Here is a 41,395-nt window from a genome sequence, read left to right as displayed (position 1 = left end):
GCAAGCAGCTGCTCATCACCCGCGGCGCGCTGACCACCTTCTCCATCGCCAACGACGTGGCGAAGTACTTCGCGATCATCCCCGCGATGTTCGCGATCGTCTACCCGGGCCTGGACAAGCTCAACATCATGCAGCTGTCCTCGCCGCAGTCCGCGATCCTGTCCGCGGTCATCTTCAACGCGCTGATCATCATCGCCCTGGTGCCGCTCGCCCTGCGCGGCGTGCGCTACCGGCCCACCAGCGCCGACCGGATGCTCCGCCGGAACCTCGGGATCTACGGACTCGGCGGCCTGGTCGCCCCGTTCATCGGCATCAAGCTGATCGACATGCTCATCTCCCTGATCCCCGGAATCCACTGACGCGAGGCGTGCAGAGAACCATGAACACTTCCGTACGCAACTCCGCCCGGCTGCTCTGGAGCGCCCTGCGCGCGCTGCTGGTGCTGACCGTCGTCCTCGGCGTCGTCTACCCCGTCGCGGTGTGGGGGGTGGGCCAGGCGGCCTTCCACGACCAGGCCAACGGCTCCGAGGCGAAGGCGGGCGGCAAGGTCGTCGGCTCCACGCTGATCGGCCAGAACTTCACCACGGGCAAGGACTTCGCCCCGGACCCCAAGTGGTTCCAGCCGCGCCCCTCGGCGGCCGACGCGGGCGCCGGCGCCGGGCCGTACGACCCGACCTACACCAGCGCGTCCAACCTCGCGGTCACCAGCAAGACCCTCACCGACCTGGTGAAGGAGCGCAAGCAGGAGGTCGCCGCCTTCAACGGCGTCCCGCAGTCCAAGGTCCCCGCGGACGCGGTCCAGGCGTCCGGCTCCGGCCTCGACCCGGACATCTCCCCGGCGTACGCGGACATCCAGACCGCGCGCGTGGCCAAGGCCAACGGGCTGAGCACCACCGAGGTCGCCCGGCTGGTCAAGGAGCACACGGACGGACGGCAGTTCGGCATCCTCGGCCAGCCGACCGTCAACGTCCTGGAGCTCAACATCGCGCTGGAGAAGCTGGCCGGCTGACCCACCGCCGCCCCCACCCACCCGGCATCACGCCCGCCGGGTGGGCTTCGGCGCGCGCGGAGGACGCCCCGCGGCGCCGCCTGGTCGCCCGGCCCGTGGTGGCGGTTCCCGGCCGCCACGGCCGGCTTCCTGGCGCCGACCGTCACGACGGTCGCCGTCCTCGGCCCCCCGCGTGAAGCACCGCCGCGCCCGGCCGTGCGCGCCCGCCGTCGTGGGGCCGGGGGGCGGGTCGCGTCAGGAAGGCGTCAAGCGCCGGGGGTCCGCCGTCAGGGGGCCGACAACGCAGGGTCCGGGACGGGGCCGGCGGGGAGACAGTGGAAGCACGGAGGGGAGGCCGGCGGAGGCCGCTCGGCGGTGCGGAGGGGGCTGCGGAATGGCGCACACCGTTACCGCTGAGGAGCGGCGGCAGGTGCCACCTGGTCCGGATCCGGACGGCGGTGGGGATTCCGGGTCAGGGAGACGGCACCGTGTTCCGCGCAGGCCTCCCCTCGGTGGGGGGTCGCCGGGCCGGCCGCGTCGCACGTTGACGGCGTCGCTGCGCGGCCGCCCCGGCACCGTACCCGCGCGGTTACGGCTGTTGCGGACGACGGCCCTCGCCGTGTGCGCCGCCCTGGCGGCGGTGCTCCTGGCGGGCGGTGCGTCGGCGGACGACTCCTGGTCGGCGATCCGCACGCACTCCGCGCCCCAGGTCACCAGCGCCGCGGGCCTGTACTTCGCGCTCAGCGACATGGACGCCCAGGTCGCCAACCAGCTCCTGACCCCCGGCGGCGGCGACGCCGCGAGGATCTACGGGCAGCGCCGCTCCGAAGCCGCCGGATACCTCCGCGACCTCGCGGAGGCCGCAGCGGGCGACCCCGCCGCCGAGCGGGAGGTCGCCGCCGCCATCCGCGACGTCGGCCGCTACGAGGAACGGGCCGCCAGGGCGCTGCTGCTCGGCGAGCGCTCCGACCGGGCCGCCGTCGATGCCTACCGCTCCGCGTCCGCCCTGATGCGCACCCGGCTGCTCCCCGAGGCCGACGCCCTGGTGACGGTCAACGACGCCTCCTTCGAGCGCGCCTACGGCCATGCGTACGACAGGGCCGGCGCCGTGCGCACGGCTGTCGTGTGCACCGGCCTCCTCCTGCTCGCGGTCCTCGTGGTGCTGCAGCTCTTCCTCGCTCGCCGCTTTCGGCGCGTGGTCAGCCCCGCGCTCGCCGCCGCCACGCTGATCGCGCTCGCCGCGACCGCCGCCGGCACGGTGGGCCTGGGCGCCCAGCGGGACGACCTGACGGTGGCCCGCAGGGACGCCTTCGACTCCGTCCTCGCGCTCACCCGCGCCCGCTCGGTCGCCTACGACGCGAACGCCGACGAGTCGCGCTACCTCCTGGACCGGGCGCACGCCGCCGGGCACGAGGCGGACTTCCTCGACAAGAGCCAGAGGCTGGCGCGGCTGCCGGGCGTCGCCTCCGTCGACGACTACGACCCCGCCCTCGCCCGGGCCCTCGACGCCTACCGCGCGGATCCGGCGGACCTGCGCTTCACCGGCTTCCTCGGTGACGAGTTCCGCAACATCACCTTCCCCGGTGAGCGCCCCGCCGCCGAGCGGGCCCTGCTCCGCTACCAGGCGTACGAGCGGGACGACCGCACGATCCGGGCCCTGGCCGGGACCGGCCGGCTTCCCGCTGCCGTCGCGTACGGCACCGGCTACGGACCCGGGGAGTCGAACCACGACTTCGCGGCGTTCGACCGGGCGCTCGGCGAGGTCATCGCCATCAACTCCGCCGCCTACGAGCGGGCCGCCGCGGACGGCGCGGACCGGGCGCTGTCCGTCCCCCTGGGCCTCGCCGGGGCGCTGGTGGCCGCCGCGGCCCTGGTCGTCCTCGGCCTGAGGCCGCGGCTCGCGGAGTTCCGCTGACCGGGGGCGGCGGCACGAGGAGGGCGTCAAGGACGCGTCAACGTGCTCCCCGCAGGAACATCACGCCCGATTTGTCCGCTGCTGGGACCATAGGATTCCTAACGTCGGACGCGCCCGGAAGGGGCACGCCACGAGGCGGAACGTGGAGCCATGGCACGCGGGACTTTGCGGATATACCTGGGGGCGGCCCCGGGAGTGGGCAAGACCTACGCCATGCTCTCCGAGGCCCACCGGCGCCTGGAGCGCGGCACCGACGTCGTCGTCGCCTTCGTCGAGCACCACGACCGTGCCCGCACGGAGGTCATGCTGCACGGCCTGGAGGTCGTGCGGCGCAAGGAGATCGAGTACCGGGACACCGTCTTCACCGAGATGGACGTCGACGCGGTGCTCGCGCGCCGGCCCGAGGTCGCCCTCGTCGACGAGATGGCGCACACCAACATCCCGGGCAGCCGCAACGAGAAGCGCTGGCAGGACATCGAGGAACTGCTCCAGGCCGGCATCAACGTCATATCGACGGTGAACATCCAGCACCTGGAGTCGCTCGGCGACGTCGTCGAGTCGATCACCGGGGTACGTCAGCGCGAGACCGTGCCCGACGAGGTGGTCCGCCGCGCCGACCAGATCGAGCTGGTCGACATGTCGCCACAGGCGCTGCGCCGCCGCATGGCGCACGGCAACATCTACGCCTCCGACAAGGTCGACGCCGCCCTGTCCAACTACTTCCGGCCCGGCAACCTCACCGCGCTGCGCGAGCTGGCCCTGCTGTGGGTGGCCGACCGGGTCGACGAATACCTGCGGCAGTACCGCACCGACCACCGGATCTCCGCCACCTGGCAGGCCCGTGAGCGCATCGTGGTCGGCCTCACCGGCGGCCCCGAGGGGCGGACGCTGATCCGGCGCGCCGCCCGGATGGCCGCCAAGGGCTCCGGCGGGGAGATCCTCGCCGTCCACATCGCGCGCAGCGACGGCCTGACGGCCGGCTCGCCCAAGGAGCTCGCCGTCCAGCGCACCCTCGTCGAGGACCTCGGCGGTTCCTTCCACCACGTCGTCGGCGACGACGTCCCCGGCGCCCTGCTGGACTTCGCCCGCGGGGTCAACGCCACCCAGGTCGTGCTCGGCACCAGCCGCCGGCCCGCGTGGCAGTACGTCTTCGGGCCGGGCGTCGGCGCGACCGTGGCCCGCGAGTCCGGGCCGGACCTCGACGTCCACATCGTCACCCACGAGCACGCCGCCAAGGGCCGGGGCCTGCCCGTGGCCCGCGGCGCCCAGCTCGGCCGCTCCCGGGTGATCGCCGGCTGGCTGACCGGTGTGCTCGGCCCCGCGCTGCTCTGCCTGGTGCTCACCCAGCTGCACCCCGCCCTGGGCATCGCCACCGACATGCTGCTGTTCATGACCCTGACGGTCGCGGCGGCCCTCGTCGGCGGCCTCTACCCGGCGCTGGTCTCGGCGGTCGGCGGCTCACTGCTGCTGAACTACTTCTTCGCCCCGCCCCTGCACACCTTCACCATCGCCCAGCCCGAGAACCTGATCGCCATCGTGATCTTCGTGCTGGTCGGTATCGCGGTGGCCTCCGTGGTGGACCTGGCGGCGCGCCGCACCCACCAGGCCGCCAGACTCCAGTCCGAGGCCGAGATCCTGTCGTACCTGGCCGGCAGCGTGCTGCGCGGCGAGCACTCCCTGGACGCCCTGCTGGAACGGGTCCGGGAGACCTTCGGCATGGAGGCCGTGTCGCTGCTGGAGCGGGCCAGCGAGCACGACGTGTGGACCTGCGCCGCCGGCGTCGGCAGCCGGCAGTGCCTGCGCCCCGAGGACGCGGACGTGGAGGTGCCGGTCAGCGACAACCTCTCGCTGGCCCTGGTCGGCCGGGTGCTGCCCGCCTCCGACCGCCGGGTGCTCTCCGCCTTCGCGGCCCAGGCCGCCGGCGTCCTGGACCGGCAGCGGCTGGAGGACGAGGCCGCCAGGGCCCACAAGCTCGCCGAGGGCAACCGCATCCGCACCGCCCTGCTCGCCGCCGTCTCGCACGACCTGCGCACCCCGCTCGCCGCCATCAAGGCGGCCGTCAGCTCGCTGCGCTCCGACGACGTCGCCTGGTCCGAGGAGGACGAGGCCGAGCTCCTGGAGGCCATCGAGGAGGGCGCGGACCGGCTCGACAACCTGGTCGGCAACCTCCTCGACATGTCGCGCCTGCAGACCGGCACGGTCACCCCGCTGATCCGCGAGGTGGACCTCGACGAGGTCGTTCCCAAGGCCCTGCGCGGAGTCCCCGACGGCAGCGTCACCCTGGACGTCCCCGAGACCCTCCCGATGGTCTCCGTAGACCCGGGGCTCCTCGAGCGCAGCGTCGCCAACATCGTCGAGAACGCCGTCAAGTACAGCCCCGCCGGCACCCGGGTGCTGGTCGCCGCCAGCGCCCTGGGCGGCCACGTCGACCTGCGCGTCGTCGACCGCGGGCCCGGTGTCCCCGACGTCGCCAAGGAACGGATCTTCGAGCCGTTCCAGCGGTACGGCGACGCCCCCCGCGGCAACGGAGTGGGCCTCGGCCTCGCGGTGGCCCGCGGCTTCGCCGACGCCATGGGCGCCACCCTCCAGCCCGAGGACACCCCGGGAGGCGGCCTGACGATGGTGCTCACCCTCCCGGCCGCGCCCGGCAGCGCCCCCGCCGCCCCGGACCTCCCGGCCGAGGCGACGACCTGACCGTGCCCGCACCGCACCCCCGCTCCACCCCCCTCACCGAGAAGGAAAGGCAGGCTCCATGAACCGGGTGCTCGTGGTCGACGACGAGCCGCAGATCGTGCGCGCTCTCGTGATCAACCTGCGGGCCCGCAAGTACGAGGTCGACGCCGCCCACGACGGCGCGACCGCGCTGCAGCTCGCCGCCGCCCGCCACCCCGACGTCATCGTGCTCGACCTCGGCCTGCCCGACATGGACGGCGTCGAGGTGATCCGCGGACTGCGCGGCTGGACCCGCGTGCCGATCATCGTGCTCTCCGCCCGCCAGGCCTCCGACGAGAAGGTCGAGGCCCTCGATGCGGGCGCCGACGACTACGTCACCAAGCCCTTCGGCATGGACGAGCTGCTGGCCCGGCTGCGCGCCGCCGTCCGCCGCGCCACGCCCGGTGGCCCCGAGGACGGCGCCGCGACCGTGGAGACCGAGTCCTTCACCGTCGACCTCGCCGCCAAGAAGGTCACCCGCGACGGCGCCGACGTCCGGCTCACGCCCACCGAGTGGCATCTGCTGGAGGTCCTGGTCCGCAACACCGGCCGTCTGGTCAGCCAGAAGCAGCTGCTCCAGGAGGTCTGGGGCCCGTCCTACGGCACTGAGAGCAACTACCTGCGGGTCTACATGGCGCAGTTGCGGCGCAAGCTGGAGGCCGACCCCGCGCACCCGCGGCACTTCATCACCGAGCCGGGCATGGGCTACCGCTTCGAGAAGTGATCGGTGATCCGTTCACCCGGGCCCGGTACCCTTCCAGGTATGAGTGGTACCACCCGTTCGGACCGGCCTGCCGGCCGCTTCCGCAGGATGCTCGACCGACTGTCCAGCTCCCAGGAGGAGCTGCACTCCGACGAGCTGCGGCAGGACACCGCGGACGTCGGGTGCACCCGGATCTGCGACTGCTCCGATCGCGACATAGTGACCGTGACCGGTACACTACGCGCTGTCACTCTGCGGCCGCGGGCCGGCGTGCCCGCCCTGGAGGCCGAGCTGTTCGACGGTTCCGCACCGCTGGACGTGGTGTGGCTGGGCCGGCGCAGCATCGTCGGCATCGAGCCGGGCCGCAGGATCATCGCGTCGGGGCGGATCGCCATGAACCGCGGCCGTCCGGTGCTGTTCAATCCCAAGTACGAGTTGCGTCCGGTCGGACAGGAGTAGCCGGTGGCGTCGATCGACAAGCGGACCGGGGCACAGCCCACGACCGGGACCGAGCACGGGCCGGAGCAGGACGCGGCCGCCTCGAAGGCGGCCGCCGACCATGCGCTCCTGGAGGCCTTCGGCGGCGTCTGGGGCATGATCGACACGACGGTGCCCGGCCTCGTCTTCGTCCTGATCTACACGATCAACCGGGACATCCACATCGCGGCCATCGCCGCCCTGGGCCTGTCGCTGGTGCTGGCACTGGCCCGCCTGGTGCGCCGGCAGACCCTCAAGCACGCCTTCAGCGGCGTCTTCGGCGTCGCCTTCGGCGCGGTGTTCGCGATGATGTCCGGCGACGCGAAGAACTTCTACCTGCCCGGCATGCTCTACACCCTCGGGCTCGCGGTCGCCTACGTGGTCTCCGCGCTGGTGAAGTACCCGCTGATCGGACTGCTGCTCGGCCCGATCCTCAAGGAGAACCTGTCCTGGCGGACGCGGAACCCGGGCCGGCTCGTCGCGTACACCAAGGCCACCTGGGCCTGGGGCGTCATCCTGCTGGTCAAGTCGGCGATCCTCTTCCCGCTCTACTTCTGGGGGAACGCCACCCAGCTCGGCTGGGTCAAGGTCGCCCTCGGCATCCCGCCGTTCCTGCTCTGCGTCTACCTGACCTGGATCTTCCTGGCCAAGGCGCCGCCGCCGATCGACGTGATCGCGGAGATGGAGGAGGCCGAGCGGGCCGAGAAGGCCGAGCGCGCCGCCGAGGAGGCCGCCAACCGCTGACCTGGCGCCCCGCGCCGACGGCAACGCACGAGGGGCGGCCGGAACCCACGGGTTCCGGCCGCCCCTCGTCGTACGGCCTGGACGTCCTACGCCCTACGCACCGGCCTCGGCGCTGCGCACCGAGAGCAGGTCCTCCAGTTGCTCCTCGCGGTGCGGGGCCGCGACGAACAGCAGCTCGTCGCCCGCCTCGAGCGCGTCGTCCTTGGAGGGGGTGAGCACGCGGTGGCCGCGGATGATCGTGACCAGCGAGGTGTCCTCCGGCCAGGCGACCTCCCCGACCCGGGTGCCCACCAGCGCGGCCTCCTCGGGGAGCGTCAGCTCGACCAGGTTCGCGTCGCCCTGGCTGAAGCGCATCAGCCGGACGAGGTCGCCGACGCTCACCGCCTCCTCCACCAGCGCCGACATCAGGCGCGGGGTGGAGACGGCCACGTCCACGCCCCAGGCCTCGTTGAACAGCCACTCGTTCTTGGGGTTGTTCACCCGTGCGACGACGCGCGGGACGCCGTACTCGGTCTTGGCGAGCAGCGAGACGACCAGATTGACCTTGTCGTCGCCCGTGGCGGCGATCACCACGTTGCATCGCTGCAGCGCGGCCTCGTCCAGCGACGTGATCTCGCAGGCGTCGGCCAGCAGCCACTCGGCCTGGGGCACCCGCTCCACCGAGATCGAGGTCGGGTTCTTGTCGATCAGCAGGACCTCGTGGCCGTTCTCCAGCAGCTCACCCGCGATCGAGCGGCCCACGGCCCCGGCCCCGGCAATGGCGACCCTCATCGGTGCGCCTCCTCAGGGCCCTTTGCGAACGCCGCTTCGACCTGTTCGACCTCGCCCGTGCGCATCATCACATGCACCAGGTCGCCTTCCTGCAGGACCGTCTCCGACGTGGGGAGCATCGCCTCGCCCAGCCGGGTGAGGAACGCCACGCGCACTCCGGTCTCCTCCTGGAGCCTGCTGATCTTGTGGCCGACCCAGGCGGTGTCCGTGTGCACCTCGGCGAGCTGCACACCCCCGCTCGGGTCGCGCCACAGCGGCTCCGCGCCGGACGGCAACAGGCGGCGCAGCATCTGGTCGGCCGTCCAGCGGACGGTGGCGACGGTGGGGATGCCCAGGCGCTGGTACACCTCCGCCCGCCGGGGGTCGTAGATCCGGGCGGCGACGTTCTCGATCCCGAACATCTCCCGGGCCACCCGGGCTGCGATGATGTTGGAATTGTCACCGCTGCTGACGGCCGCGAAGGCGCCCGCCTCCTCGATGCCGGCCTCGCGCAGCGTGTCCTGGTCGAATCCGACCCCGGTCACGCGGCGCCCGCTGAACCCGGAGCCCAGGCGGCGGAACGCCGTCGGGTCCTGGTCGATCACGGCCACTGTATGACCTTGCTGCTCAAGGGAGTGCGCGAGAGTGGAACCCACTCGCCCACACCCCATAATCACGACGTGCACGACCGTCCTTCCGGCTGTCAACAATTCCGGCCGATCCCCCTCAGGGTCTCAGACCGCGCCCAAAGCTACACACGCACGTAAGCCCTTGATAGGTGGGCGGGGGATCGGAAATCTTGACGATCCTCTAACATCGCGGGGTGTCCAAACTGACCGACCTTCCGAAACGGATCCTGATCGGGCGGGCGCTCCGCAGCGACAGGCTCGGAGAGACGCTCCTCCCGAAGAGGCTGGCGCTCCCCGTCTTCGCCTCCGACCCGCTGTCCTCCGTGGCGTACGCGCCCGGAGAGGTGCTCCTGGTCCTGTCGATCGCGGGAGTGTCGGCCTACCACTTCAGCCCCTGGATCGCGGTCGCGGTCGTCGTGCTGATGTTCACCGTCGTCGCCTCGTACCGGCAGAACGTGCACGCCTACCCCTCCGGCGGTGGCGACTACGAGGTCGCGACGACCAACCTCGGCCCGCGCGCCGGGCTCACCGTGGCCAGCGCGCTGCTGGTCGACTACGTCCTCACCGTGGCCGTGTCGGTCGCCTCCGGCGTGGAGAACCTCGGCTCCGCCGTGCCGTTCTTCGTCGAGCACAAGGTGCTGGGCGCCATCGGCATGATCGTCCTGCTCATGCTGATGAACCTGCGCGGCGTGCGTGAATCGGGCACGATCTTCGCCATCCCCACCTACGCCTTCGTCTTCGGCGTCTTCTGCATGCTGGCCTGGGGGATCTTCCGGATCGCGATCGGCGAGGAGATGCACGCGCCGACCGCCGGCTACACGATCAAGGCCGAGCACACCGGACTCGCGAGCTTCGCGCTCGTCTTCCTCCTGCTGCGGGCCTTCTCCTCCGGCTGTGCCGCGCTCACCGGCGTCGAGGCGATCAGCAACGGCGTGCCCGCCTTCCGCAAGCCGAAGTCCAAGAACGCCGCGACGACCTTGGCGCTGATGGGCGTCCTCGCCGTGACCATGTTCTGCGGCATCATCGCGCTCGCCCTCAACACCAACGTCCGCATGGCCGAGAACCCGGCCGCCGACCTGCTGGTGAACGGCAAGCCGGTCGGCCCCGGCTACACCCAGGACCCGGTGATCGCCCAGGTCGCCTCCGCCGTCTTCGGCGACGGGTCGATCCCCTTCATCTTCCTGGCCGGGGCCACGGCGCTGGTGCTCTTCCTGGCCGCCAACACCGCGTACAACGGCTTCCCCGTGCTCGGCTCGATCCTCGCCCAGGACCGCTACCTGCCGCGCCAGCTGCACACCCGCGGCGACCGGCTCGCCTTCAGCAACGGCATCGTGCTGCTCGCCGCCTTCGCGTGCGTACTGGTCTACATCTACGGGGCCGACTCGACGCGGCTGATCCAGCTGTACATCGTCGGCGTCTTCGTCTCCTTCACGCTCAGCCAGATCGGCATGGTCCGGCACTGGAACCGGCACCTGGCGACCGAGACCGACCCCGCCGTGCGCCGCCACATGGTCCGCTCCCGGGCGATCAACACCTTCGGCGCCTTCTTCACCGGGCTCGTCCTCGTCGTCGTGCTGCTGACCAAGTTCACGCACGGCGCCTGGGTCGCCGTCCTGGGCATGGTCCTCTTCTACGGCATGATGACGGCCATCCGGCGCCACTACGACCGGGTCTCCAGCGAACTCGCGGCCGCCGAGGAGCGCAGCGAGGAGGAGGTCAAGCCCTCCCGCGTGCACTCCATCGTCCTGGTCTCCAAGGTGCACAAGCCCACCCTGCGGGCCCTGTCGTACGCCAAGCTCTTCCGGTCGGACACGCTGGAGGCGCTCAGCATCAACGTGGACCCGGCGGACACCAAGGCGCTGCAGGCCGAGTGGCACCGCCGCGGCATCGAGGTGCCGCTGAAGGTGCTGGACTCGCCGTACCGCGAGATCACCCGGCCGATCATCGACTACGTCAAGAGCCTGCGCCGCAGCAGCCCGCGCGACGTCGTGTCGATCTTCATCCCGGAGTACGTGGTCGGCCACTGGTACGAGCACCTGCTGCACAACCAGAGCGCGCTGCGGCTCAAGGGCCGGCTGCTGTTCACCCCCGGCGTCATGGTCACCTCCGTGCCCTGGCAGCTGGAGTCCTCCGAGCGCGCCAAGCAGCGGGCCCGCAAGGGCGCCGAGTGGAACGCGCCTGGCTCCGTGCGCCGCGGCGAGGCAGGGCCGTCCAAGCGGCACCGGGAGCCCAGCGGGCGGGCGTGAACCCGGGGCGGCGGCGGGCCGTAGACTGGTGAGCTGCCGTCCTTCCCCGCCCCCTGCCCCCAGGAGCCTGTTCCGTCATGCAGCACCGTACGAAGGCCCCTGAGGCCGACGCCCTCGTCGGCGAGCGCTACGAGGTCGAGGTCGGCCCGGTGGCGCACGGCGGCCACTGCATCGCGAGGACGGTCCTGCCGGGCCACGACCGGCCGCAGGTGATCTTCGTCCGGCACACGCTCCCCGGCGAGCGGGTCATCGCCGAGATCACCGAGGGCGGCCCGGACTCGCGCTTCCTGCGCGCCGACGCCGTGGAGGTCCTGCAGGCCTCCCCGGACCGCGTGGAGGCGCCCTGCCCGTTCTCCGGCCCCGGCAAGTGCGGCGGCTGCGACTGGCAGCACGCCGCACCCGGCGCGCAGCGGCGGCTCAAGGTGCAGGTGATCACCGAGCAGCTCCAGCGGCTCGCCCACCTCACCCCCGAGGAGGCCGGCTGGGACGGCACCGTCGAACCCGCCCCCGGCGACAAGGTCGCCAAGGGCGAGGTCCCGGCCTGGCGCACCCGCGTCCAGTACGCCGTGGACGCCGAGGGCCACGCGGGCCTGCGCCGCCACCGCTCGCACGAGGTCGAGCGCGTCGACCGCTGCCTGATCGCCGCCCCCGGCGTCCGCGAGCTGGGCGTGGAGTCCCGCGACTGGTCGGGCATCGCCTCGGTCGAGGCCATCGCCGCCACCGGCTCCTCCGACCGCCAGGTGATCCTCACCCCCCGCCCCGGCGGCCGCCTCCCCCTGGTCGAGCTGGACCGTCCCGTCTCCGTCCTGCGCGTCGACGAGCAGGACGGCGTCCACCGCGTGCACGGCCGCGGCTTCGTGCGCGAGCGCGCGATCGACCGCACCTGGCGCGTCGGCTCCGGCGGCTTCTGGCAGGTCCACCCCCAGGCCCCCGGGCTCCTGGTCGAGGCCGTCATGCAGGGCCTCATGCCGCGCAAGGGCGAGACCGCCCTGGACCTCTACTGCGGCGTGGGCCTGTTCGCGGGCGCCCTCGCCGAGCGGGTCGGCGAGACCGGCGCGGTGCTCGGCATCGAGTCCGGCAAGCGCGCCGTGGAGGACGCCCGGCACAACCTGGCCGACTTCGACCGCGTCCGCATCGAGCAGGGCAAGGTCGAGTCCGTACTGCCGCGCACCGGGATCACCGAGGCCGACCTCGTCGTCCTCGACCCGCCCCGCACCGGCGCCGGCCGCGCCACCGTGGAGCACGTCGCCTCCCTCGGCCCCCGCCGCATCGCCTACGTCGCCTGCGACCCCGCCGCCCTCGCCCGCGACCTCGGCTACTTCGCGGCGGCCGGGTACGCCCCGCGGCGGATGCGTGCGTTCGACCTCTTCCCGATGACGCACCACGTGGAGTGCGTGGCGATCCTGGAGCCGGTGCGAGAGGCCGTCTGAGCGGACGACGTTGGCCCCGGCCCACGTCGGGGCCGGCAGGAGGGTCACGCCACCCCCCGGAGTTCGCCAAATGTTGACGCGCGGACGCTCCGACGGCGGTGTGCCGCGACCGCGTTGTTGGTTAGGGTGGGCCGCACGGGCCGGTGGCTCCCGCGAGGGCCACGCCGGATACGACGGGGGGTCGTTGGTGGGGAGTTGGCGCCGGCAGGAGCCGAAGGCCGCAGCGGGCCCGGACGTCGGCCCGGCTCCGTTCACGCTCGACGTGCTGGTCATCGTGCCCGGTCGAGCCGTGCGCAGCCCGTGCGACTGACGATCCCGGCCATGCCGGCGGGCGGTGGCGAGGTGCGTGGCATCCGCCGGATGGTCTGCGACGGTGTGCGGGGTGTCCGGTTCGACCGCCGCCACGGAGGGGCCCGCGGCGCGGGTCCGGACCACCCGGTGGGCGGGTGAACCGCCGGCCGGGGCCCGCGGCGCTGCCTCCGTCGCTGCGTGGGTGGCTCGGGCCGATCGCGGCCCTCGCGGCGCTGATGGTCCTCGTGCTCGGGGTCCGGTACGCGGGCGACAGCGAGCCCAGCGCGGTGGACACGCGGATCATGGCGGCAGTGGACGGTGCGCGGGCGCCGTGGCACAACGTCGCTCTGGCCACGGACTTCCTGGGGGAGCCCGGGGGAGCGGTGATGCTGCTCGTGGCCACCGTGACGGGCTGCCTGCTGCTTCGGCGTCCTCGCGCGGCGGTGCTCGTCGTCGCCGGCGCGGGCCTGACCGTGGGGACGACGACGCTGCTCAAGTCCGTGGTGGGACGCACCATCCACGGCGCGAACCTGTCCTACCCGAGCGGGCACACCGCCTTCGCCACCGCGCTCGCCCTGGTGGTGGCGCTGCTCGCCGCCGACCGGCTCGGCCTCCGCAGGACAGCCGGCACGTCACTCGTGCTCGCCGCGGCGCTGGTCGCCGGTGCCGCCATGGGCTGGGCGCAGGTCGCCCTGGGCGCGCACTACCCGACCGACGCCCTCGGCGGTGGGTGCACCGCGCTGGCCGTGGTACCGGCGACCGCCTGGCTGGTCGACCGGATGGCCGACCGGCTGGCCGACGGGACGGCCGGCGCCGGTCGGCTGGAGCGTCGCTGACGCCCTGTCAGGCCCGGCGGCGGAACACGGGTTTCACCGGTCGTCCGGTCAGCCAGGGGGTGGGGTCGGCGGCGTCCAGTGCCTTCCTGTACACCGCGCATGCCCCGGCCACCACGTCGACGGTGTGATCGATGTCGGCGTCGCTGAGCGCGCTGCTCACCACGAACGACGGGGCCAGCACCCCGCCGGCGAGGAGCCGGTGCAGGAACAGGGTGCGGTACTCCTGCGAGGGCCGCAGGTTCTCGTCGAGGGTGGCGAAGACCAGGTTGCTGGGCCGGCCCCGGACGACGATGTGGTCGCCGACGCCCATGGCGGCCGCGGCGTCGCGGACACCGGCGGCCAACCGCTCGCCCAGGGTGTGCAGCCGCGCGGTGACGCCCTCTTCGACGTAGGTGGTGAGCACGGCCATCGCGGCCGCCAGGGAGTGCGTCTCCGCACCGTGCGTGGTGGACAGCAGGAACACCCGGTCGCCGGGGTGCCGCAGCCCGCCCCGCTCCATCAGGTCGCGGCGCCCGGCCAGCGCGGAGACGGCGAATCCGTTGCCCAGCGCCTTGCCGAACGTGGAGAGGTCGGGGACGACGCCGTACAGGCCCTGGGCGCCCGCCTCGGACCAGCGGAAGCCGGTGATCATCTCATCGAAGATCAGTACGCAGCCGTGCCGGTCGGCCAGCTCGCGCAGGCCGGCGAGGTACCCCGGCGGCGGCTCGGTGTGGGTGGCGGGTTCGAGGATCAGGCAGGCGACCTCGCCCTGGTACCGGGTGAGCAGCTCCTCCGTGGCGGCCAGGTCCCCGTAGGGGAACGCCACGGTGAGCTCGTTGGTCGCCGCCGGAATGCCGGCGGACATCGGCGTGGTGCCGATGAACCAGTCGTCGACGGAGAAGAACGGATGGTCGGCGCAGAGGGCCACCCGCGGGCGCCCGGTGGCGGCGCGGGCGAGGCGCACCGCGGCGGTGGTGGCGTCCGAGCCGTTCTTGGCGAACTTCACCATCTCGGCGGTCGGCACCGTGGCCAGGAAGCGTTCCGCGGCTTCGACCTCCACGATGGACGGCCGGACGAAGTTGCTGCCGCGGTCGAGTTCCCGCCGCACCGCCTCGATCACGCGTGGGTGGGCGTGGCCGAGGCTGACCGACCGCAGGCCGGAGCCGTACTCGACGTAGCGGTTGCCGTCGACGTCCCACACGTGGGCACCGTGGCCGTGGCTGATGACCGGAGCCAGGTTCTCGGGGTACTGGTCGTCGCCCTTGGCGTAGGTGTGCGCGCCCCCGGGGATCATGGCGTGCAGCCGCTCGTTCGCCATCCGCGACCGGGGCAGGAGGAACTCTCCGGTGTCTTCGGTGTACACGCCGACCTCAACTTTCCAGGTGCTTGAGGACCTCGGCGAGGCTCGGCGCCTCCCGGTCCCGCTGGGACATCGATGTGACCGGCAGCGGCCAGGCAATGGCGAGCTCCGGGTCGTCGAAGGCGATCGTCACGTCCTCGGCCGGATCGTGCGGGCGGTCGATCCGGTACGAGGTGTCGGCGGTGTCGGTCAGCGCCTGGAAGCCGTGTGCGCACCCCGCCGGGATGTACAGGGACACCTGCGTCTCGCCGGACAGCTCGAAGGTGGCCCGGTTGCGGTACGTCGGCGAGTCCGGCCGCAGGTCCACGACGACGTCGAAGATCCTCCCGTACGAGCACCGCACCAACTTGGCCTCGCCGGCGCCGGAGCGCAGGTGCAGGCCGCGCAGCACGCCCCGGACCGAGCGGGACAGGCTGTCCTGGACGAAGGCGTCCGGGTCGAGGCCCACCGAGCGGACCACGTCGGTGTCGAAGGTGCGGCAGAAGAAGCCGCGTTCGTCGGCGTACGGCGTCGGTTCGAAGAGGTACGCGCCGGTGATCTCCGGGACTTGGGTCGCCTTCATGGGGCCTTCCGCGAGGTGTGGGGGTGGCCGGCCGCAGGGAACAGGGCCGCGGTCAAGGAGTGGAACTGGTGCTGGAGCCGCAGGGCGGCGGCCAGGTTCCGCTCGGTCAGGGTCCGCCGCAGCTCGGCCGAACGCTTCTCCAGGGCACGGAACTGTTCGAGCAGCCGGTCGGCGTCGACCTCGCGCGCCGGGTGGCAGTACGCGCCGAGGCCCATCTCCGCCATGAGCGCGTCGCTCTTCGCCGCGTAGCTGAGGGCGAGCACCGGCGTACCGGTCTTCAGCGCGCAGATCAGGTTGTGGTAGCGGGCCGCCACCACGGTGTCGGCAGCCGCCATCTCCTTCATCAGGTCGGCCAGTGAGGACGGCTCGGCGGCGGTGACCAGCGGCGAGTCCACCGCGTCGAGGATCGCGGCGACCACCGACGTGTCGCACTGGTCACCGGTGAGCAGCCGGACGGCCCGGTCCTCCTCGACGAGCGTGCGGACGAACCGGATCGTCCCGTCGAGGTAGCGCCGGTGTATCTCGTCGGCCCGGGCACGATCGTCGTTGCCGCCGTGGAAGTCCATGACGCCGACGCAGACCGGGCCCTGAGGCGCCGACGGGTCCGAGAGCTTGCCGGGTCCGCCCGACCCTGGCGTCGGCAGGGCGAAGGCGAGGTCCGGGTAGACCTCGTCGCGCGCGGTGTCCACGCCCATCGCCCGCATCGCCTCGCGGGACTGCGCGTCCCGGTACGACCGGTAGGCGGCCAGCCGCGCCGACCAGCGCACCAGGGCCCGGGTCGGCCGGTCGCCGATCGTCGCGGCGCCGACGCTGACCAGCGCCACCCGGGTGCGCAGCAGCCGGCCACTGGCGCAGAGCAGGAACAGCGAGTACGGGAAGCCCCACGGCCGCAGCGGCAGCGTGGCCTCCAGGACGCCCATGCCCGGGACGATCACCACGTCGTGCCGGCGCACCCAGGCGGCGGTGCGGAAGACGTCGACGAGTTTGCCCAGGCCCTTCCCCGCGACCGCGCCCGCACGCGAGGCGGTCCGGTACTCCCCGCGGTACCAGTGCAGCCGCGTCGCGGGGATCCCGAACCGGGTCGTCACGGTCTCGGGTCCGCCGCACAGCGCGTCCACGACCGCGTCCGGGTGTTCGGCGCGGAGGTACCCGAGGACGGCTTCGAGCGAACCGTCGTTGCCGAGGTTGCCCGAGCCGAGCAGGCCGAACACCCCGACGCGCACCGGGGCCCCGGCCGTGGCCGTCACGTGCGCCTCCCCTCACGGCCGGCGACGAGGGCGTCGACGGAGACGGTGAGCAGACCCGGGTCGACCGGGGCGCGGTCCTCGACCCGTTCGCCGGCGCCCGGCCGGACCCGGCTGGTCATCCAGGCGGCCAGGTGGCGGTAGCACGCACGCCGGTCGGCCGGGGACAACGGCGCGCGCCGGATCGCCGAGGCGAAGCCCCAGACGTACTCTGCGAGCAGCCGGGGCGTCGGGTGCAGCAGGCCTGCCCGGCGCGGGTCCAGGTTGACGCACCGGGAGCGCTTGGAAGGGTTCGCCCGCTCGGCGCGGGTGGGGTGGTCGCGGCGGAAGTACAGCAGCTCCGGCACCTGGTGGAAGGGCCCGTGCAGGCCGATCTCGCTGACGAACGTGCGGTCCGCGTGGTGGTAGCTGTCGTGCGGCTTCACCCGGCGCAGCACGTCGGCACGCATCACCCCGTAGAAGTCGTCGCCGCCGGGCTCGAACAGCATGCTGCGGAATCGCTCCGGCGCGTGCGGCGAGCCGGTGGCGAGCGTGTACTCGTACGGGACCTTCACCTTGCCCTCGGCGTCGATGACCGCCTGGTCGGCGTGCGCCAGGATCACGTCCGGCCGTTCGTCGAGCGCCTCCACGCAGCGCCGCAGCAGGTCCCGGGCGTACAGGTCGTCGTGCGAGGCCCACTTGAACAGCTCGCCGCGGCATTCGGTGAACACGTGGTTGTGGTTCGGCGCGGCGCCGATGTTCCGGGTCAGGCGGAGGTACCGGATGCGCGAGTCCCGCGCGGCGTACTTGCGGCAGATCTCCTGGGTTCCGTCGGTGGAGGCGTTGTCGGAGATGACCAGCTCGAAGTCCTCGTAGGTCTGGCCGAGCAGGGCGTCGAGCGACTCGGCCAGGTACTCCTCGCCGTTGTACACGGGCAGGCCGATGCTCAGCCTGGGTTGGGCGGTCATGAGGTCCTCACTTCGGGGATGGGATCGCGGTGGTGCTCGCGCAGGGCGGACCGCAGTTGCAGCCACCACACGGCCGAGCTGCCGACGGTCGCGGCGGCGACGCCCCAGGCCGAGCCGACCGTGCCGGCGGCGGCGGCCCCGCCGAGCCCGCCGCTGACGTAGCAGGCGGAGGCGAACAGCTGGCAGCGCAGGCTGCGCCGGGCCGCGCCGAGCGCGCGCAGCCCGGCCGCCGCGCCGGTGCCCAGGCCCGCGCCCGCGACGCCGAGGGTGACCGGCACGATGAGTTGCGAGGCGGAGTGCCAGACTCCGCCGAGCAACAGCTCGCCGAGACGGCCGGGGACCAGCAGCAGCGCCGAGCCCCAGAGCAGAGCGGCGGCGGCCTGCCCCCCGCCCAGCAGGAGGCAGAACGTGCCGAGCCGGTGCGGGGCCCGCCGTAGCACCCGGGCCGCCTCCGGGACGGTGACGAGCGAGAGCCCCATGAGCACCGCCAGGAACGGGCCGAGCAGGAGCTCTGCGCCCCGCACCGCACCCACCGCGCTCACCCCGACGATCGCGCCGAGCCCGTACGCCCGCAGCTGGCTCGCACCGCTGAGGCTGACGTTCTCGACCAGGTACCGGTAGCCGAGGTCGCGCTGCTCGCGGAGCCACCCGCGCGCCTCGGTCAGCCGCGGCCGGATGCCGGACTGGAGGTAGCCGTACCCGGCCGCCACCGTGGCGGACGCGCCCCAGGCGAGCACGAAGGCCGCCACGCTGCCCGCACGGGCCGCCACCACCATGGCCGGGACGAGGGCGACTCCCCACACGACGTCGTTGACGAACGCCTTCCGCCCGGTGCCGGCGGCGAAGAACGAGAACCGCCAGGCGTCCTGGAGCAGCAGCCCCGGCAACACGACACCAAGGGCGGCGAACGCGGGCCCCACCCGGCCGCCGAGGCCGAGCCCGGCCACCAGGCACGCCGCGCCGATGGCCGCACCGACGCCGAGTGCGGTACCCGTCGACCGGGCCACCGCCCCGCGCCAGGACGCGTCCGGCACCCCGCTGAAGCGCACCACGAGCGGATCGGTGGCCAGCCCGCGGGAGACGTTGAGCACCACGCCGTACGTCACCCAGGCGAGGCTGAACACGCCGAACGCGGTCACCCCCAGCGAGCGGGCCACGTAGACGCCCACCACGAAGTTGCTCACGCTGGAGGCCGCCTGGTCGGCCAGTCCCCAGGACAGCCGGCCGACCAGGGCCCGCCTGGCGGACCGGGCCGCTGGCGCCGTCGTCCGCGGATTCTCCCCCTCGGTGGTCATCGGTGTCATGCCTTGATCAGCCCGGCGTCGTGCAGGGCGCCGGCCGCGGCGGCGACGGTGTCGAACGGCAGCCCGGACCGTTCGGCGACGTCCAGCAGACTGCGCTCGCCGTCGGAGAGGCTGAGCACCCAGAGCATGGCCATCTGGGCCTGCTGCGCGTCGCTGCGGCCGCCGAGCGAGTCGTACAACCCGCGCCGGCCCAGCTGTGGCTCGCCGTAGGGGCTGAGGTTGACGTACCGCCGGTTGCGGTCGAGCACGGCGAACGCCTCGCGGCAGACCGCGAGGGTGTCCGCCATCGCCTGCGGGGAGACGAAGTCCGGGTTGTCCGCCGAGGTGTGGTATTCGGGGTAGCCGGCGTACGGGGTCCGGCTGAGCGATCCCACGCCGAGGTCGAACCCGGGCGAGCAGTACTGCCGCTCGTCGTAGCCGTACGGGGTGAACTCCTTGACGTGGTGCGGCCGTTCGGAGGTGGTCAGGACATGTCGCATCACCCGGTCGATCTCCGCGTCACCGCGTCTGCTCTGCTTGTACGTCAGCCGGCCCGGGTCCCCGGCGCAGGCCAGTACGAGCCCGTGCTTGACCCGGTCCACCCGCTCCGCGTTGCGGGCCAGCCAGGTGATCGCCCCGATGGTGCCGGGCGCGTAGATGAACCGGTAGGTGTAGTACGGCGTCTCCTGTGCCAGCGCGCGGGCCAGGAACGTCGCCACCGCGATGCCGGCCAGGTTGTCGTTGGCCAGCGACGGGTGGCAGACGTGGCAGGAGACGATCACCTCGTCGGGGACCTGCCCGGGGACCACGTGCTCGGCGTAGGTGAGGTGACCGTCCGCGAGCGTGGAGTCGATACGGACCTCGTACTCGCCGTCTGGCAGCGCGTCCAGGGTCTCCTGCGCCAGGCAGAATCCCCATTCCGGCTTGTAGTAGCTGGTGCGGTACGGCACCCAGGCCGGGTGCTCCGGCAGGGTGTGCAGATGCGACCGCAGCTCGGCCAGCGGCATGGTCGCCGACACCGGCACGCTGTAGCCGAGCACGTGCAGGCTCGACGCGGCGAAGTCGACGACCCGGTTGCCGCCGGCGTCGGCGACGTACGCGTCACGGATGTTCCACTCCTGCGGCACCGTCCAGTCGAGCACCTGCGTGCCGGTCGGCACCTCGTGCACCTGCAGCGGGACGTACTCGCCGACGATCTCCAGGGTGGCGCGCACACCGTCGCCGGTGATGCTCCGGCACAGCGGGTACAGCCGCTCCACCAGCGCGTGCATCTCCTCGCCGACTGCGGTCATCGGCGCCACCGCAGGGTGTCGTCGACCTCGCCGGCGTCGGACGCCGCGCGCAGCACGGCGAGCCGGGTGAAGCGCTGCTCGAAGTCCTCCCGGGTCAGGTCGAACTTCCGGTAGGCGTCGGCGAGTTCGAGCGCGCCCTGCTTGACCGTCCACTCGCAGTCGAATCCGGGGATCGCGGCGCGGAACCGGGAGAAGTCCACCCGGTACGACCGCGGATCGGCACCGGTCTCGCCCGTGATCACCACCTTCGCGCCGGACACCGCCTCGGCGACCTGCCCGGCGATCTCGGCGACCGTGACGTTGTTGACCTCGCTGCCGATGTTGAACGCGCGGTCGTGCACCGCCTCGCGCGACGCGGTCAGCGCGGCCGTGAAGGCCCGTGCGATGTCGGCGGCGTGCACCAGCGGGCGCCAGGGGGTGCCGTCGGAGAGCACGAGGACCTCGCCGGACAGGAGCGCGTGGCCCACCAGGTTGTTCAGCACGATGTCGGCGCGCAGCCGGGGCGAGTAGCCGAAGGCGGTGGCGTTGCGCATGAACACCGGGGTGAAGTCGCCGTCGGCCAGCTCGTGCAGGTCGTCCTCCACGCGCACCTTGGACTCCGCGTACGGCGTCACCGGGCGCAGCGGGGCGTCCTCGGTCACCAGGTCGCCGCCGCCGGCGGCGCCGTAGACGGAGCAGGTCGACGCGTACAGGAAGCGCCGCACCCCGGCGTCGCGGGCCAGCCGGGCCAGGTGCACGGAGGCCTGGTGGTTGATGTCGTAGGTGAGTTCCGGCGCCAGCGACCCCAGCGGGTCGTTGGAGAGCGCGGCCAGGTGGATCACGGCGTCCACCCCGGCCACGTGATCGGCCGTGACGTCGCGCAGGTCCACCCGGTGCCCCGGCGGGTCCGCGGGCGCCGGGCCCAGCACGCAGTCGGCGAACAGGCCGGCGTCCAGACCGACGACCTCGTGCCCGGCGGCCGCCAGGACCGGGGCCATCACGGTGCCCAGGTAGCCCTGGTGTCCGGTCAGCAGTACGCGCAAGGTTCATTCCCCCAGGTCGAGAGTGAGTTTGGTGACGGCGAACGCCTCGGCGTAGCGCGCGTGGCATTCGATGCCGCGGATCCGCGCAAGGCCGAGGAAGGCCTCCCGGTCGTACCAGGGCCGGTGCCGCTGCGAGGGGTAGTGCTCCTGCAGCAGCCGCACCTTCTGCTCGGCGGTCTCCGGCGACAGCGGCTGGTACGCCGACGGTCGGCCGAGGTCGCCGTCCCACTTGACGATCTCGTAGCCGAGCACGAGGTGGTCGCGGAACGCGGTGGGCAGCAACTGTGCCAGGCCGCGGTGGTCCTGGTGCGCGTCATCGGTACGCGGCGCGAGGATCAGGTCCGGCTCGGTCCGCTCGCGCAGCTCCTCGACCGCGGCCTTGGCCTCCTCCCAGTGCGCGGGCAGCCGGCCGTCCGGCAGCTTGAGCACGGTCAGCCGCACGTCGGCACCGGGGCAGAAGGCGGCGAGCGCGGCCTGCTCCTCCTGCTCCCGCTCGCTGCCGCCGCCGGAGAGCACCAGCGCGTCGACGCGGACGCCCGGCCGCGCGCGGCACAGGGTCAGCAGCGTGCCGCCGGCGCCGATGGCGATGTCGTCGCAGTGCGCACCCACCGCGACGATCCGGTCCGGGCGCCCCGCGCTGAGCCGGATCATGCGGTCCTCGTTCCGGCGCCCTGTTCCCACACGGCCCAGGGACGGTCGCCCCTGGCGTAGGCGTCGTCGAGCGCGGCCCGCTCCTTCACGGTGTCCGTCGGCTTCCAGAAGCCGCGGTGCCGGTGTGCCACCAGCCGGCCGCGCTTGGCCAGTTGGGCGCATCCGTCGGCGACCAGGTCCCCGTTCTCCGGTATGTGGTCGAAGACCTCCTGGCGGAGCACGAAGTAGCCGCCGTTCTCCCACATCGGCAGGTCGCTCACCGCGGTGATGCCCCCCACCAGACCGTCCTCGCCCAACTCCACGCAGTGGAACGAGGACTGGGGTGGCACCACCATCATCGACGCCCCTGCGTCACGCCCGGCGAACCGGTCGATCATCTCCGGCAGAGGGGCGTCGGTGAGCACGTCGGCGTAGTTGGCCAGGAACATCTCGTCACCGTCCAGGTGGTGCCGCACCCGGCGCAGCCGCTCACCGATCGGGGACTCGATGCCGGTCTGCGCGAACGTGATCGTCCAGTCGGCGATGTCGGTGGACAGCAGCTCGGTCTTGCCGCCCCGCAGCACGAAGTCGTTGGACGTCGTCTCCTCGTAATTGAGGAAGAAGTTCTTGATGTGGTGCGCCCCGTACCCGAGGCACAGGATGAACTCCTTGTGCCCGAAGTGCGCGTAGTAGCGCATGACGTGCCAGATCAGCGGACGCGGGCCGACCATCGCCATCGGCTTGGGCACGTCGTCGGAGACGCCGTTGCGCATCCGCATCCCGTAACCGCCGCAGAACAGGACGACCTTCATGACTCGACCTCGACAATGCTCAGTTCCGGGATGGGAAAGACAAGGCGGCCGCCCCAGTCGTGCACGAAGGACAGCTGTTCGACCAGCTCGGCCCGCAGGTTCCACGGGAGGACGAGGACGTAGTCGGGTTCGTCGGCGGCTATCTGCTCGGGCGGCAGGATCGGGATGCGGGTGCCCGGGGTGAACCTGCCGTGCTTGTAGGGGTTGCGGTCGACCGTGTACGCGAGCAGGTCGGGCCGGATGCCGCAGTGGTTGAGCAGGGTGTTGCCCTTGCCCGGGGCGCCGTAGCCGACGACCGTCTCGCCGCGTTCGGCCGCCTCGATGAGGAACCGCAGGAGGTCCCGGCGCACCTTGGCCACCCGAGCGGAGAACTCGGTGTACCCCGACAGCTCCTGCAGCCCGGCGGCCTTCTCCCGGGCCAGTACGTCGGCCACCTGCTGCGCCGGCTCGCCGGCCACCTCGGACGGCCGGGCCCACAGCCGGATCGAGCCGCCGTGCGTGGGCAGCAGCTCGACGTCCACGAGCGTGAGCCCGCCGCTGGCCAGCGCCCGGATCGCGGACGCGACCGTGTAGTACTGGAAGTGCTCGTGGTAGATCGTGTCGTACTGGTTCTCCTCGATCAGGGTCAGCAGGTGCTGCACCTCGATGGAGACCCAGCCGTCGTCGGCGACCAGGGCGCGCAGCCCCTGGGTGAACCCGACGACGTCGGGGATGTGGGCGTACACGTTGTTGGCCACGACCAGGTCCGCCGGGCCGTGCTCCGCGCGGACGGCCGCGCCGGTCTCCGGGCTCAGGAACTCCGTGAGCGTGGGCACACCCGCGTCCCGCGCCGCGCCGCCGACGTTCACCGACGGCTCGATGCCGAGGCAGCGGATCCCCCGGTCCACCACGTGCTTCAGCAGGTACCCGTCGTTGCTCGCGACCTCGACCACGAAGGCTTCGGGGCCGAGACCCAGCCGCTGCACGGCACCGGCGACGAACGTGCGCGCGTGCTCCACCCAGGAGGTGGAGTAGGAGGAGAAGTACGCGTACTCCTTGAACGTCTCCTCCGGCGTGATCAGCGGCGGGATCTGCGCGAGCCAGCAGTCGGTGCAGACCCGCAGGTGCAGCGGGTACGCCGGTTCCGGTCCGTCGAGTTGGTCCGCGGCGAGGAAGCTCTCGCACGGCGGGGTCGCCCCCAGGTCGACGACGCTCGCCAGCGCCGTCGAGCCGCAGAGTCGGCATCGTGTCATCTACTGCCCCCATCCCTGCCCGCGCGGGTGTCCCCTCCGCGAGCCAGCGTTTCCGTTCCTACCGGCGGCACGTCGTCCCCGCCGCCGGACCGACCCGCGATCGCGGCTCGGTACCCCTCCACCAGACGCTCCAGCCCGACGGCCGGACTGAAACCCTGCTCGTAACGGCGCCGGGCCGCCCGGCCCATCTCCCGGTTGCCGGCCGGATCGGCCGTGATCCGGCGCAGGCACGACGCGAGCGCGGCGGCCTCGCCCGGCTGGTGCAGCAGACCGGTCACCCCGTCCTCGACGAGTTCGACGAAGGCGCCGTGACGGGCCGCGACGGTCGGGACCCCCGCCGCCATGGCTTCCGCGACCACCAGGCCGAACGTCTCCAGGGCCATCGAGGGAGCCACCACGGCGACCGACCGCGCGACGGCCTGCCGGCACTCTGCCGGGTCGAGCAGGCCGACGTACCGCACGTCGTCCCGGCCCGCCGCCCAGGCGGTCACGTCTCGCTCCAGCGGCCCCGCGCCGGCGATCATGAGCGGTACGCCCACACCGCCGCTCGCTGCGATCTCGTCCCACGCGGCCATGAGCAGGGGCACGCCCTTGCTCTCCGCAAGCCGGCCGAGGAAGAGCAGTTGCTCGCCGACGCCGGCTCGGCAGGCGCCCGGGTCGGGCACGAAGTTGTGCTTCACCGCCAGCCGCTCGGGCGGCATGCCGGACCGCACCAGGACGTCGCGCTGGGCCGCGGAGATGCAGAAGAACCGGTCCACGCCGGACCACCACCGCCGCCGGTTGACCGACAGGCTGACCGCGAGCGGCACCGTCGCCAGCCGGGAGTTCCGGTAGCAGCCGTGCCGGACGGCGGGCAGCGGCGCCGCCGACCCGACGCACTCGGTGCACAGCCGGCCGTCCCGCTGCAGCGTGCCGGGCGGGCAGACCTGGGTGTAGTTGTGCAACGTGGCGACGGTGGGCACGCCGGCGTCGGCGCAGGCGGCCAGCACCGCGGGCGACAGGAGCGGGAAGACGTTGTGGACGTGCACCACGTCCGGCCGCTCGGTGCGGAGCCGGCCGGCGAGCTCCGCGCGGGCCGCCGGATTCCACGGCACCAGCAGCGGCACCGCGGCCTTGCGCAGCAGGGACCAGGCGGCGATGTCGTCGCTGCGGCGCTCGAACACCTCGACCCGGTGGCCGGCTTCGCGCAGCAGCCCCACCTCCTCATCGACGACCCTGTTCTCCCCGCTCGGCTGCGCCGAGGAGTAGCGGTTGTGCACCACGAGGACGTGCATGGTCAGGTCACCTCCCGATCCCGCGCCCAGCGCGGGATACGTCGCCGGGGGACAGCGGGCGTCGTCAGGGGCGTGGCCGCGGCAGGTGCCGCCAGCAGCGAGGCGGCCAGGGCCAGATGCAGCAGGTACGGCGAGGCGTCGCCCAGCCCGGCCTCGGTGTACGACGAGATCGCGACGTAGCTGATCAGGAAGATCGCGCAGGCCCTCGGCAGCGACGGTGGCCGCAGCAACGCGACACCGCCCAGCACGAGGATGAAGGCCGCCACGAGGGTGACGCCGATCAGACCCTGCTCGTTGTAAACGGCCAGCCAGCTGTTGTCGATCGGCAGCCCGCCGAACGACTTGTCGCCCAGACCCGTGCCGAACAACTTCTCCGCGGTCGTCCGGGGCGCTGCCAGCAGGGCGTCCCAGACCTTGGCCCGACCGGTGAGACTGGTGAAGTTCTCCTGGCTCTGTCCACGCAGGAACCACGCCCGTAGCGCGGAGGCGAACCCCACCGCGGCCACCGTGACGCACAGCACCGCCCAGGCGAAGAACCGGCGGGCGGCGGCGCTGGTCAGGACGAGCGAGCCGATCGCCAACGCCAACCCGAGGAGCAGGCCGGCCGTGGCCGTCCGCGTATGGGTCAACGCGAGCAGGACGAGTGACGGCACGATGATCACCGCCGCGCCTGCCCTGTCGGTCCGGCGGCCGATCAGGAGCAGCACGGTGAGCCCGATGATCACCGCGGCGTACTGCCCGATCTGCGGCGGCGTGAGCGGCCACAACGCGCCGACCAGTCGCCCGCCGTAGAGCTCGGGCATGGCCGCACCCGGGGAGATGACCAGGCCGGCCATCACCAACGCGAGCACCGCGAAGTACATCCGGATGTGGTACCGGACGAACGTCAGGCTGCCGTCCCACCAGCGGCTGAGCAGCCACAGTGTGCCGACGAAGAGAGCGAGCCGGGCGCAGCGGAACAGCGCGCCGAACCCTGACTCCAGGTCCGCGCTGGAGATCACGCTCGGCACCAGCAGCAGGGTGAGCAGGAGCACGAAGGCGCTGGGCCGGATGCGCAGCCGGAGATTGAGCGTGAGCGCCAGCGCGAACGCGGCGACCAGCGCACCCATGGTGGCCATCTGGATGAGGGAGCGGGGCAGCGGGACGATGGTCTTCGCCCCGGCGGAGCCGAGCGTGTTGAGGACCAGCAGCCCCCAGACCACCCCGACGGTCTTCGGCGTGCCGGAAGGGTGCGGTTCGGCGCCGGGCCGCGTGCCCGCCGCGGCCGGTCCGCCCGGCGGCCGACCGGGCGTCATGTCCCCGCCCATCTCAACCACCGGCCCGTGGGCGGAAGGTACTGCCCGTGTCCTGCCGGTACGGCGTGCCCTGCCACTGCAGGACGTCGAGCGTCCGGCTCGGGTCGTGGACGACGAAGCTCCACGGCCCGACGTAGACGTTGTCGTGCCAGCGGTTGTGCTGCTTGTTGGTGATCGCCTCGGCCACCCGATCGCCGTGGTACGGCGACCAGTCCGGATAGGTGCCGTAGTTGGACAGCACCGCCATGCGGCCGCACTGCACCGTGCACCCGACGACGGACGCGTCCAGCATGAAGCGGTTGTCGTGGATGTCCACCCGCTGGGTCTTCCACCGGCAGTCGTCGTAGAGCGGTGCGGTGGCGATCGCCGGACGCGCGCAGCGGTCGATGTCCGGCACCAGCAAGGTGCATTCACCGGCCGAGGTGTTGGCCGGGCTGTTGCAGAACCGGTCGGCGTTCTCCCACAGGGTGATCCCGGACCAGTTGTCCGTCAGGACGTTCCGATAGATTTCGATCTTGTCCGTGCGGGCCCGGATCCGTGGCTCGCCGCCGGACTCGGACAGGTAGATGGTCGCGAACGGGAAGCTGTCGCCGGCCTCAGCGGACGTGCGGCCCTCGACCCAGTTGTTCCGCCGGATCGTGTTGTTCCGGATGACCGCGTTGTAGCTGGTCTCGTAGATCAGCGCGGCACCGTCGTTGGCCTCGAGCAGGTTGTTCTCGATGCGGAAGTCGTTGTTGTTGTTGTCCGCCCACAACCCGGCGCCGCGGTTGTCGTGCACCCAGTTGCCGCGGACTTCGGCGCCGTTGACGGCCCAGAACTTGATGCCACCGGTGCAGCCGCAGCCGGGCCGCTGCTTCTCCCAGTCGTCGGTGTTGTTGCCCACGATCTCGTTGCCCTCGACCACCAGGTCGCGGATGGTGTCCCCGGTCTTGTACGCGTTCATTCCGTATTGCCCGTTGTCGCGCAGGCAATTGGCCCGGACCTGTTGGCGGGCACCGGCCATCAGCCCGGCGCCGGAGTTGTTCTGGATCGTCGCGTGCTCGATCACCCAACCGTCGGCCATGTCGTGGTTGACCACGCCTTCGTCGTGCGGCGCGACGAAACGCTGCACGGTCAGATGGCTGATGGTGACGTCGGGGGCAGTGCCGCTGAACGCGTAGTTGTTGGTCTTCCGGCCGTCGAGCACCGCGCCCGGCGCGCCGAGGTAGCGGTTCCCCTTCTTGGCGATGACCTGGGCGTAGCGGCCCTTGTCGAGCGTGTGCGTGCCCGGTCGAAGCCAGAACGTGGTGCCCGGAGGGCTGTTCTCGGTCTTCTCGGCCAGGTCGCCGACCACCCCGGGGTCGACCGTCACCGCGCCCGCCGGCGCTTTCGCCGGCCCGGCCGCGGGCTTGGCGCACACCCGGGCCACGGACGTGGAGGGCGCTCCGGACGTGGAGGGCGCACGCGTCGGCTCCGCCCGGGCGTCGTCCGGCGTGCTCGTACAGGCGGTCGCCGCCAGCAGGGCCAGTGCCAGCGGTGCCGCCGGCCACGCCCTGTGCCTCCACTTGAATCCCACGCGTCCCCCTAGCCGCGGAACGTGAGTACGGTGGTGAACTCCCCGGACAGCTCCGTGCCGTCCGCGGAGCCGGTGCCGACCAGCGTCGTGGCGGGTTCCTTGCGCCCGAAGCCGGCGGAGTACCAGCCCAGGGGCGGGTCGCTCTCCCCGCGATGTGCCCGCCAGCGCAGTTGCCCGGGCAGGTCGAGCACCGCGGAGCGGTCCTCGCCGTCCCGGGTCCAGGTGAGCACCGCCCGGTTCCCCACCAGGTCCGCGGCGATCGCCGGGCCGAGGTGGAACGCCAACTGCACGGCCCGGCGCGGGCCGCGCACCTCGTCGACCACCCGCAGCTCCCGGCTCGCGGCGGTCAGCTCCACCCGGCGGCGGTGCACGGAGCGCTGGTAACCGTCGTGCTCCGCGCACCAGCGGACCGTCCCCCCTTCCGAGGCGCCCGACGTGTCCGCGACCAGGACGCGGCTGCGGGCGTGCCGGGTCCACAGGAACGGGCCCCCGGAGACGGACTGGTCGCCGCCGTCCAGCTGCAGGGTGTTGTGGCCGAGGGTCGAGCGGAAGTACCGCCGCCACTCGGGCTGCCCGTGGTAGCAGAACGTCCCGGGGTCGGCGAGCACGTCGACCCCGTCGTGCCGGACCTCGACGGACAGCGCGTCCGCGTGGGCGTGCGCGGCGATGGACAGGAAGCCGTGCGGACCACCGTCGCAGCGGCACCAGATCTCCCCCGGACCGCGCAGGATCGTGAGCCCCGCGTCGGCGAGGTGGTCCGGTCGGCTTGCCGGGCGGGTCGCGGCCGGTGCGCCGGGCCGGATGAGCGCGGCCAGCAGCGGGGTGCGTACGTCGGCGCCGGTCACCGCAGGCCACCAGGCCAGCCGGCCGAACACGGCCTCCCCGGTCGCCAGCAGCGAGGCCCAGCGGTCGGTGCCCACGCCGTCCACGACCAGACCGTGGCCGTCGTCCGCGTCCCCCTGACGCGGCGGCCGCAGCCGGCTGTCCACGACGGCCGCGAGCGCGTCGGTCATCCGCAGCAATACCAGCCGGATCGACGCGGGGACCGGCACGCCGGCGGCGTCCGCCTCGGCCACCGCGGCCAGGCCGAGCTCCAGCACGAGTCCGTGGTACTCGGTGGCCAGCTCGCGGTTGAGGCCGGACTCGAAGGTGTTGTTCCGCAGGTGCCGTTCCAGCGACCGCACCGCGCCGGCCCGCCAGCGCGCCGAGGCGGGGAACCACCCGAACGCGCAGGCCGCGGCGAGCTGCCCGGCGGCCTCGGCGATGACGTGGTTGTTCGCAGAGGACCCCCGGCTGGGGAAGGCGGCCAGCCAGCGCTGGTGGTGCCAGATCTGCCGGAGCGCCACAGGGTTGTCCTCGAACAGCCCGGCCGCGCCCGGCCAGCCGTCGAGCAGCCGGCGGATCCACACCCAGGACAGCAGCCGGATGCCCAGCTCGATGCCGCTGATCCAGTGCACCGAGCGCAGCGGCGGGTTGGCCGCCCACCACGACCGCAGGTGCTCGGCCACCCGCTCGGCGTACCGGTCGTTCCCGGTGATCGCGTAGGCGACGGCGAGCACGGTCAGGTACTGGTGCCGGGAAGGCTCCCAGATCTGCTTGATGTCCCCGACCGCGTCCTCGTTCCGGTACGGCACGTCGAAGGCGTAACCCGCCGGGGCCCGGAGCCCGGTCTTCGGGTCGTACCACCAGTCCGGGTCGGCGAGGTCGTCGCGTTCCACCCCGAAGAACTCGGCGTGCCCGTCCATCAGCCGGTCCGCCTGGGCGATGAGCCGCTTCGCCGCGTCCGGTGGCACCGCGGCGATCGTCCCGGCGGGCAGGACCGCGGTGAACCGGGCGCCGGTCACGCCCGGGCCGTCGGGCAGCGCCGACCGCCACCGCCGTCTGCGCACCGCGTCGCCCACCCGGCCGCCGACCTCACGCGGTCCCATCCGGGACAGCCGCCGCAGGTACCAGCCCGCGGTCATGGTCATCGCGCCCTCGCCAACGTCACCGGCGCGCCGCCGGCCAGGCCGGCCTGCACGGCGAGGGTGGCCGCCGTGGTGGCGACCAGCGACTCCAGCGGCACCGGCATCGGTCCGCCGGTCCGCACGGCCTTGACGAACGCGGCAAGCTCGGCGGACTGGCCCTTGTCCCGGGCCTTGGGCAGCCGCGAACTGACCCACCGCTTGCGGCCGTAGACCGAGGCACGGACGAAGTCGTCGAGCCGCAGCACCCTGCCGTCCGCGACGAGGTCCAGCGTCTCCTTGGGGAATCCGGGCGCGCCGGTGGTGACGTAGCTGATGGTGGCGGTGGACCCGTCCGGGTAGTGCAGCATGACCTGCAGGTCCTCGTTGCCGGAGGTGGCGACCGCGTACACCGACACCGGGTCGGCGTCGAGCAGCCAGCTCGCCGTGTCGATGAAGTGCCCGCCCTCGCCGGCGAAGCGCGAGCCCTCGGTGCCCTGCTGGAGGTACCAGCTCCCGTGCTGCAGCCGGCCCGCGTTGACCAGGTAGCGCAGGCTCGCCGGACCGGTCCGGGCGCCGAACCGCTTCTTGGCGTCCTGCAGCAGCGGCGCGAACCGGCGGTTGAAGCCCACCTGCAGCCGGTCGTTGCCGGATTCCTCGACCGCCGCGAGCACGCCCGCCAGCTCGTCCTCGGTGAGTGCCAACGGCTTCTCCACGAACACCGTCTTGCCGGCCAGCAGCGCCCTCCGGGTCAGTTCGGCGTGCGAGCTGTGCCGGGTGACGACGAACACCGCGTCGATGGACGTGTCGCCGAGGACGGCGTCGAGATCGGTGGTGGCCTGCGCGAAGCCGAACTTCCGCTGCGCGTTGGCCGCGGACAGCGCCGTCGTGGTGACGACCGTGGACAGCTCGACGCCGTCGCGCTGTGCCAGGTGCGGCAGCAGCATCGACGTCGCGTAGTTCCCCGCACCGACGAACGCGAGCCGCACCGGCGTCGTGGCGGACCGGGCCGGGGTGGGGACTCCTGCCTCGCGTCGCACCGCGGGCACGGCCACCTCCGGGGCCTGCGCCTCTCCCGCGTGTTCTGGGTAGCGGAACAGCACGGCCACGGCCTTCAGGTCGCCGTCCTTCAGGCTCCGGTACGTCTCGACGGCGTCATCGAAGTCGGCGACGTGGGAGACCAGGGGCTCCACGTCGACGGCGCCGCGGGCGAGGAGATCGAGGAAGCAGGCCAGGTTGCGGCGCTCGGTCCAGCGCACGTAGCCGATCGGGTAGTCCCGCCCCTCGAGCTCGTACTCCGGGTCGTAGCGCCCGGGACCGTAGGAGCGGGAGAACCGGACGTCGAGCTCCTTCTCGTAGTACGCGTTCCACGGCAGGTCCAGACGGCACTTGCCGATGTCGACGACCCGGCCGCGGTCCCGGCTCAGCCGCGCGGCCAGCTCGACGGGCTGGTTGCTGCCGCCGCCGGCGGCCAGGTACACCTGGTCCACCCCGTGACCGCCGGTGAGTTCGGCGACGGCGGCTTCCACGGCCGCGGACGAGGGATCGCCGCAGGCCGCGGCGCCCAGGCGCTCGGCGAGATCGCAGCGCACCGGGTCGGGGTCGACCCCGACGACGCGCACCCCCGAGGCGGTCAGGAGCTGCACCACCAGCTGCCCGATCAGCCCGAGGCCGATGACCAGCGCCACCTCGCCGAGCTGCGGCTCGCCTTGGCGGACGCCCTGCATCGCGATCGACCCGACGGTGCCGAAGGCCGCGTGCCGCGGCGCGAGGCCGTCCGGCACCGGGCTGTAGAGGTTCTTGGGAACCCAGTTCAGCTCGGCGTGCAGCGCGTGCTCGTTACCGGCGCAGGCCACGAGGTCGCCGACCTTCACGTCGTCGATCCCGCTGCCGACCTGCTCGACCACCCCGCACAGCGAGTAGCCCAGCGGGGTGTAGGAGTCCAGCTTGCCCATCACCTTGCGGTAGGTGGCGGGCACCCCGTTGGTGGCCACGCTCTGCATGACCTTGGCCACCTGGTCCGGTCGCGAGCGGGCCTTGCCCAGCATCGACATGCCCGCCTCGGACACCTTCATGAGCTCGGTCCCGGTGGAGATCAGCGAGTAGGCGGTCCTGACCAGCACACCGCCCGGCTTGCACCCCGGCTCCGGCACGTCGAGCACCGCCAGCTCGCCGCTCTTGTAGTTCTGCACAACCTGCTTCACCCGAAGTCCCCTTGTTTCTACGCCGTCTTCTACGCCGCCGAGCGAGCGTCCTGGCCGGACCCGGAGGTCGCGTCGCGGTACCAGTACTCGAGGGTCAGTACATGCCACAGATGCTTGGAGAAGTCCCGCTGTCCGGCGGCGTCCTCGGCGACCATGCGGGCCAGCGCGTCGCGGCGCAGGAACCCGGAACTGACGAGCACGCCGTCGTTCACCACCTCGCGCACCAGCGGTGCCAGGTCCCGGCTCATCCACGCGCGCAGCGGGGCGCTGAACAGGCCCTTGGGCCGGTACACGATCTCCCGGGGCAGGATCGAGGTGGCCGCCTCCTTGAGGACGGCCTTGCCCTGCCGTCCGACGATCTTGCGGTCGCCGGGCACGGCGAACGCCGCCCTGACCACCTCGACGTCCACGTACGGCACCCGCACCTCGGTCGAGGCGGCCATGCTCGACCGGTCCGTGTAGGTGAGGTTCAGGCCCGGCAGGAACATCCGGGCGTCGCCCAGGCACATGCGGTTGACGAAGTCGTCCAGGTCGTTGTCCTGGTAGACGTCCGCGTGCTCGGTCAGCACGTCCTCGACCGCCCCGGCCAGGTCCGGATCGACCAGGGCGAGCAGCTCTTCCTGGTCGTACATGGTGTAGCTGCGCCGGAACGCGGTCTCCTCCGGCAGATCGGCGAAGGACAGGAACCGCTTCGCGAAGCGCACCGACCGGTACCCCCGGCGGGCCGTTGCGACCGGCAGCCGGTCCACGGCCCTGGACAGACCGCGCCGCACGGACCGCGGGACGCGCTGGTAGCGCAGCGCGATCACGTTGGCCAGGTGCTTGCGGTAACCGGCGAACAGCTCGTCGGCGCCCATCCCCGAGAGCATCACCTTGACCCCGGCCTCCCGGGCGGCCGAGCAGATCAGGAACGTGTTGATCGCGGCGGGGTCGCCGATCGGCTCGTCCAGGTGGTGGGTCATCCGCGGCAGCAGGTCGAGCACGTTCGGAGCGATCTCGATCTCGTGCAGGTCGACGCCGAACCGCTCGGCCACCTGCCGGGCGTAGCGCAGGTCGTCCGGCATCGCCTCGAACCTGGCGTCCTCGGCGCGGAACCCGATCGTGTAAGCGGAGATCCCGGGGCGGTCGCGGGCGGCCAGCGCGGTCAGGTAGCTCGAGTCCAGCCCGCCGGACAGGAAGGTCGCCACGGGTACGTCGGAGAGCAGGTGGCGCCGGGTCGACTCCTCGACGACGGCGGCGATGTCCGGCTGCTCGCCGCTCAGGGCCCGCTCCCGTCCCTCGGCGGCGACGTCCTTCAGGTTCCAGAACCGGCCGCGCTCCACGCGGCCGTCGGGCCGGCACCGCAGCCAGGTCCCCGGCGGCAGCTTCTCCGCTTCGCGGAACGCGCACCGCGAGTCCGGCACCCAGTAGTACAGCAGCGAGGCCACCAGCGCCGCAGGGTCCACCTGCAGCGACCCGCCGGTCACGGCGGCGAGCGCCTTGAGCTCGGAGGCGAACACCAGACCCTCGCCGCGCCGGAGCAGGAACAGCGGCTTGATGCCGAGCTGGTCGCGGGCGAGCACCAGTTCGCCGGTTCGCTCGTCGAAGATCCCGAACGCGAACATGCCGCGCAGCCGGGGCAGGCAGTCCGTGCCCCAGCGCCGCCAGGCCTCCAGCAGGACCTCGGTGTCGGAGGTACCGCGGAAGCGCACTCCGGCGGCCGCCAGCTCGGCACGCAGCTCGGGCGCGTTGTACAGCTCGCCGTTGTACGTCAGGACCAGGCCGTCCGAGACCATCGGCTGGGCGCCGGTCTCGGACAGGTCGATGATGGCCAGCCGGCGGTGCCCGAGGTGCACTTCGCCGTCACCGACGGGATGGCCGTACCGGCCCGCCCCGTCCGGACCGCGGTGGGCGAGGGTGTCGGTGAGCCGGTCGGCCACGGCCTTCCCGTCCGGCCATCGGTAGGTGCCTGCGATGCCACACATGTCTAGCGCGCCTCCTGGTCGCTGTCCGGGACCCGTGCGGCCCACGACGGCTGCTTCGGCCGCGGCTGGCCCGTCCCGCTCTGCCGGGCCAGCCGCTCGTTGTGGCCGCGCAGCGCGGTGTGCAGCCCGTCCCACAGCGTGCCGTCGGTCCGGTCACGCGGATCGGGGTCGATCAGCACCACACCGATCACCGGGATGCGCAGGTCCGCGAGCTGCCGCGCCACGGTGTGCAGCCATGCGGCGCTGCCGTGCCCGGCACGCACGACGAGCACCGTCTGGGTGCCGAGGTACTGGAGGTCGGTCCACGCCGTGCCGGGCGCGACCGAGCCGACGCCGAGCCGGCGCACCTCGTGCGAGACGGTCGCGGCACGCTCGCCGCCGACCACGGGCGGGTCTCCCGGCTTCCGGCGGCGGTCGGCGAGGTGCCGGCCGGGCAGACCGTCGATGATCACCACGGGCTCCTCCGCCGCCAGTGCGCCGGCGAGGTCCAGGGCGATCACGCTCGCGCCGCGTGCGCAGCCCAGTTCCAGCAGCGACACCGGTTCCGCGGCGCCGCGTACGGTGCGGGCCAGGGTCGCGGTGAGCCGTTCGCGTGCCGCCCGGGTCCGTCGGCGCTGCCACCGCCCGGCCGACCGGCGGCGGGGCGTGCGGCGCAGTTCCGCTATGACCGAGGCGCCCAGGTTCGCCGCGATCTCCCGGCGCAGCACGGGGCGGTCCGCCACCACCGCGCCGACCGCGGCCAGCGCGAGCCCGAGCACGAGCCCGAGGCCGAGTCCGATCGCGGAGTTGGTGGCAGCGGCCTTGGGCAGGGAGTGCTGCACCGTGCGCGGGGCGTCCACGATCTGCGTGCCGGCGATGAGCTGGGGCGTGCCGATGCCCGCTTCCGCGGCGCGCTGGTCGAAATCGGCGATGCGCGAGGTGAGTTCGGCCCGGCGGGCGAAGAGCGACTCGAGGTTCGCCGACGCGTTCGGGTCGCTCTCCGGCGGCCCTTCGCCGATCGACTTGTTGACCCGGGCGAGTTCGTCCCGCATGCGGTCACGCTGGTCGAGCAGGGTCTTGGCCTCGGCGTTCGCGGCCTTCTGTATCCGCTTGACATGGTCGGCGACGAAGGCGTCGGCCAGTGCCTTGGCACGGGCCACGGCCTCCGCGTCGCTGTCACCCGTCACGTTGATCTGCAGCAGGTTGTTGGTCAAACCGATGCCCCGGTAGTCCCGCATGAAGTGTTCCGGGTCTTCCGAGGAGTTCAGCGACCGCAGCGCCTCACCGGCGATCTGCGTGGTCTCCAGCAGCGCGGCGTCGGTGCGGATCAGGGTTCCGGGGTCGTTCGGCTGGTCCGCCTGGTGGGCGACCAGCACCGTGGTCACCGCGGTCGGCTGCGGCGGCAGCAGGACCGCGGCCCCCGCGCCGGCCAGCAACCCCAGCAGCGCCACGGAACACCACAGGCGGCGGCGCCTGCGTACCGCCACCACCAGCGCCTGCAGGTCCAGCAGCGGAGCGGCTGCCGACGACTGCGAAGTCGTGCTCGTCGTCACACCGAACCTCCCATCGCGTCGACGCCCACCGCGATCGCCGGCGTGGCGCCATCCGGAGGAGGGGCGGCAGACCGTGTCCGACGGTCCCTGACCCCGCCGGCGACGACGATGCCGACGACCGGATGGCGGGCGTCCGCGCATGCCTCGCCGATGCCGGCGAGCTCCCCTGCCGTCCAACTGCCCGCGCTGAGCACGACCAGGACACCGGACTCGGTGTCGCGGTCCGGCACCAACGGCCGGGACACCGAAACCCCCACCACCCGCAGCAGCGGATCGCTCCCGGCCTCGGCGACGAGTTGTTCGGCGGCCCGGCGGGCGGTCCCGTCACCGTCCGGGACGACCACCAGCAGCCGCCGGGGGGCCGGCAGTTGGTCCCGGAGACGAGCGCACACCCGGCCGTAGCGGATCTTCCTGCTGGCCTCGTCACCGGACGCGTGCAGGGCCGGCACGTCCCACCGGGTGTCGACACCCAGCAGCCGGCGGATCAGGGTCCGCGCGCCACGGCCTTCCGGCCGGTGCGCGCGCCGTCCATCAGGTACGTCGACGGTACCCAGCAGCGCCGAGCCCAGCGCCGCGGCGATCTCGGGCTCAGTGCGCGGTCGGCGACTCATCCGTGCGGCGACGAGATGACCGATGACCGCGAACAGGAGGAACAGCAGCGCCCCGGTGACGATGAACTGCGTCCTGGTCGGTGGTGCCTCGCCGATCGGCCGGGCCGCCGCCCCCATGACGACCATGTTGGCCTTGTTGGTCGCCGGATCGGTCTGGTCCAGCTTGTCCATGGCCTGCTCCAGCGTCGTGCGCAGCTTCTCGAGCTCGGTGCGGGCCTGCACGCTCTCCACGGTCCGGCCCGGATCGGCCGCCTTGGCCAGGTCGGTGATGCGGCGGCTGGTCTGCTCCATCAGCTCCCGCAGCGCCTCGGGATTCGCCGACCCCTCGGGATCGGTGGTGTCGCCCACGACCCGTGCGGCGAAGGTGACGTACTGCTGGGCCACCTCGTCGGAGAGCCGCTGAGCGCGCTCCGGGGTCTCGGCCGTGCCCGAGATCTTGATGATGTTCCCGTCGGTGGCCTTGGCGCTCACCCGGTCTCGCAGTTCGGCGCCGCCGACCCCGGCCCAGTCGAGCGTGGCGGCCGACCGGTCGAGCACCACCGAACTGGTCGCGATCTCCGACTGGGTCAGCAGCTCGCGCTCCTCCCACGCCCCCGGCAGCAGTACCGATGCCGACGTCGTGTACCGCGGTGGGAACAGCGAGGAGGCGCCGTAGCCGACGAGCCCGCCCACCACGGCGAGGGCGGCGAGCAGCCGCCAGCGCCGACGGATCATCCGCCCGATCATGGCCAGGCGTATCGTGTCATCGCTCAACGGGGCGGCCTTTTCTCTGTCGGAACCGGTTCGCCCGCCGACGCCGGAGCCCGGTCACGACAGGCGGCGGCGTAGGCGGCGAGGAGCGACCGCTGCGAGGTGCGCCAGGAGAGCTGCCCGGTGATCCGCTCCTGGCCGATCTTGCCCATCCGGGCCCGCTCCTCCGGATCGTCCAGCAGCTGTGCGATGAGCCCCGCGAATGCGGCCTCGTCGTTGGCGGGCGCGTAGACGGCCGCGTCACCGGCCGAGACCCGTGCCTCCCGGAGGTCGAACGAGACGATCGGCCGCCCCATCACCATGTACTCCAGGACCTTGTTCATGGTCGACACGTCGTTGAGCGGATTGCGCGGGTCGGGGGAGAGGCACACGTCCGCGGTCGACAGGTAGCGCACCAGGTCGGCGTCCGGAATGCGCCCGGTGAACTGCACCTGGTCCGAGAGCCCGAGCCGCCGGGACAGCTCCACCATCGCGTCGAAGGCGTCCCCGGCGCCGACGAACACCGCGTGCCAGTCGCTCCGCCCGAGCTCGTCGCGCAGCTTCGCCAGGGCCCGCAAGGCGTAGTCGACGCCGTCCTGCGGGCCCATGACACCGAGGTAGCACAGCAGATGAGGCTTGCCGCGCTTCAGCTCCGGCTCCGGCGGTACCGGGTGGAAACGGTCGACGTCGGGCGCGCTGCGCACCACGAAGACGTCCTCCGGCCGCTTGCCGCCACGGCGCAGCGCGACGTCCCGGTAGCTCTCGTTCGTGGCGAGCACGACGTCCGCGGCCCGGTAGGTCCGCCGTTCCAGCGCGCACACCGCGCGGTAGAGGAGGTCCTTCCCGCGGTCGAACCGGGACAGGTACAGCTCGGGTACCAGGTCGTGCTGGTCGAAGACGAACCGCGCGCCGCGCCGCTTCAGCCACAGTGCCGGCAGGAACAGCAGGTCGGGCGGGTTGCAGGCGTGGACCACGTCGACCGGGCCGACCTTGCGGGCCAGGCGGAACGTATGCCACAACGCCGATCCGTACTCGCTGAGGTAGCCGGCCGGCCCTCCGGTGGCCGCGCGCAACGGGTAGCGGTGGATCCGCACCCCGTCGATCTCCGCCTCCGGCTCCGTGTCCCGCTTGCTCCCGCGGGGACAGATGACGTGCACCTCCCAGCCCGCGTCGCGCAGCGTCGTGCACTCCTGCCACACCCGCCGGTCGAACGGCACCGACAGGTTCTCCACCAGGATCAGCGCGCGCCGGTCCGGCCGGTCGCCGCTGGTCGTGTCACCAAGCAAGGCCTATGTACCCCGGTTCGGCCCGGCGCGCCTCGGCGTCGGGGAGGCGGATGAGGTCGACGATCACCGGGCCGTCGCCATGGGGCAGCGCCGACAGCACGGCAGGGTCCTTGGTCCCGACCAGGACCACCTCGGCGTGCTCGAGCACCTCGCCGACGGAGTCCCCGAGCAGCTGCGCCAGGTGCGGCAGCCGGGTCTCGATGTACTCGCGGTTCGCGCCCATCAGCCGGGAGAGGCTCACGTTGGCGTCGTGGATGCGCAGGTCGTACCCCTTGCCGAAGAGCCTCTCCGCCAGCTCGACGAGCGGGCTCTCGCGGAGGTCGTCGGTGCCGGGTTTGAAGGACAACCCGAACAGGCCCACCCGGCGCTTGCCGGTGCGCTCGACCAGCTCCACCGCGCGCTGCAGATGTTCGGAGTTGGAGGTCAGCACGTTGGCGAGGATCGGTACCGAGACGTCGGCCCGCTGCGCGGCGTGGACCAGGCTGCGCAGGTCCTTGGGCAGGCAGGAGCCGCCGAAGGCGAAGCCGGGCCGCAGGTAGGCGGGGCTGATGTTCAGCTTGCGGTCGGCCAGGAACACGTCCATCACCTGGTGCGAGTCCACCCCGAGCGCCTGGCACACCGCACCCAGCTCGTTCGCGAAGCCGATCTTGAGGCCGTGGAACGCGTTGTCCGCGTATTTGATCGCCTCGGCCGTCGGGACCGGCACCCGGAACACCTCGCCCGGCAAGCCGTCGTACAGTGCCGCCACCACGTCGCCGCTCGCCGGGTCGAGCTCGCCGATGACGGTCTTGGGCGGGTCGAAGAAGTCCCGCACGCTCGTGCCCTCGCGCAGGAACTCCGGGTTGACCGCGACCCCGATGTCCACCCCGGCGGTGCCGCCGACGTACTTCTCCAGGATCGGCACCAGCAGGTTCAGGCAGGTGCCCGGGAGCATGGTGCTGCGGAACACGACGGTGTGCCGTCCGCCCCGCTCGGCCAGCGCGGCGCCGATCTGCTCGGTGACCCGCTCCAAGTACGTGGTGCACAGGCTGCCGTTGGGTTCCGACGGTGTGCCCACGCAGATCAGTGACACCTCGCTGTCCATGATCGCCTCGCGGACGTCGCCGGTGGCGCGCAGCGCTCCGGTCCGCACGACCTCGGCGGTGAGCTCGCCGATCCGCTCCTCGACCACCGGGGCCTTGCCGTCGTTGACCAGGTCGACCTTCACCGGGTTCACGTCCACCCCGATGACCTCGTGACCCATGCTGGCCAGGCACGCGGCCGACACGCAGCCCACGTAGCCGAGCCCGAAAACGCTGACCCTCATGACCCGTTCCTCCCCCCAGGCAGGCTCTCCCGGCCTGCGATCCTCGCGCCGGCCGGACGGCGACCTCCGCGCATCAGTAGGCCCCCTGCCCGTGGAGCACCGCACGGAGCGTCTTCCACAAGATCACCGTGTCCAGGGCGAGCGACCAGTCCTCCACGTACCGCAGGTCCAGCCGGACCGCCTCGTCCCACGGCAGGTCGCTGCGTCCGCTGATCTGCCACAGGCCGGTGAGCCCGGGCTTGACCAGCAGCCGCCGCCGGATGTCCGGGCCGTACGCGGCGGACTCCTCCGGCAACGGAGGCCGCGGACCGACGAGCGACATCGAGCCGGTGAGCACGTTGAAGAGCTGTGGGAGCTCGTCGATCGAGTACCGGCGCAGCACCGCTCCCACCCGGGTCACCCGCGGATCCCGGCGGAGCTTGAACAGCAGGCCGGCGCCCTCGTTGCGGTCGGCCAGCTCGGCACGTGCCCTGTCGGCCCCGGAGACCATGGTGCGGAACTTGAAGATGGTGAACTCGCGTCCGTCCTTGCCGACCCTGCGCTGGCGGTAGAACGCCCCACCCGGACTGTCCGCCAGCACGAGCAGCCCGACGAACACCATCAGCGGCGCGAACAGCACCAGCAGGACCGCCGCCCCCAGCCGGTCGACGACCTCCTTGACCGCGCGGCGGCCCCCGGTGAAGGTCGGCATGCTGAGCCGCAGCAGCGGTATCCCCAGCACCGCGTCGACGTGCAGCCGCGGGCCGGCCACCTCCATCAGCACGGGGGCCACGACCATCTCGGCGTCGCTGCCCTCGAGGTTCCAGGCAAGCCGCTGCAGCCGGTCCGGTGACCAGTGCGGGTCCGGTGTGACCGCGACGACACGGTAGCCGTTGCGGCGGACGTGGCCCGCGACGTCGGTCAGCCGGCCGACGACCGGCACCCCGTCCACGTGGTCACCGTCGAGCCCGGGAGCGTCCGTCGTGCACACGGCCTCCACCTGCCAGCCGAGGTGCGGGAACTTGCGGATCCGGGTGATCAGGTCGCGCACGGTGGCCGGGCTCCCGGCAGCGAGCACCGGCCGCAGGCACCGCCCTTCCTTCCGCTGCTTGTGCAGCCACAGGCGCAGCAGGTACCGCTCGGTCATGGTGACGAGTGCGATCGCCGGGATCGCGACGAAGATCCAGAGCTTGATGTTGCGCGAGGTGACGGCGACCCCGCCGAGCGCCAGCACGACGGCCGCCGTGCACAGTGAGCGTCCGAGCCGGCGGAACTCCTCGGCGCCCTGGCCGAGCACGGCCGGAGCCCACGAGCGGCTCACCGCAAGCGTCCCCAGCACCAGCAACTCGGTGCCGAAGGCGAGGATCCCCCACTTCTCGTGCCAGTTGGCCGCGTCCCGGACCCCGAAGAAACTGCCGATCGCGGCCACCACGAAGGCGGTGGCCACCGTGTCGCTGGTGATCACGGCACGGCGGTACCGCTGCTCCCATTCGATTGCGGGCCGGCTGATCGCGCCGTTCCCCAGATGCTCGCGTGCCGACGGAAACGGGCTGACTAGTCCCCCATGCCGCACAGAACCCCCCAGGTCCCCAGTGGTTCGACGTGTTCGCCCAACACGGTCCCTCCCCCCGGG

At 72.4% G+C, this 41,395-nt stretch carries 32 protein-coding genes and 1 pseudogene; 10 read left to right on the top strand and 23 right to left on the bottom strand.

The features are described from left to right. The 7 genes and pseudogenes from PV341_RS15930 to PV341_RS15900 form a co-directional block, all read left to right on the top strand. Nucleotides 1-359 (top strand): annotated as a pseudogene (locus PV341_RS15930) (potassium-transporting ATPase subunit B); the annotation flags it as partial. Nucleotides 360-379: 20 nt separating this feature from the next. Continuing rightward, entirely contained in the window at nt 380-1,009 is a 630-nt protein-coding gene (kdpC, locus tag PV341_RS15925) for a potassium-transporting ATPase subunit KdpC (RefSeq protein ID WP_500321913.1), read from the top strand. A gap of 373 nt (nt 1,010-1,382) precedes the next feature. Beyond that, nucleotides 1,383-2,903 carry a GlnX family signal transduction membrane protein gene (locus PV341_RS15920; protein WP_500321911.1) on the top strand — a complete coding sequence of 507 codons (1,521 nt, stop codon included), beginning with the start codon at nt 1,383-1,385 and terminating at the stop codon, nt 2,901-2,903. Between the two features lie 150 nt (nt 2,904-3,053). Beyond that, a complete protein-coding gene (locus tag PV341_RS15915; RefSeq protein WP_500321909.1) occupies nt 3,054-5,597 on the top strand; it encodes a DUF4118 domain-containing protein in 2,544 nt (847 codons plus the stop codon). A gap of 58 nt (nt 5,598-5,655) precedes the next feature. Continuing rightward, nucleotides 5,656-6,339: a response regulator gene (locus PV341_RS15910; protein WP_500321908.1), complete on the top strand. Its 684-nt coding sequence runs from the start codon at nt 5,656-5,658 to the stop codon at nt 6,337-6,339. A 39-nt stretch (nt 6,340-6,378) separates the two neighbouring features. After that, on the top strand, nt 6,379-6,777 hold the full coding sequence (locus PV341_RS15905; protein WP_500321907.1) for an OB-fold nucleic acid binding domain-containing protein: 399 nt from the start codon (nt 6,379-6,381) through the stop codon (nt 6,775-6,777). Nucleotides 6,778-6,780: 3 nt separating this feature from the next. Further along, nucleotides 6,781-7,539: a DUF3159 domain-containing protein gene (locus PV341_RS15900; protein WP_500321906.1), complete on the top strand. Its 759-nt coding sequence runs from the start codon at nt 6,781-6,783 to the stop codon at nt 7,537-7,539. A gap of 93 nt (nt 7,540-7,632) precedes the next feature. On the opposite strand, the gene PV341_RS15895 is transcribed toward PV341_RS15900, so the two are convergent. Together PV341_RS15895 and PV341_RS15890 are read right to left on the bottom strand one after the other, a co-directional pair. Beyond that, nucleotides 7,633-8,310 (bottom strand): potassium channel family protein, encoded by a 678-nt coding sequence (locus PV341_RS15895; protein ID WP_499514519.1) that lies wholly within the window; start codon nt 8,308-8,310, stop codon nt 7,633-7,635. Further along, on the bottom strand, nt 8,307-8,975 hold the full coding sequence (locus PV341_RS15890) for a potassium channel family protein (RefSeq protein WP_026251763.1): 669 nt from the start codon (nt 8,973-8,975) through the stop codon (nt 8,307-8,309). Before PV341_RS15890 ends, PV341_RS15895 begins: the two co-directional genes overlap by 4 nt. Nucleotides 8,976-9,112: 137 nt before the next feature. Here PV341_RS15890 and PV341_RS15885 point away from each other — a divergent pair, with 137 nt between their 5' ends. The 3 genes from PV341_RS15885 to PV341_RS15875 all read left to right on the top strand — a co-directional run bounded on the left by PV341_RS15885 (nt 9,113) and on the right by PV341_RS15875 (nt 13,721). After that, nucleotides 9,113-11,164 carry an APC family permease gene (locus tag PV341_RS15885; RefSeq protein WP_500321904.1) on the top strand — a complete coding sequence of 684 codons (2,052 nt, stop codon included), beginning with the start codon at nt 9,113-9,115 and terminating at the stop codon, nt 11,162-11,164. 77 nt (nt 11,165-11,241) lie between these two features. After that, nucleotides 11,242-12,594 carry a class I SAM-dependent RNA methyltransferase gene (locus PV341_RS15880; RefSeq protein WP_500358145.1) on the top strand — a complete coding sequence of 451 codons (1,353 nt, stop codon included), beginning with the start codon at nt 11,242-11,244 and terminating at the stop codon, nt 12,592-12,594. 446 nt (nt 12,595-13,040) lie between these two features. Continuing rightward, nucleotides 13,041-13,721 carry a phosphatase PAP2 family protein gene (locus PV341_RS15875; protein ID WP_500321901.1) on the top strand — a complete coding sequence of 227 codons (681 nt, stop codon included), beginning with the start codon at nt 13,041-13,043 and terminating at the stop codon, nt 13,719-13,721. Nucleotides 13,722-13,728: 7 nt separating this feature from the next. Here the strand turns inward: PV341_RS15875 and PV341_RS15870 are convergent, their stop codons facing one another. The 21 genes from PV341_RS15870 to PV341_RS15770 form a co-directional block, all read right to left on the bottom strand. After that, on the bottom strand, nt 13,729-15,063 hold the full coding sequence (locus PV341_RS15870) for a glutamate-1-semialdehyde 2,1-aminomutase (protein WP_500321900.1): 1,335 nt from the start codon (nt 15,061-15,063) through the stop codon (nt 13,729-13,731). Nucleotides 15,064-15,070: 7 nt separating this feature from the next. Next, nucleotides 15,071-15,622, bottom strand: a complete 552-nt coding sequence (gene rfbC, locus PV341_RS15865) for a dTDP-4-dehydrorhamnose 3,5-epimerase (RefSeq protein WP_500321898.1) — start codon at nt 15,620-15,622, stop codon at nt 15,071-15,073. After that, the gene (locus tag PV341_RS15860; protein WP_500321897.1) at nt 15,619-16,869 is read right to left on the bottom strand and encodes a polysaccharide pyruvyl transferase family protein; all 1,251 of its coding nucleotides are present in this window, start codon (nt 16,867-16,869) and stop codon (nt 15,619-15,621) included. The genes rfbC and PV341_RS15860 overlap by 4 nt, the downstream gene beginning before the upstream one ends. Next, nucleotides 16,866-17,813, bottom strand: coding sequence for a glycosyltransferase family 2 protein (locus tag PV341_RS15855; protein WP_500321895.1), 948 nt, complete (start codon nt 17,811-17,813; stop codon nt 16,866-16,868). Before PV341_RS15855 ends, PV341_RS15860 begins: the two co-directional genes overlap by 4 nt. Further along, nucleotides 17,810-19,108 carry a hypothetical protein gene (locus PV341_RS15850; RefSeq protein ID WP_500321893.1) on the bottom strand — a complete coding sequence of 433 codons (1,299 nt, stop codon included), beginning with the start codon at nt 19,106-19,108 and terminating at the stop codon, nt 17,810-17,812. The genes PV341_RS15855 and PV341_RS15850 overlap by 4 nt, the downstream gene beginning before the upstream one ends. 5 nt (nt 19,109-19,113) lie before the next feature. Continuing rightward, a complete protein-coding gene (locus tag PV341_RS15845) occupies nt 19,114-20,397 on the bottom strand; it encodes a DUF4910 domain-containing protein (RefSeq protein ID WP_500321892.1) in 1,284 nt (427 codons plus the stop codon). Next, complete coding sequence (locus tag PV341_RS15840; protein ID WP_500321890.1) at nt 20,385-21,410, bottom strand: NAD-dependent epimerase/dehydratase family protein; 1,026 nt, start codon at nt 21,408-21,410, stop codon at nt 20,385-20,387. Before PV341_RS15840 ends, PV341_RS15845 begins: the two co-directional genes overlap by 13 nt. A gap of 3 nt (nt 21,411-21,413) precedes the next feature. Next, the gene (locus PV341_RS15835; protein WP_500321888.1) at nt 21,414-22,061 is read right to left on the bottom strand and encodes a PIG-L deacetylase family protein; all 648 of its coding nucleotides are present in this window, start codon (nt 22,059-22,061) and stop codon (nt 21,414-21,416) included. Next, entirely contained in the window at nt 22,058-22,852 is a 795-nt protein-coding gene (locus PV341_RS15830) for a sugar phosphate nucleotidyltransferase (RefSeq protein ID WP_500321887.1), read from the bottom strand. Before PV341_RS15830 ends, PV341_RS15835 begins: the two co-directional genes overlap by 4 nt. Next, on the bottom strand, nt 22,849-24,084 hold the full coding sequence (locus PV341_RS15825) for a class I SAM-dependent methyltransferase (protein WP_500321885.1): 1,236 nt from the start codon (nt 24,082-24,084) through the stop codon (nt 22,849-22,851). The genes PV341_RS15830 and PV341_RS15825 overlap by 4 nt, the downstream gene beginning before the upstream one ends. Then, entirely contained in the window at nt 24,081-25,358 is a 1,278-nt protein-coding gene (locus PV341_RS15820; RefSeq protein WP_500321884.1) for a glycosyltransferase family 4 protein, read from the bottom strand. Before PV341_RS15820 ends, PV341_RS15825 begins: the two co-directional genes overlap by 4 nt. A 2-nt stretch (nt 25,359-25,360) precedes the next feature. After that, on the bottom strand, nt 25,361-26,665 hold the full coding sequence (locus PV341_RS15815; RefSeq protein WP_500321882.1) for an O-antigen ligase domain-containing protein: 1,305 nt from the start codon (nt 26,663-26,665) through the stop codon (nt 25,361-25,363). Nucleotide 26,666: 1 nt separating this feature from the next. Continuing rightward, complete coding sequence (locus PV341_RS15810; RefSeq protein ID WP_500321880.1) at nt 26,667-28,208, bottom strand: right-handed parallel beta-helix repeat-containing protein; 1,542 nt, start codon at nt 28,206-28,208, stop codon at nt 26,667-26,669. A gap of 8 nt (nt 28,209-28,216) precedes the next feature. Continuing rightward, nucleotides 28,217-30,178 (bottom strand): alginate lyase family protein, encoded by a 1,962-nt coding sequence (locus tag PV341_RS15805; protein WP_500358143.1) that lies wholly within the window; start codon nt 30,176-30,178, stop codon nt 28,217-28,219. Next, the gene (locus PV341_RS15800; RefSeq protein WP_500358141.1) at nt 30,175-32,355 is read right to left on the bottom strand and encodes a bi-domain-containing oxidoreductase; all 2,181 of its coding nucleotides are present in this window, start codon (nt 32,353-32,355) and stop codon (nt 30,175-30,177) included. The genes PV341_RS15805 and PV341_RS15800 overlap by 4 nt, the downstream gene beginning before the upstream one ends. A 29-nt stretch (nt 32,356-32,384) precedes the next feature. After that, entirely contained in the window at nt 32,385-34,319 is a 1,935-nt protein-coding gene (gene asnB / locus PV341_RS15795; RefSeq protein ID WP_500358140.1) for an asparagine synthase (glutamine-hydrolyzing), read from the bottom strand. A 2-nt stretch (nt 34,320-34,321) separates the two neighbouring features. Further along, nucleotides 34,322-35,851: a Wzz/FepE/Etk N-terminal domain-containing protein gene (locus PV341_RS15790; protein ID WP_500321875.1), complete on the bottom strand. Its 1,530-nt coding sequence runs from the start codon at nt 35,849-35,851 to the stop codon at nt 34,322-34,324. Further along, the gene (locus PV341_RS15785) at nt 35,848-37,215 is read right to left on the bottom strand and encodes a YveK family protein (RefSeq protein ID WP_500321874.1); all 1,368 of its coding nucleotides are present in this window, start codon (nt 37,213-37,215) and stop codon (nt 35,848-35,850) included. Before PV341_RS15785 ends, PV341_RS15790 begins: the two co-directional genes overlap by 4 nt. Next, entirely contained in the window at nt 37,212-38,477 is a 1,266-nt protein-coding gene (locus tag PV341_RS15780; protein ID WP_500321873.1) for a glycosyltransferase family 4 protein, read from the bottom strand. Before PV341_RS15780 ends, PV341_RS15785 begins: the two co-directional genes overlap by 4 nt. After that, nucleotides 38,467-39,783: a nucleotide sugar dehydrogenase gene (locus tag PV341_RS15775; protein ID WP_500321871.1), complete on the bottom strand. Its 1,317-nt coding sequence runs from the start codon at nt 39,781-39,783 to the stop codon at nt 38,467-38,469. The genes PV341_RS15780 and PV341_RS15775 overlap by 11 nt, the downstream gene beginning before the upstream one ends. 73 nt (nt 39,784-39,856) lie before the next feature. Continuing rightward, nucleotides 39,857-41,335: a sugar transferase gene (locus PV341_RS15770; protein ID WP_500321869.1), complete on the bottom strand. Its 1,479-nt coding sequence runs from the start codon at nt 41,333-41,335 to the stop codon at nt 39,857-39,859. Nucleotides 41,336-41,395 lie beyond the last annotated feature (60 nt).

It is taken from the genome of Streptomyces sp. PA03-1a, assembly GCF_033792805.1.
In the GTDB taxonomy this organism is placed as follows: Bacteria; Actinomycetota; Actinomycetes; order Streptomycetales; family Streptomycetaceae; genus Actinacidiphila.
The sequence above is the reverse complement of the archived record's forward strand: the minus strand, read 5'-3'. Positions and strand labels throughout refer to the sequence as shown.

Bases quoted from the DNA above. Each gene is read 5' to 3' on its own strand.
- kdpC (WP_500321913.1), top strand. From the start codon at position 380: ATGAACACTTCCGTACGCAACTCCGCCCGGCTGCTCTGGAGCGCCCTG.
- PV341_RS15920 (WP_500321911.1), top strand. From the start codon at position 1,383: ATGGCGCACACCGTTACCGCTGAGGAGCGGCGGCAGGTGCCACCTGGT.
- PV341_RS15915 (WP_500321909.1), top strand. From the start codon at position 3,054: ATGGCACGCGGGACTTTGCGGATATACCTGGGGGCGGCCCCGGGAGTG.
- PV341_RS15910 (WP_500321908.1), top strand. From the start codon at position 5,656: ATGAACCGGGTGCTCGTGGTCGACGACGAGCCGCAGATCGTGCGCGCT.
- PV341_RS15905 (WP_500321907.1), top strand. From the start codon at position 6,379: ATGAGTGGTACCACCCGTTCGGACCGGCCTGCCGGCCGCTTCCGCAGG.
- PV341_RS15895 (WP_499514519.1), bottom strand. From the start codon at position 8,310: ATGAGGGTCGCCATTGCCGGGGCCGGGGCCGTGGGCCGCTCGATCGCG.
- PV341_RS15880 (WP_500358145.1), top strand. From the start codon at position 11,242: ATGCAGCACCGTACGAAGGCCCCTGAGGCCGACGCCCTCGTCGGCGAG.
- rfbC (WP_500321898.1), bottom strand. From the start codon at position 15,622: ATGAAGGCGACCCAAGTCCCGGAGATCACCGGCGCGTACCTCTTCGAA.
- PV341_RS15855 (WP_500321895.1), bottom strand. From the start codon at position 17,813: ATGACCGCCCAACCCAGGCTGAGCATCGGCCTGCCCGTGTACAACGGC.
- PV341_RS15850 (WP_500321893.1), bottom strand. From the start codon at position 19,108: ATGACCACCGAGGGGGAGAATCCGCGGACGACGGCGCCAGCGGCCCGG.
- PV341_RS15835 (WP_500321888.1), bottom strand. From the start codon at position 22,061: ATGATCCGGCTCAGCGCGGGGCGCCCGGACCGGATCGTCGCGGTGGGT.
- PV341_RS15830 (WP_500321887.1), bottom strand. From the start codon at position 22,852: ATGAAGGTCGTCCTGTTCTGCGGCGGTTACGGGATGCGGATGCGCAAC.
- PV341_RS15825 (WP_500321885.1), bottom strand. From the start codon at position 24,084: ATGACACGATGCCGACTCTGCGGCTCGACGGCGCTGGCGAGCGTCGTC.
- PV341_RS15820 (WP_500321884.1), bottom strand. From the start codon at position 25,358: ATGCACGTCCTCGTGGTGCACAACCGCTACTCCTCGGCGCAGCCGAGC.
- PV341_RS15815 (WP_500321882.1), bottom strand. From the start codon at position 26,665: ATGGGCGGGGACATGACGCCCGGTCGGCCGCCGGGCGGACCGGCCGCG.
- PV341_RS15805 (WP_500358143.1), bottom strand. From the start codon at position 30,178: ATGACCATGACCGCGGGCTGGTACCTGCGGCGGCTGTCCCGGATGGGA.
- asnB (WP_500358140.1), bottom strand. From the start codon at position 34,319: ATGTGTGGCATCGCAGGCACCTACCGATGGCCGGACGGGAAGGCCGTG.
- PV341_RS15775 (WP_500321871.1), bottom strand. From the start codon at position 39,783: ATGAGGGTCAGCGTTTTCGGGCTCGGCTACGTGGGCTGCGTGTCGGCC.